This window comes from Paraburkholderia sp. MM5477-R1, assembly GCF_050436385.1.
GTDB classification, from domain to species: domain Bacteria; phylum Pseudomonadota; class Gammaproteobacteria; order Burkholderiales; family Burkholderiaceae; genus Paraburkholderia; species Paraburkholderia tuberum.
The window spans coordinates 1138257-1195927 of the sequence record NZ_JBNDMC010000007.1 but is presented as its reverse complement, the minus strand read 5'-3'; the positions used below and the strand labels follow the sequence as shown (position 1 = coordinate 1195927).

Sequence of the window (57671 nt, the reverse complement as noted above, 5' to 3'; positions counted from 1 at the left end):
TACGCAGCAGCTGGTTGTACTTCGAGATGCGGTCGGAACGCGACAGCGAACCTGTCTTGATCTGGCCGGCGTTCAGACCGACGGCGATGTCCGCGATCGTCGAGTCTTCAGTTTCGCCCGAACGGTGCGAAATCACCGCCGTGTAGCCCGCGCGCTTGGCCATTTCGATCGCCGCGAAGGTTTCCGTCAGCGTGCCGATCTGGTTGATCTTGATCAGGATCGAGTTCGCGATGCCCTTCTCGATGCCTTCCTTCAGGATGCGCGTGTTCGTCACGAACAGGTCGTCGCCGACCAGCTGGACCTTGTTGCCGAGCTTGTCGGTCAGCGTCTTCCAGCCTTCCCAGTCGCCCTCGTGCATGCCGTCTTCGATCGACACGATCGGGAACTTGTCGGCGAGGTTCGCGAGGTAGTCCGCGAATTCCGTCGACGACAGCTGCAGGCCTTCGCCCGCGAGCTGGTACTTGCCGTCGTGGTAGAACTCGCTCGCCGCGCAGTCGAGCGCGAGCAGCACGTCTTCACCGGCGCGGTAGCCTGCTTTCTCGATGGCTTGCAAAATAGTGGACAGGCATTCCTCGTTGCTGCCGAAGTTCGGTGCGAAGCCGCCTTCGTCGCCGACTGCCGTGCTCATGCCGCGGTCCGACAGGATCTTCTTCAGCGCGTGGAACACTTCGGCGCCGCAGCGCAGTGCTTCGCGGAAGCTCGGCTGGCTGACCGGCACGATCATGAATTCCTGGATGTCCAGGCTGTTGTTCGCATGCGCGCCGCCGTTGACGATGTTCATCATCGGCACCGGCAGTTGCATGGCGCCCGAGCCGCCGAAGTAGCGGTACAGCGGCAGACCGGCCTCCTCAGCCGCGGCCTTCGCGACGGCCATCGACACGGCCAGCATCGCGTTCGCGCCGAGGCGCGACTTGTTGTCGGTGCCGTCGAGCTCGAGCAGCGTCTTGTCGAGGAACGCCTGCTCGGAAGCGTCGAGACCCATGATCGCTTCGGAGATTTCCGTGTTGATGTGCTCGACGGCCTTCAGCACACCCTTGCCGCCGTAGCGGCCGGCTTCGCCGTCGCGCAGTTCGATCGCTTCGCGCGAGCCGGTCGACGCGCCCGACGGCACGGCCGCGCGCCCCATCGTGCCCGACTCGAGCAGCACGTCGCATTCGACGGTGGGGTTGCCTCGCGAATCGAGAATCTCTCGACCGATGATGTCTACGATAGCACTCATGGTTTCCTCAAAGGATGACGTTGAATTCTTTACTGTGGCCTTGCATTGCGCACCTGCCGGTCTCCCCGACAAACAGCTCGCGCGCCGATACGTTCAACGACCATTATGCGAAAACGCCGCGGGTCGATTATCGAGGGCAATCGTGACACGCGGCGCACACCTGAATCAGTTGAAATCGCTTTCGAGGAACGGCCCGCGCTTGACGGCCCGGTCGAGCGTGACGAGCGTCTCGAGCAGGTCGGCCATGCGATTGAGCGGCACCGCGTTCGGCCCGTCAGACTTCGCTTGCGCCGGATTCGGGTGCGTTTCCATGAACAGACCGGCGACGCCGACCGCGACCGCGGCGCGCGCGAGCACCGGCACGAATTCGCGCTGGCCGCCCGAGCTCGTGCCCTGACCGCCCGGCAACTGCACCGAATGCGTCGCGTCGAACACGACCGGCGCGTTGGTCTCGCGCATGATCGCGAGCGAACGCATGTCCGACACGAGGTTGTTATAGCCGAACGACACGCCGCGCTCGCACGCCATGAAGCGGTCTTCGGACAGACCCGCTTCACGCGCGGCGTCGCGCGCCTTGTCGATCACGTTCTTCATGTCGTGCGGCGCGAGAAATTGGCCCTTCTTGATGTTGACCGGCTTGCCCGAGCGCGCGCACGCGTGGATGAAGTCGGTCTGACGGCACAGGAACGCGGGCGTTTGCAGCACGTCGACGACCGACGCCACCTGCTCGATCTCGTGTTCGGCGTGCACGTCGGTCAGCACCGGCAGACCGAGCTGGCGCTTCACTTCCGACAGGATGCGCAGACCTTCGTCCATGCCCAGACCGCGAAACGACTTGCCGCTGCTGCGATTGGCCTTGTCGTACGACGATTTGTAGATGAACGGAATGTTCAGCTTCGCGCAGATTTCCTTCAGGCGGCCGGCCGTGTCGATCGTCATCTGTTCGGATTCGACGACACAGGTACCGGCGATCAGGAAAAACGGCTTGTCGAGCCCGACGTCGAAATCGCCCAGTTTCATGCTTTCTCCTCGACCCTCGACTGCTGATGCGCGAGCGCCGCTTCGACGAACGACTTGAACAGCGGATGACCGTCACGCGGCGTAGACGTGAATTCAGGGTGGAACTGGACGCCGACGAACCACGGGTGCATGCTGCGCGGCAGCTCCATCATTTCCGGCAAATCCTCGCTCGGGGTACGGGCGCTAATGATGAGGCCACCGCCTTCGAGCTGGGGCACGAAACGGTTATTCACCTCATAACGGTGACGGTGGCGTTCGTTCACATCGGTGCCGTAGATCTCTTCGGCGAGCGTGCCGGGCTTGATCGGACAGCGCTGCGAGCCGAGGCGCATCGTGCCGCCGAGATCCGACTCTTCGGTACGCTTCTCGACGCGGCCTTCGCGGTCGTACCACTCGGTGATCAGCGCGACCACGCGGTTCTTCGTTTCCTGATCGAATTCGGTGCTGTTCGCGTCCTTCAGGCCGACGACGTCGCGGGCGAATTCGATCACGGCGAGCTGCATGCCGAGGCAGATGCCGAGATACGGCACGTTCGCTTCGCGCGCATAACGGATCGCGGCGATCTTGCCTTCGGTGCCGCGACGGCCGAAGCCGCCCGGCACGAGCACCGCGTCGAGATGCTTGAGGCTCCCGACGCCTTGCGTTTCGATCTCTTCGGAGTCGATGTACTCGATGTTCACGCGCGTCGACGTATGCATCGACGCATGACGCAGCGCTTCGATCAGCGACTTGTACGACTCGGTCAGATCGACGTACTTGCCGACCATGCCGATCGTCACTTCGTGCTTCGGGTTCTGCAGCTTCTCGACGAGGTCCGACCACATGGACAGGTCCGCCGCCCTCGGCGTGAGCTTCAGCTCTTCGCAGATGATCGCGTCGAGACCCTGGTCGTGCAGCATCTGCGGAATCTTGTAGATGCTGTCCGCGTCCCACACGGAAATCACCGCGTCTTCGGGCACGTTCGAGAACAGCGAGATCTTCGCGCGCTCGTCGTCCGGAATGCGGCGGTCGGCACGGCACAGCAGCACGTGCGGCGAAATGCCGATTTCGCGCAGCTTCTGCACGCTGTGCTGGGTCGGCTTGGTTTTGAGTTCGCCGGCCGTGGCGACCCAGGGCACCAGTGTCAGGTGCACGAAGCACGCGCTGTTGCGGCCGAGGCGCAGGCTCATCTGGCGCGCGGCTTCGAGGAACGGCAGCGATTCGATGTCACCCACCGTGCCACCCACTTCGACGATCGCGACATCCGGCTCGCCGCACGTCGCAGACGCTGCGCCGCGCTCGACGAATGCCTGGATTTCGTTCGTGATGTGCGGGATGACCTGCACGGTCTTGCCGAGATAATCGCCGCGGCGTTCCTTGCGGATTACCGACTCGTAAATCTGGCCCGTGGTGAAGTTGTTGGCCTTGCGCATCTTCGTGCTGATGAAGCGCTCGTAGTGGCCGAGGTCGAGGTCGGTTTCCGCTCCGTCTTCCGTCACGAACACTTCGCCGTGCTGAAACGGGCTCATCGTGCCGGGGTCGACGTTGATGTAGGGATCGAGTTTGAGGAGGGTGACTTTAAGACCGCGCGATTCGAGGATCGCGGCGAGGGAAGCGGCGGCAATACCCTTGCCGAGGGAAGATACTACGCCGCCGGTGACGAAAACATATTTGGTCATCGCTGGATGCTCGCGGGAAAAACGGATTATACCGTAAAGGATGGTCCCGACCCAGCAAAAAACGGCCGACCCACGCGTGCCGAGGCCGCCTCGCGTGGCAGCCGGCGCAGCGGTTTGGGGCCCGCTTCGTGCGCGCAGCACGTCAGGCGGTTCGCTCCAGCTCACGCAGCATGCGTTGCACCGCGCGCGCGGTTTCGATCGGCTTTTCCATCGGATACAGATGGCTGCCCTCGATCCACTCGACATGGCCGCCGGTCGCGCGTCGCGTCGCGTCGAGCCCGGCCTGGCGGATTTCCTTCGAGCGTGTCCCGGCGATGAACCCGACCGGCACCGGCGCGCCGCGCGCGAGCCGCGCGCCGAGCGTATGCGGCAGCGTCCGGTAGATCTGGTATTCGATGCGACGATCGAACGCGAGCACCCGGGTGCCGTCGGGCGAACTCTGCGGAATGCCGAAGTCGATGTAGTCGGACAGCATGCGCTCGTCCCAGCGCGCGAACGCGGGCTTCGAATGGAAGTGCCGCCATGCTTCGTCACGGCTCGTCCATTGCGTGCGCCGCTTGCGCGTCGCGGCGGCGGGCGACAGCCGCTCGTCGAGCCCGGTCCATTGCGACACGCGCAGCATGCTGCTGCGCCAGCCGGCGATCACCGGCGAGTCGAGCATCACGACGCCCCTCACCCACTGCGGCTTTTTCAGCGCCGCCATCAGCGACAGATAACCGCCGAGCGAATGCCCGACGAGCCACACCGGCTGCTCGTACTTGCGGGCGATGTCGTCAAGCAGTTGCTCGACCAGATGGGGCCAGTCCTGCGTGACCGGAAAGCGCGGATCATGGCCGATCCGCTCGATCGAGCGCACGTCGTAGTCGTCGGAGAGCTCGGCGAAGATCGTCCGGTAAGTCGAGGCCGGAAAGCCGTTCGCATGCGTGAAATGGATGATGTTTTTCAACTGCGGCGATCTCCGTTGTGTTTTTTACGCGTGGGCGGTGCTTTGCCTGTGCCGCTGCTTATACCGCTGCTTGCGCCTGTTGTCTGCGCTGTTGCGCTCATCGGGCCGCGACGCGCTCAGGGCTCCATCCAGTAGCGGCGCTGCGTGTCCCGATAGCGCTCGAGCGTGAGCGCGGCGCCCTCCTCACCGCGCGCGCCCGGATCGACGTCGACCCTCACGGCGCCATCGCGATCGCTGCGCCCGAGTTCGATATGACGCGCCGCGTAGCGCGCGAACACGCCCGCATTCGGATGATGGAAGCGATTCTCGTAGCCTACCTGAAATAACGCGATGGACGGATCGATAGAGTCGAGGAACGGCTCGGTCGACGACGTTTTGCTGCCATGATGCGGCACCATCAACACTTGCGCGCGCAGCATAGCGGGATCGCGCGCGAGCAGCGCGCGTTCGGTCGGCGCTTCGATGTCGGCGGTCAGCAGGGCCGTGAAACGCGGCGCGTTCGCACCGACGAACGCCGCCGCCTGGCTTGCGTTGGTGGGCGGCAACGTGCTGACCCTCAACACGCAGCAATGCTCGTTCGCCTTGCCCGTGAGTGCCCCGACGTCAGGCCACAGCACGGCGAACTCAACACCATCCCACTGCCAGCGCTGCCCCGCCATGCACGGCAGCGTCTGCGTGCCATGCTGTTTTGCCTTCGGCCACAGCGGATTGTCCGGCGCCAGAGCAGCCACCAGCTGACGCACCTCGATCGCATCGAAAACGGCAGGGGCGCCGCCCGCATGATCCGAATCAGCGTGACTGATCATCAGCGTATCGAGCGTCGTCACGCCTTGCGCCCGCAGGAACGGCACCACCACGCGCTCGCCAGCGTGGCTCGATTCCGGACCGGGACCCGCATCGAACAGCAAGGCGTGATGCGCGGTCTGCACGAGCACCGACGAGCCCTGCCCGACATCGAGCGCAGTCAGACGGAACGCGCCCGATGGCTCGGCGAGTGCGCCGCTTGCGCTGGGCATCAGCAGCGGCAGCCACGACAGCGGCGCCGCCCAGCGCAGGGGCCAGCCGCGCGGCGCGAGACACCACAGCACACCGAGCGCCGCCGCGGCCAGCGCCCACGCATGCGGCTGCGGCAGCCACCACAGCGTCCAGCGCGGTCCCGACGCCAGTTGCAGGCCGGCCGCGAGACCATCGAGCAGCGTGTGCGCGGCGCGCCACGCGAACGCGTCGAGCGGCGCGGGCAATGCGACGCCCGCGAGCACCGTCGGCGTGACGAGCAGGCTCACCCAGGGAATCGCGAACGCGTTCGCGAGCGGACCGGCGAGCGGAATTTGCGCGAACCAGTAGGCGGTCAGCGGCGCCAGCGCGACCGTCACCGCGACCTGCGCGTGAGCGGCGCTGCGCAACCGTTCGGCGAGCGCGCGCAGACGCCGGATCGATACGGGACGCGCCGCGCTGCCCTCCTCGTCTTCATGATGACGGGACGCCAGTGGAACCCGCACGCGCGGCCGCCCCGACATCGCGAACAGGATCGCGCCGACTGCGCAAAACGACAGCCAGAATCCGGCCGACACGACCGCCCACGGATCGACCAGCAGCACGAGCCCGAGCGCCCACGCGAGCACCGTGGAGCGCGCTAGCTGCCGGCCGCCGACGAACGCCAGCGCGACGAGCGCGGCCATCCACAGCGCGCGTTGCGCTGGCACGTTGAAGCCCGCGAGCGCGGCATGCAGTGCGGCGAACATCGCACCCGCCGTCACGCCGACGAGCTGCGCGGGCAAGCGCAGCGGCCAGTTGCGGCCGAGCCACCCCGACCGTCTCCAGATTGCCGCCGCGAGCCAGCCGGTCAGCGCCGCGACCAAGCCGAGATGCAAGCCCGAAATCGCCACCAGATGACTCGTGCCGGTGCCGCGCATCAATTGCCAGTCGGCGGGGCTCACTTCGTCCTGCGCGCCGATCGCGAGCGCGACGACGATGCCGCGATGCGGCGCATCGGCAAGCACCGCGTCGATACGCGCACGCAACCCGGCGCGCCAGCGGTCGACCAGCACGGCGAGCCCGCGCGCGTGACCGGTCAGGCGCCGCGCATGGTCCGGCACGCTCACGTAGCCGGTCGCGCGGACGTTGCGCGCGAGCAGACTCGCCTCTGCATCGCGCACGCCGAAATTCGCGTTGCCGTGCGGGCGCTTCAGGCGCACGGTCAGACGCCAGCGTTCGCCCGGTTCGAGCCGCGGCGTCGCGGCGCCGCGCGCGATCCAGGCTAGCTGGATCACGCGCGGGAAAGCGGCGAGCCGCGCACCGTTCGTATCGACGTCGAACAGGAAGCGCGCGCCTTTGTCGTCACGCGTCGGCAATCCCTTGATCGTGCCGACCACCTCGATATCGCGCCCCTCCCACTCGTGCGCCAGGCTCACCGCGAGCCGCGTTTGCGCGCGCACGGCCGCGTAGCCGAAGCCGACGCAGATCGCCGCGCACCACAACGCGCCCCAACCGGCCACCCGCCGCATGCGAGCGTCGCGCCATACGCGGCTAGCGAGCTGGTGCGAGAAGCCCCGCTCGTGTTCGCGCTGGAGCGCCGCACCGGCCGCACCTGCCGCACCTGTCATACCCGCCGCCGCAGCCGCTCCGCCGCCACGCAAACCCCACACCGCAACGCCGGCCGCCGTGCAGCCGAGCAGTATCAACGCGCACCATGCGCCTGTATCCGGCAACACCGCCTGTCGCTGCAGCCAGACCACGCCCAACGCAAATCCACACCAGACCGCCCTCATCCGCCCTCCGTACCCGCTGGTGCCGGGCCTCGTCACCGCGCCAGCGAACGGGCAGCAGCAAGCCCGCCGGGCGTGGGGATCGCCCGACGCGAACCCTTTCGATCAACGGAATCGATTATGCAGAGGAAAGCGCGAGTCGCGGCAGCGCGGCGAGCGCGTTAGCCGTTGTGCCAAGGGCGGCTGCGTCGGAAGTGACACCGCGCAGTCGCGCGAGGCTCGCGCCGATCGCCGGAATCTGCTCGGGTGAATTGCGCTGCCTGTACATCCACGACGGCGCGATGTCCGGCGCGTCGGTCTCGACGACCAGCGCATCGAACGGCAGCTGTTCGGCGAGTCGCCGGATCTGCCGGGCGCGCTCGAACGTGAGGTTGCCGCCGAACCCAAGATGCATGCCCTGATCGATGTACGCCTGCGCCTGCTGGAAACTGCCATTGAACGCGTGCGCGATGCCGCGATGAATCTGATGCCTGCGCAGCCCTTTGATCACCTGATCCTGCGATTTGCGCACATGGCAGATGACCGGCAAATCGAATTCGCGCGCGAGCTGCAACTGGCCGTTGTAGAAAAACTGCTGGCGCGCATCGTCGAGGCCGTCGACGAAATAGTCGAGCCCGATCTCGCCGATGCCGACGAAGCGCGGATCGTCGAGACTCGCCTCGATCTCCATGCGCAACAGGTCGAGGTCGGCATCGACGGCGTGCGGCGTGAACAGCGGATGAATGCCGAGCGCGTACGCGCCGCCGTCGACGCGATGCGCGAGCTCGCGCACCGCCGTGAAGTTCTGTCGCCCGATCGCCGGAATCACGATGCGCGACACCCCCGCATGGCGCGCGGACGCCGCAACCGCATCACGGTCGGCGTCGAACTCCGAAGCGTCGAGATGGCAGTGCGTATCGATCCACATGGGTTATCTCGCTGGCAAGAGGACGGACCGAAGGCGGCCCGAAGGCGGCCCGCACTCAGACCGGCACCGGCGGCTCTTCGTGCAGCACGCCGTCGCGCAACCGCATGATGCGATCACAGCGGCCCGCCAGTTCCGGGTCGTGCGTGACGATCACGAAGCTCGTCTCGAGCGTGCGCGACAGTTCGAGCATCAGGTTGAAAACCGTGTCGGCGGTGCCGCCGTCAAGGTTACCGGTCGGCTCGTCGGCGAGCACGCAGGCGGGCTTCGTGACGAGCGCACGCGCGATCGCGACACGCTGACGCTCGCCGCCCGACAGCTCGCCCGGCCGATGCTTCGCGCGATGCCCCATGCCGACGCGCTCCAGCACCGCCATGGCCTCGCGGCGCGCGACTTCGGTCGTCTCGCGACGAATCCGCAGCGGCATCGCGACGTTATCGAGGGCGGAAAACTCCGGCAGCAGATGGTGAAACTGATACACGAAACCGAGCGCGCGATTGCGCAGGACGTTGCGCTCGCGCTCGGAGAGTTTCGTGAACGGCTTGCCGAGCACCGACACGTGGCCCGTGCTCGGATCGTCGAGACCGCCGAGCACGTGCAGCAGCGTGCTCTTGCCGGAGCCCGACGCGCCGACGATCGCGAGCTTCTCGCCGCGCCGCACGGCGAGTTGCGCATTGTTGAGCACCTGCACGTTCAGCCCGCCCTGCACGAACGCTTTGGAAATGCCGGTGGCTTCGAGCACGAACGGATGCGACGCGGAGTCCTGAGCGGTCATGGATGAATCGGTTGAGGGATGGACGAGGCGGTCATTCATAGCGCAGCGCCTCCGCCGGACGGACCTTCGCGCCGCGCCAGCTCGGATAGAGCGTCGCGAGCGCCGACAGCACGAACGCGATGATGCCGATGCGCGCGACGTCCGCCGGAACCAGCTCCGACGGCAGCTCGCTGATGAAGTACACCGACGGCGGCAGGAATTGCACGCCGAGCAGATGCTCGATCATCGGCACGAGCCACGGAATGCTCCACGCGATCAGACAGCCGAGCACGACGCCGGTCGCCGTGCCGATGAAGCCGATCGTCACGCCCTGCACGACGAAGATCTTCATGATCGAGCCGGGCTGCGCGCCGAGCGTGCGCAGGATCGCGATATCGGCCTGCTTGTTGGTCACCGTCATCACCAGCGACGACACCAGATTGAACGCGGCCACCGCAATGATCAGCGTCAGGATGATGAACATCATGCGCTTCTCGATCTGCACCGCCGAGAACCAGGTCTTGTTCTGCTGGGTCCAGTCGCGGATGTACAGATCGCCCGACAGCGTGCGCGCGAGCTGATGCGCGACTTCCGGCGCGCGCTGCATGTCGGTGAGGCGCAGCCGCACGCCGGTCGGTGCGGGCAGCCGGAACAGCGCCTGTGCGTCCTTGATGTTGATCAGCGCGAGCGTGCTGTCGTATTCGTAATGGCCCGACTCGAAGATGCCGACCACCGTGAACTGCTTCAGGCGCGGCAGCATGCCGGCCGGCGTGATCGTGCCTTCGGGCGCGACGAGCGTGATCTTGTCGTTCAGTTGCACGCCGAGATTGGCCGCCAGATCGGCGCCGAGCACGATGCCGAAGCCGCCGGGCACGAGGTCGGCCAGCTTGCCGCCTTTCATTTCCTTGCCGATGTCGGACACTTCAGGCTCGAGCGTCGGCTCGATGCCACGCAACGCGACGCCGCTCACCGCGTCCTGGCGCGTCAGCAGCGCCTGGGCCTCGACGTAGGGCGCCGCGCCGATCACCTCCTTGTTCTGGCGCGCCTCCTTCGCGGTCAGTTGCCAGTCGGGCATCGAACCGGTCGGCGAAAAGATCTCGACGTGCGCGAGCACCGACAGCATGCGGTCGCGCACCTCTTTCTGAAAGCCGTTCATCACCGACAACACGACGATCAGCGCCGCGACGCCAAGCGCGATGCCCGACATCGACACCAGCGCGATGAACGAAATGAAGCCGTTACCGGTCGTGCGTTTGCCGGCGCGTGTGTAGCGCCAGCCAATCTGCCATTCGTAGGGAAATTTCAAGCGAATCCTTTTGTGCGTTCTTCGACTGTATGTCGGGACCGGCGGACATCGAGCGTCCGCCGTGCGGCCCGAACGTCGTGATCGTTGGGCTCGCGGCGGCGCGGATCGTTCCTCGCGCGCCCGGCCGCTGTGCGGCTCTGCCGGCGCATAGAGGCGCGGCGCCGCGGTGCGCCACCCTGCCGGGTCCAGCGATCAAGCGCGAAGTTTGCCACACAATGCCGCCGGCTCGCGCAAAGGACGTGCCTTGGCCGCGCCATCGACGAACCGGCCGCGCTTCGTCGAAATACTCGCACCGTTTGCCCTACAATGCGCAGCATCATGCCTGCCGACCGCCTCCATCTTCTGCTGCCCTTCGCGCTGCCTGCCGCGGCCGACGCCTCCACCGCGCTTCACGACATCCAGTGCCCCGCTCTCGACAGGCTGATCGCGCGCGCGACGCTGATCGAACGCGTGATCGGCGAGGATTTTCAGCGCACGCTGCCGCACGAGCGCTGGGTCGCGCGACAATTCGGCGCGCTGCCCGACGGCGCCTCGGCCGCCGCCGACGAAGCCCCGCTCGCGCCCTACATGCTGCGCGCCGACGGCGGCGAACCCGGCAACGCGACGTGGGCCTGCGTGCAGCCGGTACACGTGCACATCGCGCACGACCATCTGGTGCTGATCGACCCGGCGTCGCTCAACCTGTCGGACGACGAAGCGAGCACGCTGCTCGCGCTTGCGCGTCCGCTGATCGAGGAACTCGGCGTGCGCATCGAGGCGCCCAAGCCAATCCGCTGGTATCTGTCGAGCGACGCTTTCGGCTCGCTCGCGGGCGCGTCGCCGTTGCGCGCGAGCGGCCGCAACATCGAGATCTGGTTGCCGCACGAAGCGCATTCCGGCGAACGCTCTCGCGCGTGGATGAAGCTGCAGAACGAAGTGCAGATGGCGTGGTTCGAGCATCCGGTCAACGAAGCGCGGGAGGCGCGCGGGCTGCCGGCCGTCAACTCGATCTGGTTTCACGCGCAAGGCGTCGCGCGGAGCGTGCGCAGTCCGTTCGCGCAGGTGCTGTCCGATGCCGCCGCAACGCGCGGTCTCGCGCTCAGCGCGGGGGTCGCGACAGGTGCGCCGCCGGCGTCGTATCGCGAACTGGCCGCGGCGCTGCGCGGTACCGCCAACGGCAGCGGCGCAACGCTCGTCGAACTCGACCCCTTCTCCGCGCCCTACATCGAACAGGACTGGGCGCGCTGGAACCAGGCATTCGCCGCGCTGCAGACCGACTGGTTCGCGCCCGCGCTCGCGGCATTGCAGTCGGGCGAACTCGCCGAGCTCGGCCTCACGCTGTGCGGCGACACCGGCTCGGTGACGCTGACGGTCACGCGCGGCGATCTGCGCAAATTCTGGCGGCGGCGCGTGCTGGCCTCGCTTTTCATCGAATGATCCACGGCCCTTCCGCATGACCCGAATCGTTACGCGCCCCTGCTCCCCCGTCGACGCCGAAGTGTTGACCCGCTGCGGCCTGCATCCGGTGCTCGCGCGCCTGTACGCATCGCGCGGCGTGTGCCTGCCCGAGGACGTCGAAACCGGCCTCGCGCGGCTCGTGCCGCCAGCCGAACTGAAGGGCTGCGACGCGGCCGCCGCGCTGCTCGCCGACGCGCTCCAGCAGCAGCGCCGCATGCTGGTCGTCGCGGACTACGACTGCGACGGCGCGACCGCCTGCGCGGTCGCGGTGCGCGGGCTGCGCATGTTCGGCGCGCGCATCGACTACCTGGTGCCGAACCGCATGGAGCACGGCTACGGGCTCACGCCGGACATCGTCGAGCTGGCGGTGCGTAGCGCGGCCGGCAAGCCCGATCTGCTGATCACCGTCGACAACGGCATCGCGAGCGTCGACGGCGTCGCAGCGGCCAACGCCCTTGGCATCGACGTGCTCGTCACCGACCACCACCTGCCCGGCGACGAACTGCCCGCCGCGCGGGCGATCGTCAATCCGAATCAGCCGGGCTGCACGTTCCCGAGCAAGTGCCTCGCCGGCGTCGGCGTGATGTTCTACGTGCTGCTCGCGCTGCGCGCCGAACTGCGCCGCCGTGGGGCGTTCGGCGACGCGCTGCCCGAGCCGCGCCTCGACGGCCTGCTCGATCTGGTCGCACTCGGCACCGTCGCCGATGTCGTCAAACTCGACGGCAACAACCGCGTGCTGGTCGCGCAAGGTCTGCAGCGCATCCGCCGCGGCCGCATGCAGCCGGGCATCGCCGCGCTGTTTCGCGCCGCCGCGCGCGACGCGCGCAACGCCTCCGGCTTCGACCTCGGCTTCGCGCTGGGACCGCGCCTGAACGCGGCGGGACGGCTGTCGGACATGTCGCTCGGCATCGAATGCCTGACCACCGACGACGTCGGCCGCGCATGGGAACTCGCGCAGCAGCTCGACACGATGAACCGCGAGCGCCGCGAAATCGAGGCGGGCATGCAGCAGCAGGCGCTGGACGACCTGTCGACGGTCGATCCCGACGGCGCGACCACGATCACGTTGTTCAATCCGGGCTGGCATCAGGGCGTGATCGGCATCGTCGCGGGACGGCTGAAAGAGAAGTTCCACCGCCCGTCGTTCACGTTCGCGCCGGCCGACGATACGGGCGTGCTCGTCAAGGGCTCGGGCCGCTCGATCGCGGGCTTCCACCTGCGCGACGCGCTCGATCTGATCTCGAAGCGCGAGCCGGACCTGATCGTCAAATTCGGCGGCCACGCGATGGCCGCGGGCCTGACGATCGCCGCCGCCGACGTGCCGCGCTTCACCGCCGCGTTCGAGGCGGTCGGCCGCGAATGGCTGTCCGCGCAGGCGCTCGCGCGCACGATCGAAACCGACGGCGAGCTCGAAGACGCGTACTTCACGCCGCAATTCGTCGAAATGCTCGACGCGGCCGTCTGGGGCCAGGGTTTTCCGGCGCCGGTGTTCTCCGGCGAATTCGAGGTCGCCTCGCAGGCGTTGGTGAAGGACAAGCACCTGAAGCTGCAACTGCTGCGCGGCCGCCAGCGCTTCAACGCGATCTGGTTCAATCACACCGAGACGCTGCCTGCGCGCACCACCGTCGCCTATCGGCTCGCGAGCGATACATGGAACGGCGTGTCGCGCGTGCAACTGATCGTCGAGCACGCGGTGAGCTGAAATCTTCCGCAAAATCAATCGCGAACACGCGCCAGATCGCCCGCGAGGCTCCGGCGCGGCGTGCCGATCGGCTATAATTTCTGCTTTTTACGCAGAATAGAAGATCGACATGGAAGCGGAACGTCTCAACGCGATCGAAGCCTCTCTGGCCGACCTGCGCAAGCGCGCGGACGACCTACGGGGGTATCTTTGACTACGACGACAAAGCACTGCGTCTAATCGAAGTCAACCGGGAACTCGAAGACCCGGACGTCTGGAACGACTCGAAGCACGCCCAGGCGCTCGGTAAGGAAAAGAAGCTGCTCGACGACACGGTCGGCAAGCTCACGTCGATCGCGAACGACGTGCGCGACGCGCAAGACCTGTTCGAGATGGCACGCGAAGAAGCCGACGACGACACGCTGCTCGCCTGCGAGGGTGACGCCCAGGCCATCGAGGCACGCGTCGCCGACATGGAATTCCGCCGGATGTTCGCGAACCCGGCCGATCCCAACAACGCCTTTCTCGACATCCAGGCCGGCGCCGGCGGCACCGAGGCGTGCGACTGGGCGTCGATGCTGCTGCGCCAGTATCTGCGTTATTGCGAGCGCAAGGGCTTCAAGACCGAAGTGCTCGAGCAGACCGAAGGCGACGTCGCCGGCATCAAGAACGCGACGATCAAGATCGAAGGCGACTACGCGTACGGCTTCCTGCGTACCGAAAACCGGCGTGCACCGGCTCGTGCGCAAGTCGCCGTTCGACTCGTCGGGCGGTCGTCACACGTCGTTCTCGTCGGTGTTCGTGTACCCGGAAATCGACGACTCGATCGAAGTCGACATCAACCCGGCCGACCTGCGCATCGACACGTACCGTGCTTCGGGCGCGGGCGGCCAGCACATCAACAAGACCGACTCCGCGGTGCGTATCACGCACATGCCGTCGGGCATCGTCGTGCAGTGCCAGAACGACCGCTCGCAGCACCGCAACCGCGCCGAAGCCATGGCGATGCTGAAATCGCGCCTGTATGAAGCGGAAATCCGCAAGCGTCAGGCCGAGCAGGACAAGCTGGAAGCCGGCAAGACCGATGTGGGTTGGGGCCATCAGATCCGCTCGTACGTGCTCGACAACAGCCGCATCAAGGATCTGCGCACCAACGTCGAAATCAGCAATACGAAGAGCGTGCTCGACGGTGACCTCGATCCGTTCATCAGCGCGAGCCTGAAACAGGGCGTCTAGGCGCGCACGGCGCGGCCCCGTTCACCGATCGGGACCGCACCTTCTTCGTTGCTGCTTTTGCGTTGCTTCCACGCTATTTATTCGCCGTTTTTCCAGTACCGCCTGAGGTTTTTACACTGACTGGCTTCCCGCCAGCGGAGCACTCCGCGGCGGGCCACCGAATACCAAATCATCATGACTGAACCGACCCAGCCGACTGTCGTGCCCGAAGCGGACGACAACAAGATCATCGCCGAGCGCCGCGAAAAGCTGCGCGAACTGCGTGAGCGAGGCGTCGCCTATCCGAACGATTTCCGTCCCACGCACCACGCCGAAGATCTGCAGGCGCAGTACGAGCACGCCGACAAGGAAGCGCTCGAAGCGCATCCGCTCGAAGTCGCGATCGCTGGCCGCATGATGCTGAAACGCGTGATGGGCAAGGCAAGTTTCGCAACCGTGCGCGACGGCTCGGGTCAGATCCAGTTCTTCATCACACCGGCCGACGTCGGTCAGGAGACCTACGACGCATTCAAGAAGTGGGACATGGGCGACATCGTCGCCGCGCGCGGCGTGCTGTTCCGCACCAACAAGGGCGAGCTATCGGTGCGCTGCACGGAGCTGCGTCTGCTGTCGAAGTCGCTGCGTCCGCTGCCGGACAAGTTCCACGGTCTCGCCGACCAGGAAATGAAGTACCGCCAGCGCTATGTCGATCTGATCGTCACGCCGGAAACGCGCCGCACGTTCGTCGCGCGCACGAAGGCGATTTCGTCGATCCGCAAGTACATGGCCGACGCGAACTTCATGGAAGTCGAAACACCGATGCTGCACCCGATTCCGGGCGGCGCGGCGGCCAAGCCGTTCTCGACGCACCACAATGCGCTCGACATGCAGATGTTCCTGCGCATCGCGCCGGAGCTGTACCTGAAGCGGCTGGTGGTGGGCGGCTTCGAGCGCGTGTTCGAGATCAATCGTAATTTCCGCAACGAGGGCGTATCCGTGCGCCACAACCCGGAATTCACGATGATCGAGTTCTACGCGGCCTACACCGATTACAAGTGGCTGATGGACTTCACCGAGCAGCTGATTCGCCAGGCCGCGATCGATGCGCTCGGCACGGCCACCATCACTTATCAGGGCCGCGAGCTCGATCTGTCGAAGCCGTTCCATCGGCTCACGATCACGCAGGCGATCCAGAAATACGCGCCGCAATACACGAACGAGCAGCTCGCCGACGGCACGTTCCTGCGCGCCGAGCTGAAGAAGTTCGGCGTCGATGCGTCGCAGCCGCAGTTCCTCAACGCGGGCATCGGCTCGCTGCAACTGGCGCTGTTCGAAGAGACCGCCGAGTCGCAACTGTGGGAGCCGACCTACATCATCGACTATCCGATCGAGGTGTCGCCGCTCGCGCGTGCGTCGGACAAGGTGGCAGGCATCACCGAGCGTTTCGAGCTGTTCATCACCGGCCGCGAAATCGCCAACGGCTTCTCGGAGCTCAACGATCCGGAAGATCAGGCCGCGCGCTTCAAGAAGCAGGTCGACCAGAAAGACGCCGGCGACGAGGAAGCGATGTTCTACGACGCCGACTACATCCGCGCGCTCGAGTACGGCATGCCGCCGGCGGGCGGCTGCGGTATCGGCATCGACCGTCTGGTCATGATGCTGACCGATAGCCCGAGCATCCGCGACGTGATTCTGTTCCCGCATCTGCGGCGCGAAGACTGAGCGACGCTGGGCGCGAGCGCGCGTTGTGCTTCGCGAGCAATGCGATGGTTTGAAGAGCGCCCGGTTGATGCCGGGCGTTTTCTTATGCGCGCGTTTTCACTTTGCGGGACCGTTTTCTGCTTCTGATCGTTTGTAACCAGCGGTAAAAGCTGCTCGTTCGCGCGCAAGTCGCCGCGGACTCGATGGTCTTAGAAGTTTGTTGACACCAAAGCGCACCGCGTAAAGGGCGCCTACCCACGCCCGAGGGCGCCATCTGAGCGGTTACAAATAGAAACGCTGCCCGGATCGAATTGCCCGACAATCAGTCTCACAAGAAGTCGGCTCTGTCAGAAACGGAGGCCCTACATGGACACCCCTACTCATCAACCCACGCAGCCACGTCGTCTTCATCCCTTGATCGCGGTGGCCGCCGGCGCGGTGCTCGTCGCGAGTCTCGTCGCTACCGCGGCGATCACCGGCGTGTTCCCGAAGGCGTCGGGTAACGGCGCACAGAACGATCAGACGCAGGCCGCGCAGGTCAGCACGCAAGCGCCGGGCGTCGTCGATTCGGCCGCGCCGGTCAAGCCATCTGCGCAACAGCGGCAAGATCAGGCTCAGCAAGCGGTGCCGGCCGCCCCTGCCGCCGCTCCAACCCTGCAGCAATACGCGCAGCAACAGCAGGCACAGGCCGCGCCGCAGTATGCGCAGCAGCCGGCGCCGCATGCCGCTTATTGCGCGACCTGCGGCACCGTCGTCGCGATCTCGGCGGTTCGGCATGAAGGACATGGCACCGGCATTGGCGCGGTCGGCGGTGCGGTGGCCGGGGGCGTCGTCGGTAATCAATTCGGCGCCGGCGGCGGGCGTACCGCGATGACGCTGCTCGGCGCGCTGGGCGGCGGGTTCGCCGGCAACTCGGTCGAAAAACATCTGCGCAGCACGACGTCGTATTCGGTGCGCGTGCACATGGAAGACGGCAAGACGCGCTACTTCACCTATAGCGAGGCGCCGCCGTTGCGCGACGGCGAGCGCGTGCGCGTTCAGAACGGCGGCCTCGTCGCCGACTGAGCTGAGCTCGGCGCCCAACGTTCGTCGACGCGCCATGAAAAAAGGCGATTCCATCGGAATCGCCTTTTCTTTGGAGTTCAATGCACCCGTTCGAACACGCGTTCAATAATCTGCGTCTTCGATCCATGCCGCCTGAATCGCTTCGAGAATCTTTTCGCTCGAACGGTTCGGATCGTCGTCGAAGCCTTCGAGCTCGGTCACCCAGCGGTGCAGGTCGGTGAAACGCACCTGCTGTGGATCGACGTCCTGATGCTTGTCCGTCAGAGCCATCGCGATGTCTTGCGTATCGGTCCACTTCATGGCGGCACCCTCCTGTTAGTGATTTTCCTTCGCGTGATTGATCGAGTAACGCGGAATTTCGACGACCAGATCCTGCTCGTCCGGCATGACCGCCTGACACGACAGGCGCGAAGCCGGTTCCAGCCCCCATGCCTTGTCCAACAGATCGTCCTCGTCTTCCTCGGATGGCGTCAAGGCGGCGAAACCCTCACGCACGATTACGTGGCAGGTCGTGCACGCGCACGACTTCTCGCACGCATGCTCGATTTCGATACCGTTATCGAGCAGGTTGTCGCAGATGCTCTTGCCGGGAACGGCGTCGATCACCGCGCCTTCCGGGCACAGTTCGACGTGAGGCAGCACAACGATTTGAGGCATACAGTTTCCGTTTGGGTCTGAGGCACGGCGGCTGCCAGCAATGCCGGGTGCAGGCTCCGTTCCATTTTACTGGCGCCGCGCGGACTTTTTAAGTCCGCGCGGGCGCGATCGGTGGTTCGTGGGGGGCGCAATTCGTGCGCGGCCTGAGCGCGCGTCGCGTGCACGTTGCTGTCGCTACGCTCGCCCGTTCAGATCTCGTCGAGCTTGCGGCCCGACAGCGCGCGGCGAATTCCCTTGTTCATGCGGCGCGCGGCGAATTCGTCGGTGCCTTCGGCGAGCGCCTTCGTCGCGGCTTCGATCGCGCCGACGTCTTCGCCTGGCGCGACGTTGCGCAGCGCGGCGAGCAGCGCGTCGAGTTCGGCGCGTTCGCTGTCGTCGAGCAGCTCGGCGTCGGCGGCGAGCGCCGCGTCGGTCGCTTCGACGAGACGCTGCGCTTCGACCTGCGCCTCGCGCAATGCGCGCGCGCGCATGTCGATTTCAGCGGTCGAAAAGCTGTCTTCGAGCATGCGCGCGATGTCGTCGTCGGCGAGGCCATACGAAGGCTTCACGACGACCGATGCCTCCACGCCCGACGCCAGCTCGCGCGCAAACACCGACAGCAGGCCGTCGGCGTCGACCTGATAGGTCACGCGAATGCGCGCGGCGCCGGCGGCCATCGGCGGAATGCCGCGCAGCTCGAAGCGCGCGAGCGAACGGCAATCGCTGACGAGCTCGCGCTCGCCTTGGACGACGTGAATCGCCATCGCGGTCTGGCCGTCCTTGAAGGTCGTGAAATCCTGCGCGCGCGCGACTGGAATCGTCGAGTTGCGCGGAATGATCTTTTCGGTGAGGCCACCCATCGTCTCGACGCCGAGCGACAGCGGAATCACGTCGAGCAGTAGCCATTCGTCGCCTTCCGCCCCGCGGTTGCCGGCGAGCAGATCGGCCTGGATCGCGGCGCCGAGTGCGACGACCTGATCCGGATCGAGATTGACGAGCGGCGGCTGGCCGAAGAACGCCTCGACCGCGCGGCGGATCACCGGCATGCGCGTCGCGCCGCCGACCAGCACGACGCCCTTGATTTCCTTCGTGGTGACCTTCGCGTCGCGCAGCGCCTTTTTCGTCGGGCCCAGCGTGCGTTGCACCAGCGCGGCCGTGATGGTCTCGAAAGTGGCTTCGTCGATCGTGAGATCGAGCGCGGTGCCGTTGGCAAGCGTGAGCTTGAGGGTGGTTTGCGACGCGCTCGACAGCGCCTCCTTGGCCTCGCGCACGCTATCGAGCAGCAGGCGCACGTCGTGCGGCGCGAGCGTCTGCGACGCGATGCCGGCCTGTTCGAGCACATGGCGATATAGCGCATGGTCGAAGTCGTCGCCGCCGAGCGCGGAATCGCCGCCCGCCGCGAGCACTTCGAAAACGCCCTTGGTGAGCTTCAGGATCGACAGGTCGAAGGTGCCGCCGCCGAGGTCGTAGACCGCGTACAAACCTTCCGCGCCGTTGTCGAGACCGTAGGCGATCGCCGCAGCGGTCGGTTCGTTGAGCAGACGCAGCACGTTCAGCCCCGCGAGGCGCGCGGCGTCCTTGGTCGCCTGGCGCTGCGCTTCGTCGAAGTAAGCGGGCACCGTGATTACCGCGCCGACGAGCTCGTCGGCGAGCGTGTCTTCGGCGCGCTGGCGCAGCGTCGCGAGAATTTCAGCCGACACCTCGACCGGGCTCTTCACGCCGTCGACGGTGCGGATCTGCACCATGCCGGGTGCATCGACGAAGTCGTACGGCGCGTTTTCGGCGCCCTCCACCTCGGCCTTGCCGCGGCCCATGAAGCGCTTGACCGACACGATCGTGTTGCGCGGGTCGGTCGCGGCTTCGGCCTTCGCCCGGCGGCCGATGCGACGGCCGCCCTGCTCCAGGTAACGCACCACCGACGGCAGCAGCACGTGCCCGTCTTCGTCGGGCAGCACATCGGGCACGCCGCTGCGCACAGCGGCGACGAGGGAGTTGGTGGTGCCGAGATCGATACCGACCGCCAGACGCCGCTGGTGAGGCGCCGGCGCCATGCCGGGTTCGGAGATTTGCAGTAAGGCCATCTGGATCTTCTCGGGGACGTTGTGCCCCGTCCTGAATATTCGCGTTGCTGGGGTGATGCCGCGGCTCGCGGCCGCTCTGGTTTTTTGTTTGTCGCTTACTACGTCGCTGCCTGCTGTTGCTGCTTGCCCGCGCCGCGCTTTTGCGCGCGTCGCGCGAAACCGCGCTAGCCTTCGAGCCGCTCGATCTGGGCATCGATTTCCGACGCGACGCGCTCGATGAACATCAGCTGCCGCACCGCCTCGCCCGCCGCCTGATTTGCGCCGTGATCGAGCGATGCGCCGAGCTTGTCGAAGCGCCGACGCTCCTCGTCGCGCAACTCGATGAGCAGCGCGTCGAGCGCGTCGACGTTCTTCGCCGCGGCCGCGTCCTCGATGTTCTCGCGCCACTCCATCTGCTGCATCAGGAACGCGGGCTCCATCGCCGTGTTGTTCTCCGCGCCGACGTTGATGCCGCGCAACGACAGCAGATAGGTCGCGCGCTTGAGCGGATCGCGCAGCGTCTGATAGGCCTCGTTCGCGCGCGTCGCCCACTGCATCGCGATGCGCTTTTGCGCATCGCCGGCCGCCGCGAAGCGATCCGGATGCACCTGCGCCTGCACGGTGCGGTACGCGTGATCGAGCGTGCTCGCGTCGAGCGCGAATTGCGCCGGCAGACCAAACAGATCGAAGTGGCTGTCGTTCAGCGAGGCCATCGGATTAAAGTCCGTTGATGAAAACTGGTATGGAGACGTCGGGCCTTGTCAGGCGCGACCGCTTCAGTCGCCCGCAGATCAAACTAAAAAGGCGGCCCGCGCCGCCTTTGATCCGCCGCACGCGGAAAGTATCGAACCTAGACGCGGAACGACTCGCCGCAGCCGCATTCGTCTTTCACGTTCGGGTTGTTGAACCTGAAGCCTTCGTTCAGCCCTTCGCGTGCGAAGTCGAGCTCGGTGCCGTCGATATACGCGAGACTCTTCGGGTCGACGACGACCTTCACGCCGCCCGTCTCGAACACCTGATCTTCAGGCGCGACTTCGTCCACGTACTCGAGCTTGTAGGCGAGGCCCGAGCAACCGGTGGTGCGCACGCCGACGCGCAACCCGATGCCCTTACCGCGGCGGGTCAGATACTTCTGGACGTGCTGTGCTGCCTTTTCGGTCAACGTAATTGCCATAACGTTTCTCAGTTGCCAGAGCGCGCGGCGCGCGTGTCCGCGCCGCGCTCACCGGTTACTCCGTTCTTACCCTGTTGCTCAGGCGGCGTTGCCGTCTTCGGCAAGCGCTGCTTCGCCGTGGCGCTGCTTGTAGTCGGCGACCGCTGCCTTGATCGCGTCTTCCGCGAGGATCGAGCAGTGGATCTTCACCGGCGGCAGTGCCAGTTCTTCGGCGATCTGCGTGTTCTTGATCGACATCGCCTGGTCGAGCGTCTTGCCCTTCACCCATTCGGTGACGAGCGAGCTCGATGCGATGGCCGAGCCGCAGCCGTAGGTCTTGAACTTCGCGTCTTCGATGATGCCGTCCGCGCCGACGCGGATCTGCAGCTTCATCACGTCGCCGCAGGCCGGCGCACCGACCATGCCGGTGCCGACCGTGTCGTCGTCCTTCGCGAAGGAACCGACGTTGCGCGGGTTTTCGTAGTGGTCGAGGACCTTGTCGCTATAAGCCATGATTACACTCCTTGATTCGTTTCAACCTGCAATGCGATGAACGTTCGATGTCCGCTTCGTCCAGCCGGCGCGTCAGTGCGCGGCCCACTGGATGGTCGACAGATCGATCCCGTCCTTGTGCATTTCCCACAGCGGCGACAGATCGCGCAGCTTGGAAATCTTCGACTTCAGCAGGTTGATCACGTAGTCGATTTCCTGCTCGGTCGTGAAGCGTCCCACCGTGAAGCGGATCGAGCTGTGCGCGAGTTCGTCGTTGCGGCCAAGCGCGCGCAGCACGTACGACGGCTCCAGCGACGCCGATGTGCACGCCGAGCCCGATGACACCGCGACGTCCTTCACCGCCATGATCAGCGATTCGCCTTCGACGAAATTGAAGCTGATGTTCAGGTTGTGCGGCACACGCTTTTCCATGTCGCCGTTCACATACACTTCCTCGATTTGCGACAGGCCTTTCAGCAGCCGGTCACGCAGCATGCGGATGCGCTCGTTTTCGGTCGCCATCTCTTCACGCGCGATACGGAACGCTTCTCCCATGCCGACGATCTGGTGCGTCGCGAGCGTGCCCGAACGCATGCCGCGCTCGTGACCGCCGCCGTGCATCTGCGCCTCGATACGGATACGCGGCTTGCGACGCACGTAAAGCGCGCCGATGCCTTTCGGGCCGTAGGTCTTGTGCGCCGAGAACGACATCAGGTCGACCTTCAGCTTCTGCAGATCGATCTGGATCTTGCCGGTGGCCTGCGCCGCGTCGACGTGGAAAATGATGCCCTTCTCGCGCGTAATCTCGCCAATCGCCTCGATGTCCTGGATGACGCCGATCTCGTTGTTGACCGACATCACCGACACCAGAATCGTGTCCGGGCGCAGCGCCACCTTGAACGCGTCGAGGTCGATCAGACCGTCGTCCTTGACATCCAGATAGGTGACTTCGAAGCCTTCGCGCTCGAGCTCGCGGGTGGTGTCCAGCACCGCCTTGTGCTCGGTCTTCACCGTGATGATGTGCTTGCCCTTGCTCTTGTAGAAGTGCGCGGCACCTTTCAGAGCGAGGTTGTCCGACTCCGTCGCACCCGAGGTCCAGATGATTTCGCGTGGATCGGCGTTCACGAGCGCGGCGACCTGCTCGCGCGCTTCCTCGACTGCGCGCTCGGCGGTCCAGCCATAAGCGTGACTACGCGATGCGGGATTGCCGAACTGCTCGCGCAGATACGGGATCATCTTTTCCACCACACGCGGATCGATCGGCGTCGTGGCGCTGTAGTCCATGTAGATGGGCAGATGGAGAGAGTCGTTGTTCATCAATTGCTCCGGGGACGTCATGTGCTCTGGCTTCTGGGTTCGATATGGGGCTGCGGCGAGGGTTTTCTATTGCGTGCCGCGCTTCACGAACCGGCCATGTTGAAAACGGAATTGGGACCCTTGGGCGCCACGCGGACGGGTTCGACCGCCGGAGCGTCGTTGCGCCTGTCGCGCAGCACGGCCGGCGTGCCTTCGCGCGAACGCTGCTGATCCACCAGATCCTTTAGCGAAACCGAATCGAGATATTCGACCATTTTCTGGTTCAGCGTCGACCACAGCTCATGCGTCATGCAGTGGCCGTCGTGCTGCTTGGTGCCTTCGCATGTGCCCTTACCGCCGCACTGGGTGGCGTCGAGCGGTTCGTCGACCGCGATGATGATGTCGGCTACCGTCACCTCTTCGGCACGGCGCGCGAGATTGTAGCCACCGCCCGGTCCGCGCACGGATTCGACGATTTCATGACGGCGCAGCTTGCCAAACAGCTGCTCGAGATACGACAGGGAGATGTGTTGGCGCTGGCTGATACCCGCAAGCGTCACCGGGCCCTGCTCCTGGCGCAGCGCCAGGTCGATCATCGCCGTGACGGCGAAACGGCCTTTCGTGGTGAGTCTCATATGATGTGGGAACCGCAATTCTCGACAAGTTTGGTCAAGTATAAATACATGAGCAATTTAGTCAAGTATGGGCGGTAAATTTTGTGTCATTCGCTTAATTGATCGCCATACGTCGACGCCGCGCCCCCACCCGTGTGGTGCGTCTGCGTTCTTCGCCCGATGCCTACGCGAGCAACTGCGGGCGCAGCGCGGCGATCAGCCCGCGGCAGGCTGCTTCGCATTGATCGAGCACCAACTCGAAGCCTTCCGCGCCGCCGAAATACGGATCGACAACCTCTCGCGCGCCGCTCCAGCGGCCATCCGACTCAGGCACGAACTCCATCAGCAGACGGATCTTGTCGCGCTGTGCGGGCGGGCACAGTTGACGCAACGCGGCGACGTTTCGGTCGTCCATGGCAATCAGCAGATCGAAGCGCTTGAAGTCCGCGACCGTGATCTGGCGGCCGCGCAGCGCGTCGAGCGCATAGCCGCGCTGGCGGGCCGCGTGTTGCGCGCGTTCGTCGGGCGCCGCGCCGATGTGCCAATCGCCGGTGCCGGCCGAATCGATCAGGATGCAGTCCGCAAGCTTCGCCTCGTCGACCAGATGACGCATCACGCCCTCCGCCGTCGGTGAACGGCAGATATTCCCGAGGCAAACGAAACAGATGGACACAGTTTTCATCAGGGATTTTCGACGCCCGAGGCGCCGCGCGTGAGGTCGTCAGACAGTCAGCGGACTGCGCCGCGATTATACAAATCTCGACAGATTCGCGCCGAGCGGGGCGCAGCCAGCAAGATCAGCGGCTTCGGAGCGTCGCGGTCCGCCGCGCCGGCTTACGATGCCTCGGCGAGCGGCGTCGCCGTGGCTGCACGCATCGGCTTGGCCGGCAATGCCGACGCCGTGTCGATCATGCCGTACGACACCGCGCGTGCGAGTTCGGCGGTCAGATGGTTGGCGTCGAGCGGCATCTGCGAAGCGCGCGAAGCGGTTTGGCCGTTGACGTGCAGAAAGGCGAGCACCGCGAGCGGTACAACGATGGCTAGGGGCCAGTACACCGATATTGTCTTTTTCATGATGTGTTTTTCAATTAGGGGCGCATGAGCTTATGACGCACTATGCCCTAACGAAATGCTATAGGAATTCACAATCGGGAAAAAGCGGCCCGCGCGAGATAGATCGTTGCTTGATACGAAACAGTCAATTGAGACCTCTTTCGGGAACGAGTGGCGCATCGCTGGCACACAAAAGTGAAGCTTACAAATGCATACAAAGCCGCCGCGACGGACGGCGACAATCACGGTCTTATTCTTACCCTTACATTTCTTTGCACTGGCATCGGTCCCACAAAATGAAACGCATTGCATCTCTCGCTGGCCTGGTGGCCGCCGCGCTGCTCGGCGGCTGCGCGGTCTATCCGGACGGCACGCCGATGTACGGCAACGGCTACGGCGCCTATAGCGGCTACAAAGGTTATGACGATTCCGCATACGCGCCGGGTGCCGCGGTCGTGCCGCAAACCAATGTGTACCTCGGCTACGGCGATTACGGTCCGGGACGCTACTACGGCCCAGCGCCGGGCTCTGGCTATCGCGGCTATCCGGATCGCGGTCATCCGAACGACAACGACTGGCACCACGGCGATCACGGCAACGGACATGGCAACAATGGCGGCGGTCCTGGACAACCGCACGGCGGCCCGCCGCCGCAGGGCGCAGCGGGCGGTCCGCACGGCCCTGGTGGTGCCAATGGCGGCCCGCACCCCGGCGCGGGCGGCCCGCCGCCGGGCCACCCGCAAGCCGGCAACGGCGGTGGACGAGGCAACGATTCGGGGAGAAATGCGCCCGCGCGTCAGCCGGGGCAGATGACCGAACATTGAAGACGGAGCGGCGCTGAAGCATCCCGCCGGCTTCTTCGCCCATTTCGACGGCTGCGCGAGCGCGCAGCCGTCAAACCAATCCCAATGCCGCCCGCTCAGCCAATATGGCTGCGCTGCGCGGCATACAACTCGCGGAACGTACGACCCACCGGCGCCGGCATGTCGCGCGTATCGGTCCAGCCCGCGCCGCCGAGCGGCAGTTTGGCGATCGACCGATTGCGCCCACCCATGCGCTCCAGCACGCGCACGGCGAGTTTGGTAAAGAGCGCATAGGCATCGGGATGCAGCGCGAACCAGCCCCACAGCGCCAACCCGGCGCGCTCCTTCCACGGCCGCAGGTGTCGCTCCATCTGCTTTTCGCGCAGCTTGCGCAACAGATCGGACAGCGGGATACCGACCGGACACACGCTATTGCATTCGCCGCATAACGTCGCCGCTTGCGGCAGGTCGAGCGCCTTGTCGATGCCGACATAGCTCGGCGTCAGCACCGACCCCATCGGCCCCGGATAGACCCAGCCATATGCGTGCCCGCCGACCTTCTGATACACCGGGCAATGGTTCATGCACGCGCCGCAGCGGATGCAGCGAAGCATCTCCTGGAAGTCGCCGCCGATCAGCCCTGTGCGGCCACCGTCGACGAGCACCACGTACATATGCTCGGGCCCATCCTGATCGCCCGCGCCACGCGGCCCGGTCAGCATCGAAAAATAGTTCGAGGTGGCCTGGCCGGTTGCCGAACGCGGCAGCAGGCGCATAGCCGTCGCGAGATCCTCGAGCGTCGGCAGCACCTTCTCGATGCCGGTGACAGCGACATGCACGCGCGGCATCACCGTGCACATACCTTCGTTGCCCTCGTTGGTCACGAGCGCGACCGAGCCCGTTTCCGCGATGATGAAATTGCCGCCCGTCACGCCCATGTCCGCGCTCAGAAAATGCGGCCGCAGCATCTCGCGCGCCTCACGCGTCAAGTCGGGAATCTCGGTGAGCCGCGGCCGGCCGTGCGTCTTCGCGAACAGATCGGCGATCTCGTCCTTATCCTTGTGAACGACCGGCGCGATGATGTGGCTTGGCGGCTCGTTGTCGTTGATCTGCAGGATGTATTCGCCGAGGTCGGTTTCGATCGACTGCACGCCCATCTGCCCGAGCACTTCGTTCAGACGCATTTCCTCGGTGACCATCGACTTGGTCTTGATCACCTTCTTCACGCCGTGCTTGCGCGCAATGTCGCCGACGAGCCGCGCGGCCTCCTGCGTGGTCTCCGCGAACAGCACAGTCACGCCGCGCCGGGTCGCCTCGCGCTCGAAGGTTTCGAGCCACACGTCGAGATTCTCGAGCGCGCGATCACGGCGCTCCTTGAGCGCGGCCCGCGTCGCGGGGAAATCGATCGCGGTCATCGCGCTCGCGCGCGCCGACACGAACTTCGTGGACAGCTTGGTCAGGTTCTGCTGCAGGCGCTGGTCGGCGAGTTTCTGACCGGCGCGAGCCTTGAACTGCATCGATTGGACTTGCATGGCGGCCCTGATGAAATCGCATTGAAAGGCGCGGCGCATTCGCGCCCGACGCAATGCGTGACAGACAAGATAAACGTGACGCGAACAATGGCGGTGTTCGCCGCGCGGGGATTACACGTCGCCGGCCAGCACCTGTGCGATATGCAGCACGCGCGTCGTCGAGTCACCGTTGCGGCGCAGCCGCCCTTCGATATTCAACATGCAGCCGAGGTCGCCGAGCACCACCGCACCGGCGCCGCTCGCGGCGATGTTCGCGCACTTTTCGTCGACGATCGCGGTCGAGATATCGCCGTATTTGACCGCGAAAGTGCCGCCGAAGCCGCAGCAATGCTCGCAGCCTTTCATCTCGGTGACCGCGACGCCGACCTGCGCGAGCAGTTCGCGCGGCTGTTCCTTGACGCCCAGTTCGCGCAAGCCCGAACACGAGTCGTGATAAGTCACCTGTCCCGCGAACTCGCCCGGTTGCAACTGCACCTTCGCGACGTTGACGAGGAAATCCGTCAGCTCGAACACCTTGCCGCGCAGGCGGCCGAAACGGTTCATCAGCTCGGGATCGTCGCGGAACAGGTCGCCGTAGTGCGCGCGGATCATGCCGCCGCACGAGCCCGACGGCACCACCACATAGTCGAACTGTTCGAACTCGCGCAGCGTTTTCTCGGCAAGGTCGCGCGCGAGGTGGCGGTCTCCCGAGTTATACGCAGGTTGCCCGCAACAGGTTTGCGCGGGCGGCACTACGACCTCGAAACCGGCGCCTTCGATCAGCTTGATGACGGAGAAACCGATCTCGGGACGCATCAGGTCAACGAGGCAAGTGACGAACAATCCGACTCGCATGAGCCCTCCTTGCGGGGAAACGTCCCTGATTATCCGCTGTTTGCCGGTGCAATACCAACGGCCGGAAGGCATAGGAAGCACGCCGCGCCGGATTCGAAGCGCGCCTCGAAGCGTTCGCTTTTTTCACAATACGAGATACAATCAGTTTTCGCTGTTTGACGCATCCACCGATTCTCATATGAGCGATACGAACCCGGATCCCAAAACTTCGATCCAGGTGATCGAACGCATGATGCGCCTGCTCGACGCACTGGCGGCGCATAGCGACCCGGTCAGCCTGAAAGAACTGGCCATCCGCACGGAGCTGCATCCATCCACCGCGCACCGCATCCTGAACGATATGGTGATGTGCCGGCTGGTCGACCGTTCAGACCCCGGCACCTACCGTCTTGGCATGCGCCTGCTCGAACTGGGCAATCTCGTCAAGGCGCGCCTGTCGGTGCGCGACGCGGCGCTCACGCCGATGCGCGAGCTGCACCGCGAGACCGGGCAGACCGTGAACCTGTCGGTGCGTCAGGGCGACGAAATCGTCTATATCGAACGCGCGTATTCGGAGCGCTCGGGCATGCAGGTGGTGCGGGCGATCGGCGGGCGCGCGCCGCTTCATCTGACCTCGGTCGGCAAGCTGTTCCTCGCGGCCGACGAAGCCACCCGCGTGCGTGCCTACGCAACACGCACCGGTCTGTCGGGCCACACGCAGAACAGCATCACCGATCTCGCGAAACTCGAGCGCGAGCTGTCGCATGTGCGCCAGCAGGCCTGCGCGCGCGACAACGAGGAACTGGAGTTGGGCGTGCGCTGCATCGCCGCCGGCATCTACGACGATACCGGCAAGCTGGTCGCGGGACTGTCGTTGTCGGCGCCGGCCGATCGTTTGCAGGATTCATGGCTCGGGCAGTTGAGCCAGACCGCGTTGATGATTTCGGAATCGCTCGGCTACCGGCCGCAGCCGCAGCAGGACCATGCGCACGGCGGGCACGGCTCACATGGCTCGCACGGCCAGCATTAGTGAAGTGAAGGGGGCGGCCGCCCAACCGCCGTTGCACCCTTTGCCCTCCCGCCGGCGCCATGAAAAAAGCCTCGCATCCGCGAGGCTTTTTCTTTGCACGTCAGCTGCAGCCGGACTGACTACCACCGGCTGAGTATGCGTTGCGGCTTCAGGTACCCGGACCGCCGGCATCGGCGCTCGTGATACGCGGCTGGTCGCCGCCGTTGTCGAGCCACGTACGCAGACGCGTCGCGTCCGCGAAACGCGAGTACTTGCCCGACGAATCGAGCAGCACCAGGATCATCGGCCGGCCGTGGATGGTCGCCTGCATCACGAGGCACTCGCCCGCTTCGTTGATGAAGCCGGTCTTCTGCAGACCGATGTCCCACGTCGGGTTGCGCACCAGCGCGTTCGTGCTGTTGTACGCGAGCGTGCGCTTGCCGGTGTACACCTCATAGCTGTGATCGGTCGAGAACTTGCGGATCAACGGGTACTGATACGCCGCGTTGACCATCTTCACGAGATCGCGCGCGCTCGACACGTTCATGCTCGTCAGACCGGTCGGGTTCTCGAAGTGCGTGTCGTTCATGCCGAGCTGCCTGGCCTTCGCGTTCATCGCCGCGAGAAACGCCGGACGGCCGCCCGGGTAGTAGCGCGACAGCGCCGCCGCCGCGCGGTTTTCCGACGCCATCAGCGCGATGTGCAGCATGTCCTCGCGCGACAGCACCGAGCCCACCGACAGACGCGAACCGGTGTTCTTCTCGTAGTCGCGGTCTTCGTCGGTGACTTCGATCTGATCGGTCATCGGCTCTTTCGAATCGAGCACCACCATCGCCGTCATCAGCTTGCTGATCGATGCGATCGGTACCACCGCGCGCGAGTTCTTGTCGAACAGCGTCTCGCCGCTGTTCTGGTCGATCACATAGGCGACGCTCGAGCGCAGCATCAGCGCGTCCGGCGTCTCGTGCAGACCAAATGCCTGGCCGACGCTCGGCTGGCGCGGCTCGTACGCGACGCGTCGCATCACCGAACGGTGTCGGCCGTTCGCCGTGAACGTGACGCGCTTGCGTTTGACGACGGCGTGCGGGGCATCTTCATCCGCCGCAGCGGCTTTCACGGCCTCACCCTTGCCGGCTTTCGCCGCATGGCTCGGCACCTTTCCGGTGGCGGCCGCCTGCGCCGGCTTCCTGGCAGTTTTAGCGTGTTTGGAAATTTTTGCGGATGCAGCAGACGTAGCTGCAAAAGTGCTGACAGGCGTAGCGAACGCCGCTGCGACGGCCAGCGAGACGGCCACCGACAGAGCGGTGCTGCGCGCCGCGCCGTGGAGCACTTTTAGCGACGAAAACATGTCGGTTTTCATGGGTGTTCGATAGGGAGCGGCGAGAGGTTTCCGCAAGTGTAGTAAAGCAACGAAAAATTAGCAATTTGAAGCACTTATACGCGCTCCTTAAACCGGCTTGTCAGCTCCGATCGCGAAAACACGAATAAGTGCCGCGCCTCGATCGAAAAAAACGATCGTCGCCAGCAAGCCTCGCCATCGCCGCCCGGCCCAATCGAGCAGATCATTGCAGGATAACGGCAATTTTGAGACAACCTTGATTCGGGGAAATACTGTCAGAGCACAGGCGGAAACTACCGCGCCGCGCCATGAAGGCGTTGCGAGCGTGCGACGGACTTTTTTAAGTGTCCGACGAAAGTCGCTAACGCGCGTTCGACTGCCATCGTTCTTTAACGTTCCTTGTCATCTTGTGGTTTACATCGAATTGATGATGATCGGTCTTTCAGGGGCGAATCGCTGCCACACGGAAAAATAATCTCCCGACGGCCTGCTGAACGGTTGGTTTATGTCGCACCAGCACGGGGCAACGAGCAATCGTTCCACGTCATATTAATGACATGCCTACTGTATAACCTATTGTTTTGTCGGCATTTTCTTAACATTGTGCAACGCACAAAAAACGCTTGACATTCCTTGTGGGCATCCTAAAATGGGAACCATTGCTGCGATGCACAAAACATCGCGGTCCGGGGAGACGATGAATCTGCGTCTCGCCACCCACCCAATGCGGTCCGCACAGACCGGCCGCAATCCAGGAGCGTAAACCATGACTCTGCTGACCCCTGAGCAATTCGCCGCAGCCCAGAAAGCCAACTTCGAAACCCTGTTCGGCCTGACGACCAAAGCATTTGAAGGTGTCGAAAAGCTGGTCGAACTGAACCTGCAAGTTGTGAAGTCGACGCTCGCCGAAAGCCAGGAAAATGCCCAACGCGCGCTGTCCGTGAAGGACGCGCAGGAACTGCTGGCACTGCAAGCAAGCCTCGCGCAGCCGGTGGCTGAAAAGGCGCTGTCGTATGGCCGCCATGTGTACGAAATCGTTTCGGCAACGCAGGGTGAATTCACCCGCGTCGCGGAAGCGCAATTCGAAGAGCAAAACCGCAAGGTTCAGGCGCTCGTCGAAAACGTCGCCAAGAACGCACCGGCCGGTTCGGAAACCGCTGTCGCCGTGATGAAGTCGGCTATCACCGCCGCCAACACCACGTACGAAACGGTCCACAAGGCAACCCGCCAGGCTGTCGAAATCGCCGAAAGCAACTTCAACGCAGCTGCAACGGCCGCTTCGAAGGCAGCTTCGCAAGCCGCTGCGCAAGCATCGCGCGCCGCCGCCAAGAAGGCCGTCTAAGCTTCACGCGTCAACACGCCAGGCTTTATGCCTCGTGTCGTCTTTCACGCCGGCCCAGCCTATGCGCTGCGCCGGCGTTATCGCAAGCAACAGCGTCGTGCCGTTGCCGCTTATACGGTTTGATGAGCCGAACGCTCCGATACGTTGCAATGACGTATCGTTTGCCCGGCCGCCAAGCCGGGATTTTTTTGCCCGCCACTGGCCGCCACGAAAACAGAAACGGCGCGCTCCGCCATGGAGCGCGCCGTTTTTCTTTGCCGTACGGCTCGACCGGCTTTGCCGCGCCCGCATGTCGTCATGCAGGCGCGGCGCACCGCGTTACTCGTTACTTCTTCTTGACGGGCGGCAGATCGGTACAGACGCCTTCATACAACTCGGCCGCCATGCCGATCGATTCGCCGAGCGTCGGATGCGGATGGATCGTCTTGCCGATATCCGTTGCGTCCGCGCCCATCTCGATCGCGAGACAGACTTCGCTGATCAGGTCGCCCGCATTCAGACCGACGATACCGCCACCGATCACGCGATGCGTTTCCTCATCGAACAGCAGCTTCGTGAAGCCCTCGTCGCGACCGTTGGCGATCGCGCGACCCGATGCGGCCCACGGAAACACCGCCTTGCCGAACTTGACGCCTTCGGCTTTCAGCTGGTCTTCCGTCTTGCCAGCCCAAGCCACTTCCGGATCGGTGTAGGCCACCGACGGAATCTGCAGCGCGTCGAAGTACGCCTTCTCGCCATGCGCGGCTTCCGCCGCCACGTGGCCTTCGTGCACGGCCTTGTGCGCGAGCATCGGCTGACCGACGATGTCGCCGATCGCGAAGATGTGCGGCACATTCGTGCGCTGTTGCCTGTCGACTTCGATGAAGCCGCGATCCGTCGCCGCGACGCCGGCCTTTTCCGCGCCGATCCGCTTGCCGTTCGGCGAGCGGCCGACGGCCACCAGCACGAGGTCGTAGCGTTGCGGCTCGGCCGGCGCCTGCTCGCCCTCGAACGACACGTAGATGCCGTCGTCCTTCGCTTCGGCGGCGATGGTCTTGGTCTTCAGCATCACGTTCGCGAAACGCTTGCTGTTGTACTTCTCCCAGACCTTGACCAGATCGCGGTCCGCGCCGGCCATCAGGACGTCGAGCATTTCGACCACGTCGATGTTCGCGCCGAGCGTCGAGTACACGGTCGCCATTTCGAGACCGATGATGCCGCCGCCGATCACGAGCATGCGCTGCGGAATCTGGCGCAGTTCGAGCGCGCCGGTCGAATCGACGACCCGCGGATCTTCCGGAATGAACGGCAGCTTCACCGCTTCCGAGCCCGCTGCGATGATCGCCTGGTTGAACCTGACGACCTTCTTGCCGCCCTCGGTCTGCACTTCCATGTGGTTCGGATCGACGAACGCACCCGTACCGACCACCACTTCGACCTTGCGCGCCTTCGCCATGCCGGCGAGACCGCCTGTCAGCTTCTTGACCACGCCGGACTTGAAATCGCGCAGCTTGTCGAGATCGATCTGCGGCTTGCCGAACGTGATGCCGTGCGCGGCAAGATCAGCCGCTTCGTCGATGACGAGCGCGGTGTGCAGCAGCGCCTTCGACGGGATGCAGCCGACGTTCAGACACACGCCGCCGAGCGTCGGATAACGCTCGACCAGCACGGTCTTCATGCCGAGGTCGGCGGAGCGGAACGCGGCCGAATAACCGCCGGGGCCCGAACCGAGCACGAGCATGTCGCACTCGATGTCGGCGCTGCCCGAATAGCTGCCGGCTTGCGCAGCCGCTGCGGCGGCCTTCGGCGCCGCAGCGGCGGGCGCCGGCGCGGGAGCCGCCTTCTCGGGCGCTTTCGGCTCCGCAGCGGCCGCAGCCGCGCCGCCCGCCGTTGCCTCGACGAGCGCGATGACCGTGCCCTGCGAGACCTTGTCGCCCGGCTTGATACGCACTTCCTTGACGGTGCCGGCGGTATCGCTCGGCACTTCCATCGACGCCTTGTCGGATTCGAGCGTCAGCAGCGACTGCTCTTTTTCGATGGTGTCGCCCGGCTTGATGTTGACTTCGATGACGTCGACGTCCTTGAAGTCACCGATGTCCGGCACTTTTACTTCGACGAGACTCATGGTGTCCCCTTCTCTTATTGATCGATGATGAGCGGCGCCTTCGACGCGCACAGCGCACGCGAACGCGCGGACGGCGCGACGCGGATCGGTCGAAACCATCCGCGCCCGCGCCGGCGGACCTCACCAGACGGTCAAAGAATCACACGCCGGAAATCGGCAAGAATCGAACCGAGGTATGCGTTGAAGCGCGCGGCTTCCGCTCCGTCGATCACGCGATGGTCGTACGACAGCGACAGCGGCATGGTCAGGCGCGGCTCGAACTGCTTGCCGTCCCACACCGGCTTCATCGCGCTGCGCGACAGGCCGAGAATCGCGACTTCAGGCGCATTGATGATCGGCGTGAAGTGCGTGCCGCCGATACCGCCCAGCGACGAGATCGAGAAGCAGCCGCCCTGCATCTGGTCCGGCTTCAGCTTGCCCTCGCGCGCGGCCTTCGACAGGTCGGCCATTTCCTTCGCGATGTCGACGAGGCCCTTCTTGTCCGCGTCGCGAATCACCGGCACCATGAGGCCGTTCGGCGTGTCGGCGGCAAAACCGATGTGGTAGTACTGCTTGAACACCAGGTTGTCGCCGTCGAGGCTCGCGTTGAAGGTCGGGAATTTCTTCAGGGCCGCCACGCAGGCCTTGATCACGAACGCGAGCATCGTGAACTTGACGCCCGCCTTCTCGTGTTCCTTGTTCAGCTTGACGCGCAGCGCTTCGAGCTCGGTGATGTCCGCTTCGTCGTTGTTCGTGACGTGCGGGATCATGACCCAGTTGCGATGCAGGTTCGCGCCCGAGATCTTCTTGATACGCGACAACGGCTTCGGATCGATCGGACCGAACTTCGTGAAGTCGACCTTCGGCCACGGCAGCAGATTCAGCTCGCCACCGCCGGCGGCCGGCGCGGCCGCACCAGCCGGCGCCGCGCGCTGGCCCGTCATCACGCCCTTCACGAACGCGGTCACGTCGGCCTGCGTAATGCGGCCCTTCGGACCGGTGCCCTTCACCTGGCCGACGTCCACCCCGAGTTCGCGCGCGAACTTGCGCACCGACGGCGACGCATGGCTCGGATGACGCGAGCCGCCTTCTCCAGCCGGGATCAGCGGCGCCTGCGCGAGCGCGGACGGCGCGGCCGGTGCCGGGGTCGGCGTGGCCGGCGCGTCGAACGGCTTTTCAGTCGGCGCCTTCGCGGCCGGTGCCGGCGCGGGTGCCGGGGCAGCGCCGCCTTCCGCTTCGATCACGACGATGACCGAGCCTTCCGACACGGTATCGCCAACCTTCACCTTCACTTCCTTGACGACGCCGGCGGCCGAGCTGGGCACATCCATCGTCGCCTTGTCGGATTCGAGCGTGACGAGCGACTGTTCCTTCTCGACACGATCGCCGACCTTCACCGCGATCTCGATCACGGGAACGTCTTTGTAGTCGCCGATATCCGGCACCTTGATTTCCTGCACGCCACCGCCTGCTGCCGCGGGTGCGGGCGCCGCAGCGGGAGCTGCCGCCGGCGCAGGAGCAGGAGCCGGTGCGGCAGCCGGCGCGGGCGCCGCGGCAGCGGCAGCGGCGTTGGCGCCTTCCAGCACGATGATCAGCGTGCCTTCGGACACCGCATCGCCGACCTTGACCTTCACTTCCTTGACGACGCCGTCGGCCGAGCTCGGCACATCCATCGTCGCCTTGTCGGATTCCAGCGTAACGAGCGATTGCTCTTTTTCGACGGTGTCACCCGCCTTCACCAGCACCTCGATCACAGGGATGTCCTTGTAATCGCCGATGTCCGGCACCTTGACTTCGATCGCTTGACTCATTGTTAGTGTCTCCTGGGCCGCGCACGCCGCCGGCCCCTCGCGATGAGGAGCAAGCGCGTGCATCGTGGCACACGGGTGATGCCTTAGACGGTCATCGGGTTGGGTTTGGCGGGATCAAGGTTGTACTTCTTGAGCGCCTCGGCGACCACCTTGCGTTCGATCGTGCCTTCGTCCGCCAGCGCGTTCAGCGCGGCGACCGTGACCCAGTAGCGATCGACTTCGAAGAAGTGACGCAGCTTCTCGCGCGTGTCCGAACGGCCGTAGCCGTCAGTGCCCAGCACGACGAACTTCTGCGGCACGAACGCGCGGATCTGCTCGCTCAGCGCGCGCACGTAGTCGGTCGATGCGATGACCGGGCCCGGCGCATCCTTCAACAGCTTCTCGACGTGCGACAGCTTCTTCTCTTCGGTCGGGTGCAACAGGTTCCAGCGCTGCACTTCGTGACCTTCGCGCGCGAGCTCGGTGAAGCTCGGCACGCTCCACAGGTCGGCGTTGACGCCCCAGTCGTTTTTCAGCAGGTCGGCCGCGGCGATCACTTCGTTGAAGATCGTGCCCGCGCCCATCAGCTGCACGTGCGGCGCCTTTTTATCGGCTGCGGTCTTGCTGAACGAGTACATGCCCTTGATGATGTCGGCCGCCACGGTCTCGCCCTGCGGGATCGCCGGGTGCTCGTAGTTCTCGTTCATCACGGTGACGTAGTAGTAGACGTCTTCCTGGTCGGCGACCATGCGGCGCAGACCGTCCTGCACGATGACCGCGAGTTCGTAGCCGAACGTCGGGTCGTAGCTGATGCAGTTCGGCACCGAAGCCGCCCACATCAGCGAGTGGCCGTCTTCGTGTTGCAGGCCTTCGCCGTTCAGCGTCGTGCGGCCCGCCGTGCCGCCCAGCAGGAAGCCGCGCGAGCGCATGTCGCCAGCGGCCCATGCGAGGTCGCCGATGCGCTGGAAACCGAACATCGAGTAGAAGATGTAGAACGGGATCATGATCTCGCCGTGCGTCGAGTACGACGTCGCGGCCGCGATCCAGTCGGCCATGCCGCCGGCTTCGTTGATGCCCTCCTGCAGGATCTGACCGGTCTCCGACTCACGGTAGAACATCAGCTGGTCGGAATCTTCCGGCACGTACTTCTGGCCGTCCTGATTCCAGATACCGATCTGACGGAACAGACCTTCCATGCCGAACGTACGCGATTCATCCGGCACGATCGGCACGACGCGCTTGCCGAGCGTCTTGTCCTTCAGCAGGATGTTCAGGATCCGCACGAACGCCATCGTCGTGGAGATCTCGCGGCCTTCGCCCGTGCCCTTCAACAGCGGCTCGAATGCCGACAGTTCCGGCACCGGCAGCGACTCGGCCTTCTGACGACGCGCCGGCAGATAGCCGCCGAGGTCCATGCGTTTCTGGCGCATGTACTCGAGTTCCTTCGAGCCTTCCTCGAACGTCAGGTACGGCACGTCGACGATCTGCTCGTCCGTGATCGGCAGACGGAACTGGTCGCGGAACTTCTTCAGCTGCTCCACCTGCATCTTCTTCTGCTGGTGGGTGATGTTCATCGCCTGGCCGGCTTCGCCCATGCCGTAGCCCTTGATCGTCTTCGCGAGGATGACGGTCGGCTGGCCCTTCGAATTCGTCGCTTCCGTGAACGCCGCGTAGATCTTGTGCGGATCATGGCCGCCGCGGTTCAGATTCCAGATGTCGTCGTCGGACCAGTCGGCGACCAGCGCCTTCAGCTCCGGCGTGTTGAAGAAGTGTTCGCGCACGAACGCGCCCGACTCCGACTTGTACGTCTGGTACTCGCCGTCGACGACTTCCATCATGCGGCGCATCAGCGCGCCCGACTTGTCGCGCGCGAACAGCGCGTCCCAGCGGCTGCCCCAGATGACCTTGATCACGTTCCAGCCGGCGCCGCGGAATTCGCTTTCGAGTTCCTGGATGATCTTGCCGTTGCCGCGCACCGGACCGTCGAGACGCTGCAGGTTGCAGTTGATCACGAACACGAGGTTGTCCAGACGCTCGCGGCCGGCCATGCCGATCGCGCCGAGCGATTCCGGCTCGTCCGTTTCGCCGTCGCCGAGGAAGGCCCAGACCTTGCGGCCGTCGGTCTTCGCGATGCCGCGCGCCTGCAGGTACTTCATGAAGCGCGCCTGGTAGATCGCCATGATCGGGCCCAGGCCCATCGACACGGTCGGGAATTGCCAGAAGTCCGGCATCAGCCACGGATGCGGATACGACGAGATGCCCTCGCCGCCGACTTCCTGGCGGAAGTTGTCGAGCTGCTTGTCGGTCAGGCGACCGAGCAGGAACGCGCGCGAGTAGACACCCGGCGACGAGTGGCCCTGCACGAACACGAGGTCACCGCCGTGCTCGGCCGACGGTGCGTGCCAGAAGTGGTTGTAGCCGACGTCGTACAGCGTGGCGGCCGATGCGAACGACGCGATGTGGCCGCCGACGTTGGTTTCCTTGCCGGCGCGCAGCACCATCGCCATCGCGTTCCAGCGTGTGTACGAGCGGATACGGTGTTCGATGTCCTGGTCGCCGGGGTTCTTGGCCTGGCGCGCGACCGGAATCGTGTTGATGTAAGGGGTGTTAGCGGAGAACGGCAGATGTTCGCCGTGCACGCGTGCGAATTCGATCTGTTTTTCGATCAGGTAGTGGGCACGGTCAGGGCCTACTGCAGAAATCACGCCATCCAGCGCTTCCAGCCATTCGCCGGTTTCCTGGGGATCGTCGTCTTTATCGGCGGCGACATATTTCATGACTTCGTCGGGTACAGCGGACATGCTCGTCTCCTGGGTATGGGGAACGCACTTTGAACAGACGACGCGGACGCAGGAATGGCCGCGGCAGCTCCGGCCGATTGTAATAAGGGTCCCGACGTCAGCGCAACCAAATTTTCAAATTACGAGATCAATTCTCATAATGCGGAAAATTGCTGCGACGCAACCTGGTTTGACTGCCGATCGACTGATCCGCCGGCTAGTTTGCGCCGATTAACTGCACTTTCCGTGCTTTTTTGCGCCATTTGTCGGGGACGCGCTGAGCTACAATGCCACGCATGTTGACCGAACGGCTCTTCTCTCGCTCGGCGCGCACCGCGGGTTCGCCGGCGGATTCGTCGCCGTCCTCGCGCTGGCACCACGGACCCTGGTGGTCCAATTCCTATTTGCTGACGCCGCTCCTGTCGATCCTGGTGTTCCTGGTCGTCATGAGCCTGATTCTGTGGAGTCTGAACCGGCGCGAGCAGCAACAGCAGGAAGACACGCTGTACCGCAACGTCGCGTGGGCGCAGCAGCAGATCCGCCTGTCGATGACGGGCGCGCAAGAGCAGATCCAGGCACTCGCGCGCGACCTCGCCGCCGGCCATGCCGACGAGCATTCGTTCCAGGTGAGCACCACGGAAATCATGCAGGGGCATCCTGAGATCCTCTACATGAACTGGTACACGGGCCAGCAGCAGCCGCGCTGGCCCAACGCCGCGCCGCCGGTGCTCGGCCAGCGGCTCGCGCGTCCGAACGACGCGCAGATGGACGAAGCTGTCAAGGCCGGCTTCGCCGAGGCGCGCAACACGCGCCGCCAGGTGTACTCGCCGCTCATCTACGACGACCTCGGCAACGGCTTCATCACGCTGCAAACGCCGATCTTCCGCGACCGCGATTTCCTCGGCACCATCGCCGCGGTGTTCTCGGTGGAAGGCATTCTGAAGCGCGACATCCCGCCCGAGCTGTCGGCCAAATACAAGATCTCGATCATCGACGCGAACAACCGCGAGTTGACCACCACGTCGACCCGCCCGCGCCTGCCGCGCGACATGTTCTACGACCTGCCGCTCGACCCGCCGGGCCAGGGCATTTCGGTGCGCGTGTACGCGTTCCCGCAGATCACCAACTTCACGAACAACACGCTGGTGTGGCTGGTGGCCGGCCTCTCCTGCTTCGTACTGTGGAGCCTGTGGAGTCTGTGGAAGCACACGCGTCAGCGCTTCGAGGCGCAGCAGGCGCTCTACGCGGAAGCGTTTTTCCGCCGCGCGATGGAAAACTCGGTGCTGATCGGCATGCGCGTGCTCGACATGCACGGCCGCATCACGCACGTGAACCCGGCGTTCTGCCGCATGACCGGCTGGGACGAAAGCGACCTCGTCGGCAAGAGCGCGCCGTTCGCCTACTGGCCGCGCGACGCGTACCCCGAGATGCAGCGTCAGCTCGACATGACGCTGCGCGGCAAGGCGCCCTCGTCCGGCTTCGAGCTGCGCGTGCGGCGCAAGGACAGCTCGACGTTCCACGCGCGGCTCTACGTGTCGCCGCTGATCGACAGCTCGGGCCGCCAGACCGGCTGGATGTCGTCGATGACCGACATCACCGAGCCGAAGCGCGCGCGCGAAGAGCTCGCCGCCGCCCACGAACGCTTCACGACCGTGCTCGAAAGCCTCGACGCGGCGGTGTCCGTGCTCGCCGCCGACGAAGCCGAGCTGCTGTTCGCGAACCGCTATTACCGGCATCTGTTCGGCATCCGCCCGGACGGCCACCTCGAACTCGCGGGCGGCGGCTTCGACGCCTCGCAGGCGTCGTCCGATTCGATCGACATGGTCGACACCTTCGTCGGCCTGCCCGCCGCCGCGCTGACCGAAAGCGCCGCCGACGCGCAGGAAATCTACATCCCCGGCATCCAGAAGTGGTTCGAGGTGCGACGCCAGTACATCCAGTGGGTCGACGGCCATCTCGCGCAGATGCAGATCGCGACCGACATCACGACCCGCAAGCGCGCGCAGGAACTCGCGCGCCAGCAGGACGAGAAGCTGCAGTTCACGAGCCGCCTGATGACGATGGGTGAAATGGCCTCGTCGCTCGCGCACGAACTGAACCAGCCGCTCGCCGCCATCAATAACTATTGCTCCGGAACCGTCGCACTGGTTAAATCCGGTCGAACGACGCCCGACAATCTGCTGCCGGTACTCGAAAAGACCGCGCAGCAGGCGGTGCGCGCCGGCATGATCATCAAGCGTATCCGCGAGTTCGTGAAGCGCAGCGAGCCGAAGCGGCAGGCCACGCGGGTCGCGGATATCGTCGCGGACGCGGTGGGTCTCGCCGAAATCGAGGCAAGGAAGCGGCGCATTCGCATCGTTACCGATCTGCGCTCGCGGCTGCCGGTGATCTACGTCGATCCGGTGCTGATCGAGCAGGTGCTCGTGAACCTGCTGAAGAACGGCGTCGAAGCGATGGCCGAAGCGCGCCCGAACGCGGTCGACCCAGTCATCCGCGTGGTCGTGCGACTGGAGAGCGGCTTCGTCTGCATCAGCGTCGTCGACCAGGGGCCCGGCGTCGACGAAGCGACCGCCGAGCGTCTGTTCGAACCGTTTTACAGCACCAAGTCCGATGGCATGGGCATGGGGCTGAACATTTGCCGTTCGATTATCGAATCGCACCGCGGCCGTCTGTGGGTGGTCAACAACGTCGAATCCGACGGCCACATCACGGGCGCCACGTTCCATTGCAGTCTGCCCATTGGGGAGCCTGACGGCCCGAGCAACGGCGGGTCCGAGGCGCCGATACCACAAACCGTTACGGGAGAGCTATGAACAGCCCAGTCACCACACAGGAAACCGTCTTTGTCGTCGACGACGACGAGGCCGTGCGAGATTCGCTGCGCTGGCTGCTGGAGGCGAACGGCTACCGCGTTCAGTGCTTCTCGAGCGCCGAGCAGTTCATCGACGCATGGCAGCCGCATCAGCATCCGGGCCAGATCGCGTGTCTGATCCTCGACGTGCGGATGTCCGGCATGAGCGGGCTCGAGTTGCAGGAACGCCTGATCGCCGACAACGCGTCGCTGCCGATCATCTTCGTGACGGGCCACGGCGACGTGCCGATGGCGGTGTCGACGATGAAAAAAGGCGCGATGGACTTCATCGAAAAGCCGTTCGACGAAGCCGAACTGCGCAAGCTCGTCGAGCGCATGCTCGACAAGGCACGCAGCGAAAGCACCAGCGTCCAGCAGCAGCGCGCCGCGGCCGAGCGCCTCGGCAAGTTGACCGCGCGCGAGCATCAGGTGCTCGAGCGGATCATCGCGGGCCGCCTGAACAAGCAGATCGCCGACGACCTCGGCATCAGCATCAAGACGGTCGAAGCGCATCGCGCGAACATCATGGAAAAGCTGAACGTCAATACGGTCGCCGATCTGCTGCGACTCGCGCTGTCGAACAAGCCGCAAACGGCGCAGTAACAGAGGCACGGGCGGCCCTTCGTTCGGAGGGGCCGTTGGTACGCAACCGCCACGCGTGGCGGTTGCGTCGCCGGTTCGCGACGGCCTGACCGACGCCGAGTCCCGCGTGCGGGTGGCGTGCGAGCGGCCTGCCCCGCCGCTCGCAGTGCGCTTCCTGGCCGCCACAGGGCCGCCGCCTCACATCCCGGACGCTCCCACGCGCGCCGCGCGCCCCGAATCCACTGCGAAAGCGCGCCCCCGCGCCGGTATAATGTCGGACTTCGCAGCGGCGCCTTGCCCGAACCGGCAGCGCGCCTGTCGCAGGGCGACGTGGCTCCGTCAGCCAGCCGAAGCACGCCGTCGCGCGCCCCTCCGCGCGAGCGCTTCGCCCCGCCTGCCAAATCGCCTGTCCCGACCTGATTCCCGATCCCAATCTCGACCCAACGTTCGACCGACCATGACAGCCAAACTGATCGACGGCCTCGCCCTCTCCAAGACCCTGCGCGCCGACGTCGCGGCGCGCGCCGCCGCCCTGACCGCCCGCGGTCATCAGCCGGGCCTCGCCGTGATTCTGGTCGGCGCCAATCCGGCCAGCGAAGTGTATGTGCGCAACAAGGTGAAGGCCTGCCACGACAACGGCCTCGGCTCGTCGTTCGACCGCTATCCGGCCGATCTGCCCGAAGCCGACCTGCTCGCGCGCATCGACGAGCTGAATCGCGATCCGGCCATCCACGGCATTCTCGTGCAGCTGCCGCTGCCGAAGCACATCGACAGCCACAAGGTGATCGAGGCGATCGCGCCCGAGAAGGACGTCGACGGTTTCCACGTCGCCAATGCGGGCGCGCTGATGACGGGTCAGCCGCTGTTCCGTCCGTGCACGCCGTACGGCGTGATGAAGATGTTCGCGGCCTACGGCATCGATCTGAAGGGCGCGAACGCGGTCGTGATCGGCCGCTCGAACATCGTCGGCAAGCCGATGGCGCTGCTGCTGCTCGAAGCGGGCGCGACCGTCACGATCTGCCACAGCAAGACGCGCGATCTGGCCGCGCACACGCGCAACGCCGACGTCGTGGTCGCCGCGACCGGTCTGCGCAACATCCTGACCGCGGACATGGTGAAGCCGGGCGCGACCGTGATCGACGTCGGCATGAATCGCGACGACGCCGGCAAGCTGTGCGGCGACGTCGACTTCGCGGGTGTCAAGGAAGTGGCCGGCCATATCACGCCGGTGCCGGGCGGCGTCGGCCCGATGACGATCACGATGCTGCTCGTCAACACGATCGAAGCGGCCGAGCGCGAGGCGGACGCGGCCAAGGCGTAACCGCCGGGCGGTGAGCGCGAGGCGGAGTGAGGCGACTCATCTGTCTCGTCCACCGGGTCATCACCCGCCCTTCTCTCTCGCAGAACCACCGCCTCCTTACCGCGTCGCCGGATCCCGCGGCCCACGCCCTGCCCCAACGCGCGCCCAACGCGCCGCAACATCTGTTAATTTGTCAGCCGATGGATTGGAATCGGCGCCCCCGCCCCAATAATGTCCGTAGCCGGTGCCGCCATGCGCCGGGCGTCGAGCGACCCAGCACGAGACGGCACGCGCAAGCGCCGCACCGCCCCCTTCACCCGCGTCAGACAGGAAGCCTTATGTCCACTACCGCCACGCATCAAGACAACCCGCTCCTCGATTTTTCCGATCTGCCGCGCTTTGGCTCCATCCGACCCGAACACGTGACGCCCGCCCTCGACGTGCTGCTCGCCGACGCGGCGGCCGCCGTCGAGCGTGCCGCGCTGCCGGCCACGCCCGCGTCGTGGGCCGACGTCGTCGAACCGGTCGAGCGCGCCACCGAGCCGCTGTCGCGCGCGTGGAGCGTGATCGGTCATCTCAACGCCGTCGCCGATACGCCCGAGCTACGCGCCGTGTACGGCGAAAACCTGCCGCGCGTGACCGAGTTCTGGTCGAGCGTCGGCCAGAATCTCGCGCTCTACGAGAAGTACAAGGCACTGAACGCCAGCGACGAATTCGCATCGCTGAACGGCGAACGCAAGAAGATCCTCAGCAACGCGCTGCGTGATTTCCGTCTGTCGGGCGCCGAGTTGCCGGAAGACCAGAAGCCGCGTTTCGCCGAATTGCAGGAGCGCCAGGCGGCGCTGTCGAAGGCGTTTTCGGATCACGTGCTCGATGCGACCAACGCGTATGCGTACATCGTCGATGCGGGCAACGAAACGCAACTGGCGGGACTGCCCGAAGACGTGATCGAAGCCGCGAAGGAAGCCGCCGAGCGAGACGGCAAGACTGGCTACAAGTTCACGCTGCACTTCCCGTCTTATTTCCCGGTCATGCAGTACTCGGAAAACCGTCCGATGCGCGAAGCGATGTATCGCGCATACGTGACGCGCGCGTCCGAGCTCGGCGCGCAATACGGCAACGGCAAGACCGAGTGGGACAACACCCAGGTGCTCGCCGACGAACTGAAGCTGCGCGCCGAAGAAGCGCAGATGCTCGGCTACGGCAACTTCGCCGAAGTGTCGCTCGCGCCGAAGATGGCCGAATCGCCGGCGCAGGTAATGGCCTTCCTCGAAGACCTCGCGACGCGCGCGCGTCCGCATGCTGAGCAGGACTGGAAAGAGCTGCGCGAATTTGCCGCGAGCGAACTCGGCATGACCGATCTGCAGCCGTGGGACATGACGTTCGCCGCCGAGCGCCTGCGCCAGAAGCGCTATTCGTTCTCGGAAAACGAAGTGAAGCAGTACTTCCCGGAAGACGCGGTGTTCAAGGGCCTGTTCAAGGTCACCGAGACGCTGTTCGGCGTGCGCATCCGCCGCGACGAAGCGGCCGTCTGGCATCCGGACGTGCGCTTCTTCCGCGTCGAGAATCAGGACGGCGGCCTCGTCGCGCAGTTCTATCTCGACCTGTATGCACGCGAAGGCAAGCGCGGCGGCGCCTGGATGGACGACGCGCGCGGCCGTCACAAGCTCGCGCATGGCGCGGTGCAAACGCCGGTCGCGTATCTGACCTGTAATTTCTCGGCGCCGGTCGGCGGCAAGCCCGCCTGCTTCACGCACGACGAAGTGATCACGCTGTTCCATGAGTTCGGCCACGGCTTGCATCACATGCTCACGCGCGTCGATGAGCTCGGCGTGTCGGGCATCAACGGCGTCGAATGGGATGCGGTCGAGCTGCCTTCGCAGTTCATGGAGAACTTCTGCTGGGAGTGGGACGTGCTGTCCGACATGACCTCGCACGTCGATACCGCGAAGCCGCTGCCGCGCGAGCTGTTCGACAAGATGCTCGCCGCGAAGAACTTCCAGAGCGGCCTCGGCACGCTGCGGCAGATCGTGTTCTCGATGTTCGACATGCAACTGCATACCGGCTTCGACGCGAACGGCGCGAAGAGCGCCAACGAACTCGCGCGCGAAATCAACGAACGCTTCCACGTCGTGCCGCAAGCGCCGTTCTCGCGTTGGCCGAATACGTTCAGCCATATTTTCGCGGGTGGTTACGCGGCCGGCTACTACAGCTACAAGTGGGCTGAAGTGCTGTCGGCCGACGCGTACGCGGCGTTCGAGGAAGCCGCGCAAGCCGCGGGCAGCGTGCTCGATCAGTCGACCGGCATGCGTTATCGTCGCGAGATTCTCGAAGTGGGCGGCAGCCGTCCGGCGATGGAATCGTTCAAGGCGTTCCGTGGCCGCGAGCCGAATATCGATGCGCTGCTACGGCATAACGGCATGGCGCCGGGTGCCGCGCACTGAGCGATTGAAACGTCGCGATGATCGTTCGTTCGGCCTGGATGCGATGGCGCTGAATGAACGATGCCGATAGAAAAACCGGCGGTCTGCTCGCGCAGGCCGCCGGTTTGTCATTGATGCGCGAGATACGTCGCTACGCGCGATGCAGCTTGAAATCGACCTGCTCAGGCCGTCCTTCGAGCGATAACGACACGCTCTCGGCCGGCGCGCGGCCGACCACCCTGCCCCGGCTCACCACCACGAGCCGCGCGGCGCGCAGACGGATCGCCTCGAGCTCGTCGCGCGCATCGAGCACGACGAGATTGGCCGCGCATCCTGGCGCGATGCCATAGTCTTCCAGACCGAGAATGCGCGCCGCGTTCACGGTCACCGCGTCGAAACAGGCGTGCATGCCGTCGACGCTGGTCATCTGCGCAACATGCAGACCCATCTGCGCGACTTCGAGCATGTCGGCCGAACCGAGGCTGTACCACGGGTCCATCACGCAGTCGTGGCCGAACGCGACCGTGATGCCCGCGGCCAGCATCTCCGGCACCCGCGTCATGCCGCGCCGTTTCGGGTACGTGTCGCTGCGGCCTTGCAGCGTGATGTTGATCAGCGGATTCGCGATCGCCGCGACGCCCGACTCGCGAATCAACGGCAACAGCTTGCTCACGTAGTAGTTGTCCATCGAATGCATCGACGTCAGGTGCGAGCCGGCGACACGTCCGTGCAAGCCGAGCCGGTGCGTTTCGGCCGCGAGCGTTTCGATGTGGCGCGACAGCGGATCGTCCGATTCGTCGCAATGCATGTCGACGCGCAGGCCCTTTTCGGCCGCGTACTCGCACAGCATGCGCACCGACTGCGCGCCGTCGGCCATCGTCCGCTCGAAATGCGGAATGCCGCCGACCACGTCGACGCCCATGTCGATCGCGCGCTTCAGATTATCGAACGCGCCGGCGCTGCGCAGCAAACCGTCTTGCGGGAAGGCAACCAATTGCAGATCGAGATACGGCGCGACGCGGCGCTTCACTTCGAGCAATGCCTCGACCGCGAGCAGACGCGGATCGCACACGTCGACGTGGCTGCGGATCGCGAGCAGGCCGCGCGCGACCGCCCAATCGCAATACTGCATCGCGCGTTCGACCAACGCTTGCTGCGTAAGCTCGGGCTTCAGCTCGCCCCATAGCGCGATGCCTTCGAGCAGCGTGCCCGACGCGTTCACGCGCGGCAAACCGTACGACAGCGTCGCGTCCATATGGAAATGCGGGTCGACGAACGGCGGCGTGACGAGCGAACCGGCCGCGTCGATTTCGTCGCGCGCGCTCGCGGCCAGGTTCGGCTCGACGGCGACGATACGGCCCGCGTCGATGCCGATGTCGACTGGGGACTGGTGATGCGGGGACAGCTGGGCGGCACTGCGCGGCAGCGTCGCGTGGCGGATGATCAGATCCATGTTCGCTCCGGTTGATCGCGTTCGGACTCGCTACGATTCTATCGGCGCCAGAAAAATGCGGGCACCGATGCGTACCGGCGCGCAGGCCGAAATCCGTACCGGCTGCGCGCAATGCGACGCGCCTATACTCGCCGTTTCGGCCATGCATTGACGGAGCGTACAGATGAAAACGATCGGCGTGATCGGCGGAATGAGCTGGGAGTCGTCCACCGAGTATTACCGGCTGCTGAACCGCCACGCGAAGGCGCGGCTCGGCGGCCATCACAACGCGCGCAGTCTGCTGCTGACCGTCGATTTCGCGTCGATCGAGGCAAACCAGCGCGCCGGCGACTGGCACGCGCTCGGCGAACAGATGGCCGACGCCGCGCGCCAGCTCGAACGCGGCGGCGCCGATCTCGTGATTCTTGCGACGAACACGATGCATCGCGTGTGCGAATCGATCGAGCAGGCGATCACGGTACCGTTCCTGCACATCGCCGATCCGACCGGCGCGGCGCTGCGCGCGGCGGGCGTCGAGCGGGTGGGCCTGCTCGGCACGCGCTACACGATGGAGCAGACGTTCTATATGGGCCGGCTGCGCGAGCGCTATGGACTCGACACGCACGTGCCTGACGAGGACGAACGCGCGGACGTGCACCGCATCATTTACGACGAGCTATGCCACGGTAACGTGGCCGACGCGTCGCGCGAGGTTTATCAACGCGTGATCGAGCATCTGGCCGCGCGTGGCGCGCAGGCGGTGATACTCGGCTGCACGGAGATCACGCTACTGATCAAGCCGGAAGATTCGGTGCTGCCGGTGTTCGATACCACTGCGTTGCATGCGCAGGCGGCGGTGGAGTGGGCGATCGGGGCGGAGTGAAAATGGGCGCGGGGCTCTGGTTTTGCGCCGGAAGGAAAACAGATTCGCCTCCCTTTGGCGGTGAGAGAAGGCGCGAGTCGAAAGCGATAGATCGACGTCCCGTGCATAGACGTCGGACCGCACGGAACTGTGCGCAACTGGCTACAAGCCGATTATTCGCTCAGAACGCGCTGGATCTCGTCGAGAAAAGAGGCGGTTGTGTAGCCCCAGCCTTCGGGACGAAACCCCCTCCTGAACACCTGTTTGAAAGTGGCGTCCAGGTCACTCGGATGTTCGCTCCTGAACGAGTCAATTTCGCGAATCAAATTTTCATAATCGTAAGGGCTGTCTTTCCTGTAACACGCGACAATTTCTTGCACGTTCTCCCCGAACAGGTCGAAGTCCTGGCCGAAATACACATTAAAAATATGCTCCATTGCTGGATAGCGCTCGGAGTAACTCATTGATTTCTCATTCAAGGTAGGCGGTAAGGACGTAATATGGCATGCCGTTATAGGTTTCGTATTTCAGGACGACGAACACCTGGTTCAGGCGCGTGAGTGTGCCTGTTTCCCGCGTCACTCCATATCCAATGTCGCCTGAGACGACTTTGGTTACCATGATCGTCGCGCTTCGAGTCGAAGACTGCGCCCACGTCCTGATTCTTGCAGCATTGGCATCCACTGCTTCAGAAATGGCACGTTCGGCCTGCTCGAGATTTGTAAATGACGACACGATGTCTCGCCCGGACTCGCGTTTCAGCCGCTCCCTGAGCCATGCTTCGTCCTTGCCAACGTGCTTCTGGAGCGTGTGCCCTCCGAGCCCTGGATTGAGCGCTTTCGCCTCGTGCATTTGCAGATGGATCCGGCCCGTCCTAACGCTGGCCGCGCGTGCAGCCTTGATCGAGCCAGCAAAGCCGAACGGCACGGCCATATCGATAGACAGGCCGATCTGGTCTGCCATGTCAGGGCTGACCCGCATCGCCTCTGCCAGCTTCGCCGTGCCCTGCTGAGTCAAGGTGGCGGTATCGCGCCCTGTCCAGACCTGACGCAGGCCCGCCGCGGCCGTGTCCGAACCATGCGCCCCGAACACTACACACCCGGCCTTGCTTGCCATCGTCGGTTCGGGCAACACGCACAGCGCTGCCGCTCCAGCCATTTCAAGCACCCCGCCGACAACCTGCAAACCGCCCCACAGACGGTTGGAAAGCATTTCGGTGGGGTTAATCGAGTGGCGAGCCAGCACGGCCGACAGTTGCGGGGCGCTCAGCACCACGCGCACGCTGTCTGAATCCTGTTCATATGACGTCTGAAACCTACTCCTGGTCGTTGGGACGACCGCGCTAACCGTCGGCTTAGACATCGGATATGGGCGATGGATGATTCTTGCGTCCCATCGGTCAACGAAGATTCGGATACTGACTCGCGCTCGGCGAACGGATGACCAACGCCGCGCGCCAACTCGACAGCAGCGGCGCCGATCTCATGATCCTCGCGACGAACACGAGCCGGAAGATTCAGTGCTGCCCGGCTTCGATACCGCCGCGTTGCATGACGAGGCGGCAGTGCAGTGGGCGATTGGAGGAGAGTGACGATGGGCTCGAGGCCTCGATCCCGCGCGAATCGTGTTGCATCTATTCACGCGCGCAGCATACGCAGCGAGCGCCACAAGCAAAACGTAGCGCCGAAAGTCAAAAAGCCCGCATGGCTTGCGCGATGCGGGCTTTCAACAATGCTTTGGTTGCGGGGGTAGGATTTGAACCTACGACCTTCGGGTTATGAGCCCGACGAGCTGCCAGACTGCTCCACCCCGCGTCAGAGAAAAGAGAGTATATCGGATCGCTGACACAACGTCAAATGTTGGCGCGAAATACATATCGAGTGCGGTCGAGCAAGCGGCACATTCGCGCGGCGCGATGCGTCGCACGCGCTACGAAACATCGCAACGGCAAGTTGCACACTCCCCGCTCGCGCACGCGATAAGATGCGGGACTACCACGAATCGGAGCAACTGGCCGGGACTTCATTCATCGAGCCGCCCTCGAGCGGCTCGGCTTCGAAAACGAAGGCCTCGCGCGTGCGTATCTGAAGATCGACAGCGCGTGAGCCGATCATGTGCTGACATCGCGAATCAACTCGCGCGACTGACGCCGATAGCCATGCAAGCGCCGCAGCGCGCCGCGCGGCCCTTGCTGCGCGACCACCGCCACCGCCTGAAACGCGACCGGCGCAAACACCAGCCCGAGCAAGGTCGCCGTCACGACGCCGCCGAACACGCCCGTACCGATCGACCGGCGGCTTTCCGCACCGCCGCCGCTCGCCAGCACCAGCGGCACGACGCCCAGCAGGAACGCCGACGACGTCATCACGATCGGGCGAAATCGCGCGCCCGCCGCGCGTATCACCGCGCGCGTCAGCGGCACGCCGCGTAGGCTCAGGTCGCGCGCGAATTGCACGATCAAAATCGCGTTTTTCGCGGACAAGCCGATCACTGTGATCATCCCAACCTTGAAGTAGACGTCGTTCGGCATGCCGCGCATCAGCATCGCCGCAATGGCGCCGACTATGCCAAGCGGTACGACCATCAACACCGCGAGCGGAATCGTCCAGCTTTCGTATAGTGCGGCCAGCGCCATGAACACCGCCAGCAGCGACAGTCCGAGCAGCAACGGCGTCAGCCGCGCCGCCGCGCGTTCTTCGCGCGCCGCATCGACCCAGTCGAACGCGATGCCCGCAGGCAAGCTCGCCGCGAGCCGCTCCATCGCCTCCATCGCCGCCCCCGAACTGACACCGCTCGCCGCACGGCCGTTCAGATCGAGCGACGGATAGCCGTTGTAGCGCGTCAATGCGACTGGCCCGATGGTCCAGCGGCGCGTCGCAACCGACGACAGCGGCACCATCGCGCCCGACTGGTTCGGCACCGACAACGCCAGCAGATCGGTTTCCGTCATCCGCGTCGACGCATCGCCCGCCACCAGGACGCGGCGCATCCGGCCACCCGCCGGAAAATCGTCGACGTAGTACGAGCCAAAGGTGCTGCCGAGCACGTCCGCAATCCGGTCGAACGATAAGCCGAGCGCGTACGCCTTCGCGCGGTCCACGTCGAGTTCGATACGCGGCGCGTCGGGCAGATCCTCGAAATGAATCGACGCCAGCGACGGATCGGCCTTCGCGCGCTCGGCAAGCTGGTCGCGGGCGGCCTTCAACGCGTCGCGGCCCAAGCCACCGCGATCTTCGAGCCGGAACGTGAAGCCGTCCGAATGCCCGACGCCCGGCACCGACGGCGGCAATTGCGCCTGCACGTTGCCGTCGAGAAACCGGCTGAACGACCGGTTCAACGTGTCGCGCAGCGTCATCGCATCAACGCCGCGCCGGCCCCAGTCTTTCAGCGCGACGAATGACATCGCTACGTTCTGTCCGCTGCCCTCGAAACTCCAGCCGATCACGCTTGTCACGTTCGCCACCGCCGTTTGCATGCGCAAAATCGACTCGGTCTTTTCGACGACGGCGAGCGTGCGCGCCTGCGTCGCGCCGGCCGGCAACTGGATCATCACCTGCAGTTGGCCCTGGTCTTCGACGGGCAGGAAGCCGCCCGGCATCCGCCAGTACAACGCGCCGCACAGCAGCAGCAATACGGCATACAGCGCGAGCAGCGGCCCGACCCTGCGCATCGCGGCGGCCGTCATGGCCCGGTAGGCGCGCGACGCGCGATCAAAGCCCTGTTCGAAACGCGTCGAGAGGCGCGCGGCAACGCCACGCAAACCGCGTCGCGCGTCACGCTGACGGACCGATTGCGCAGGCGCGCTCAGCAGGTTCGCACACAACGCGGGCGTCAACGACAGCGCCATGAAAGACGACACCAGCATCGACGCAATCATCGCGACCGCGAATTGCCGGTAAATCCCACCGACGCCGCCAGGAAAGAACGCCATCGGCACGAACACGGCGGTCAGCACCGCCGTCACGCCGACGATCGCACCGCCGATCTGTTTCATCGCTTTCAATGTCGCGTCGCGCGGCGCCATGCCCTCCTCGTCCATCACGCGATGCACGCTCTCGACCACCACGATCGCGTCGTCGACCAGAATGCCGATCGCCAGCACGAGGCCGAACATCGTGAACACGTTGATCGACAAGCCGAATGCGTACATCGTGACAAACGCACCCATCAGCGTGACCGGAATCACCACTGTCGGCACCAGCGCGTAGCGCAGATCGCGCAGGAACAGCCACATCACGAGAAACACCAGCAAGATCGCCTCGGCCAGCGTGATCAGCACTTCGCGAATCGCAACGCTGACGAAGCGCGCGCTATCGAACGGCACCTGAACCGCGACGCCCGGCGGCAAACGGTTCGCCAGTTCCGCGAGCCGCGCCCGAATCGCGTCCGATGTTTCGAGCGCGTTGCCGCGCGGCCCGAGTTGAATCCCGACCGTCGCCGACGGCTTGCCGTTCAGGCGCGACCAGAACGTATAGTTGTCGCGGCCGATCTCGACCCGCGCGACGTCGGCAAGCCGCACTGCCGAGCCGTCGGGGTGCGCTTTCAGCACGATCTGGCCGAATTCCTCCGGCGACAGCAACTGCCCTTTGACGTTCACCGACGCGCTCAGCTGCTGGCCGTCCACCAGCGGCGCGTCGCCGAGTGTACCTGCCGCGACGCTCGCGTTTTGCGCGGCAATCGCGGCGTTGACGTCGGACGCGGCGAGGCCGAATTCGCGCAGCTTCATCGGATCGAGCCAGACGCGCAACGCTTCGTCGGCGTCCCACAGTTGCGCGGAACCGACGCCCGGCGCGCGCTTCAGTTCGCGCATGATGTCGCGGCTGAGGATGTCGCTCAGTTGCGCGGAATCGCGCGTGCCATCGGTGGATGTCAGCGCGACCAGCATCAGGAACGTGTTGGCGGCCTTGAAAACGCTGATACCCTGCTGCACCACCTGTTGCGGCAAACGCGGCTCGACCTGCTTGAGCCGGTTCTGCACGTCCATCATCGCGATATCGGGGTTGGTGCCGGGCGCGAAGGTCGCCGCGATTTCAAGGTTGCCGAGGCCGTCGCTGGCGGTTTCGTAGTAAAGCATCGCGTCGGCACCGTCGAGACTTTCTTCGATGACGCTGCCAACGTTCGCATCCACGGCTTCCGTCGATGCACCCGGATAGACGGCGTCGATCACGATACGCGGCGGCGCGAGTCGTGGATATTGCGCGACCGGCAGTTGCGTCAACGCGAGCGCGCCCGCGATGATTACCGCAAGCGCCAGAATCCACGCAAAGACCGGTCGGTCGATAAAAAAGGCGGCCAAGGCATGCTCACGCGTGTGGGTTCGGTGCGAGCGCGACCGGCGAAGCGAACACCGGCGCATCGGCGAAACGGGCCATATGGAATGCATCGACCAGCTTGCCGTCGCGCATCGCGAACGCTGGCGAGCGTCCTTCCTCGACGAAACCGAAGCGCTGGTACAGAGCGATCGCGCGGTGGTTGTCGACGAACACGGTCAACTCCAGCCGACGCAGGCCGAGCAGCGTATCCGCGCACTCGACGGCCGCCGCGAGCAGCGCCGTGCCGATGCCGCGCCCGACGTAATCGTCATGCACGCAGAGACCGATTCCCGCGCAATGCGCCATCCGGTGCATGTGCGGCAACACGTCGATCATCCCGACCACGCGAGCGCCCGCCTCCGCGCACAGTCCGAGCGTGTTCGCGGGCATTTTTTCGAGCCAGCTCCCGACCGTCGCGTTCGAGCGATACGGCGTCTGCAACGTGCCATGCCGCGCGCCGGGGCAGTTCATCAACGAAGTGATCGCGTCGAGGTCGGACGCTTCGCGGGCGCGGATAATCACATGCGCCATGTCGGGTTTCAACGAGACGTTCATACGGTCGCCTCGATTTCCGCTTGCAGATGACCCATCGGCGCGCGTAAGCGGCCCATGAACATCGAGTCGATCAGCATGCCGTCGCGCAGCACGGCGCCGCGAAAGGTCGCTTCGTGCGAAAAACCGAACTTGCGATACAGCGCAATCGCGCGATGGTTATCGGCGAACACATTCAGCTCGAGACGGCGCAGCCCGTACCAGTTGTCGGCGGCATCGATCAGTTCGGCCATCAGCCGCGTGCCGACGCCCTTGCCCTGCCAGTCGTCGTGCACGCTGATACCCAGCCAGCCGCTATGCGCGCGACGCAGCGCGCCCGGATGCAGATCGGCCGCGCCGACCAGCGTATCGCCCACCAGCGCTGCAATCGCCATCGACGGCGCCGCGAGCTTCGCGAGCCAGCCTTGAGTCTGCTGCAAGGTCGGATACGGACGCATCGGGTTCTGGCGCATCACACCGGGGCATGAACGCAGCGCGTGGAATTGCGCGGCGTCGTCCGGATGCAGCGGCCGAATGCTCATCTCGACCGGTTCGGCCCCGAACCGGGTCGTGCTCTCAAATATTGTCTTTGGTTCTGTCATTGTTATGGCGTTCGGTCTGTCATCGGAAACTCACTCACAGCGTCAGTTCGAACGAGCGTGCCAGCAAGCCGGGTAGTTTCCAGCCGCCGGTCTGCCGCTCGCCCTCCGTTCCATCGTTCAGCAGCAGTTCCGGCTCGGCGTCGAGACGTTCGAGCTCGCTCGACAGCAAACGGTACAGGCTGTCGTCGAAACGCATCGCGTCGACCGGCGCGACGATCTGGCCGCGTTCGACCCAGAACGTCGCGAAACGCGTCATGCCGGTCAACCGGCAATTCATCCGGTCAGAAAAATTCACGTACCAGAGATTGCCGACATACAGCCCGGTATCGAGTGCGGCAAGGATATCGGCGGCGTCGAGATCGCCGCCAGCCATCGCCAGCGACTCGGGCGTTTCGCTGGCGAGCGCGCCGTTCGGCGTCAATCCGTATTCGCGCGCGCTACGGGCGTTGGTCAGTTGCCCGGCGTTGCGGCCGTCGTGAATCAACGGCACGCTGTCGCGCTGATAACCGTCTTCGTTGAAGCGCGGCGTGATATTCAGGCTCAGGTCTTCGGTCATCGACACGCGCGGATCGAGCGCGACTTCGCCGCTGTGCAGCCGGTAAAACGGGCTGCGCGCGGTGGCGTTCGCGCGCGCGGAAAACCCGCCCCACGACGCCGTGCCGACCAGTTCCAGCATCGCCGCCGGCGCCAAATACGTGCGATACCGCCCCGGCGACAACGCGCGCGGCGTGTGTCCAAGCACCGGCAAACGTGCGGCGGCCTGTTCGACCTTCGCGGCGAACACGCTGTCGTCCCAGTGGTCGCCGGTGTACGTGCTTTTGATCGCACGGCCGCTCGGGTCGTACAACGACCAGCCAAAGCTGAAGTTGCTGACTTCGTACCAGCCGCGACTGCCGCGCGACGACGCGAAGCCGCGCACCATCGAGCCACCTGCATAGAAGCCGACGAAATCGAGTCCGCGCCCGCTTTCGGTGGCGATCCGCAACAGTGCGTCGGGCGCGGGCAGCTTGCCGCTGCGGCGCGTCGATTGGGTCCATTGGGTGGCGTCGTACAACAGATGCGGGTCGTCGGGCGCATCGCGCAAGCCGTCGCGCAACGTATTCAGCGCATCGGCGATATCGCGCAGGTCCGTCGCTGGATCGCCGCATACCGTGAAGCTCGAATACGCCTGCCTGGCGCCGTCGATCAGGCGGACGGTCAGCTTGCCTTGCGACACCTGGCCGATCTGCCGAACCTTGCCACCGTTGAAGCGGATAAAGTCGGATTGCTCCGCCGACAGCCGCGTCAACGCCACTTCGTCGCCGCTGAGCAACGTGTCGATCGCATCGGCGAGCAGCGCGAAATGCGCGTGCCAATCCGGCGACTGCGCGTTCGAGGCGAAATCGAAGCCGCTCGATGCATTGACTGCATGGGTTGTGGTCATCGCGCGCCTCCGAATACATCGACATGCGTGAACACGCACGGCGGCGACGCATGGCCGACGCGCACCAGCTGCACCGGTTCGCCTTTGCCGCACATCGACGTGCCGAACACTTCGCGCGTGCCGGCATTGCCGACCGCGCTCAGACTGCGCCAGAAATTCGCGGATATGCCGCGATAATTCGGTTGCCTGACGATTTGCGTGAGCTTGCCGTTTTCGATCAACTGGCCGAACTCGCAGCCGAATTGAAACTTGTTGCGGTGATCGTCGATCGACCACGACGTATTGGTGCGCATCAGGATGCCGTGTTCGATGCCGGAAATCATTTCGCCCAGCGTGCTGGTTCCCGGTTCGATATTCAGGTTCGCCATCCGGTCGATCGGCGCGCGATTCCAGCTCGACGCACGCGAATTCGCGACGCCCGCCATCTTTGCGCGCTGTTGCGACAGCGCGCCACCGAGCGGACGTTCGAGCACGCCATCGCGAATCAGATACTGTTTGCGCGCTTCAGTGCCGTCGTCGTCGAATGCGTACGACGCGGCTTGTTCGCGCAACGACGGATCGAATGTCACGTTGAGCAGTTCCGAGCCGTAACGGTAAGTGCCGAACATCTCCGGCTTCACGAAACTCCATCCGGCGAAGTTGCGTTCGTCGCCGAGAATCCGGTCGAGTTCGAGCGGATGCCCGATCGATTCGTGAATCTGCAACATCATCTGATCGGGCATCAGCAGCAGGTCGCGAGGACCAGACGGACAGTTCGGCGCGGCCAGCAAGGTCAGCGCGTCGGTGGCGAGCCGCACGCCTGCGCCGTCGAACGCGTAGCGGTCCAGCACTTCGACGCCGCCTTGCGCGAGCGTGCCGTAGTTGCCGCCGAGCGTGCGCACCTGCGTGTCGCCGTTCGCGTGCGCCGCGACGCTCATTTCCGGCATCACGAGGCAAAAGCGCTGCTCGATTCGCGCGCCGTCGCTGGTCAGATAAACCTGTTCGGTGCGCGTGATCTGCACGGATGCCGTGCGCTCGACGATCCGCTCGTCGATTTTCGCGGCGGCGCATTCGTGCGCGAGACGCGCGAGCCATTCGCCGCGCGTCGGCAGCGGCCGGTCGGCATTGGGCGAGACATACGCGCCGCTGAGCGCTTCGCGCGACACCGCTCGATGGTCGATCAGCGATGCGCCGGCGCTCGCCAGCGCACGTTGCGTCGCGATATCGAGCGCAGCCTGCAAGCCCGCGATGGACAGATCCGTGGTTGCCGCATAGCCCGCGCCCGCGCCGGCCCACGCGGTCAGCATGGCGCCGCGTTCGCGCTGCGTGCGCAGCGGCTGCGCGACGTCGTTGCGCACTTCGTGGTCGTCGACCTGCTCTTCGCAAATCCGTAAGGACCAGAACGCCGCATTGCTCTTCAACGCACGGGCGGCCTGCGTCCAGCGCGATTCACTCATTGCAGCACCTCGGGTTCGTCGTGCTCCGGCGCGATCATCGACGCTGCGAGCAACGACTGCGTATAAGGATGTGACGGCGCATGCAGCACGTCGGGCGTGTCTCCCGCCTCGACCACGCGGCCGTTCTTCATCACGATCACGCGATGCGCCATCGCACGCATCACCGCCAGATCATGGGTGATCAATAGGTAGCTTAACCGGTACTTCTTCTGCAAGCCCGCCAACAACTTAAGCACCTGTTGCTGGATCGACACATCGAGCGCGCTGGTCGGCTCGTCGAGAATCAGCACTTCCGGTTCGACCGCCAACGCACGCGCGATCGCTATGCGCTGCCGCTGCCCGCCGGAAAACTCGTGCGGATAGCGCAGCATCGATTCTTGCGGCATGCCTACTTCTTCGAGCATCGTCCCCACCCGCGCGCGGCGCGTGCGCGCGTCGATTTCCGGCCGGT

Annotated in this window: 46 protein-coding genes, 1 tRNA gene and 1 pseudogene (2 of these 48 cut by a window edge); 13 read left to right on the top strand and 35 right to left on the bottom strand. The window is 64.8% G+C overall.

The features are described 5' to 3' along the window. From eno to OKW35_RS34385, 8 genes are all read right to left on the bottom strand, one after another. A protein-coding gene (gene eno, locus OKW35_RS34420; RefSeq protein ID WP_018417543.1) for a phosphopyruvate hydratase crosses the window boundary here: on the bottom strand, window positions 1-1219 show its 5' portion. Its footprint begins 65 nt before the window's first position; the window shows 1219 of its 1284 coding nt (coding positions 1-1219); the start codon lies at window positions 1217-1219; the stop codon falls past the left edge of the window. Between the two features lie 165 nt (window positions 1220-1384). Next, the gene (kdsA, locus tag OKW35_RS34415) at window positions 1385-2239 is read right to left on the bottom strand and encodes a 3-deoxy-8-phosphooctulonate synthase (RefSeq protein WP_090800765.1); all 855 of its coding nucleotides are present in this window, start codon (window positions 2237-2239) and stop codon (window positions 1385-1387) included. Further along, a complete protein-coding gene (locus OKW35_RS34410) occupies window positions 2236-3897 on the bottom strand; it encodes a CTP synthase (RefSeq protein ID WP_429554420.1) in 1662 nt (553 codons plus the stop codon). The genes kdsA and OKW35_RS34410 overlap by 4 nt, the downstream gene beginning before the upstream one ends. Before the next feature lie 142 nt (window positions 3898-4039). Further along, entirely contained in the window at window positions 4040-4843 is an 804-nt protein-coding gene (locus OKW35_RS34405; protein ID WP_429405229.1) for an alpha/beta fold hydrolase, read from the bottom strand. Window positions 4844-4959: 116 nt separating this feature from the next. Further along, window positions 4960-7611, bottom strand: coding sequence for a DNA internalization-related competence protein ComEC/Rec2 (locus OKW35_RS34400; RefSeq protein WP_429554419.1), 2652 nt, complete (start codon window positions 7609-7611; stop codon window positions 4960-4962). Window positions 7612-7726: 115 nt separating this feature from the next. Then, window positions 7727-8515, bottom strand: a complete 789-nt coding sequence (locus tag OKW35_RS34395) for a TatD family hydrolase (RefSeq protein ID WP_184048870.1) — start codon at window positions 8513-8515, stop codon at window positions 7727-7729. Between the two features lie 55 nt (window positions 8516-8570). After that, window positions 8571-9287, bottom strand: a complete 717-nt coding sequence (lolD, locus tag OKW35_RS34390) for a lipoprotein-releasing ABC transporter ATP-binding protein LolD (RefSeq protein WP_409259237.1) — start codon at window positions 9285-9287, stop codon at window positions 8571-8573. Between the two features lie 31 nt (window positions 9288-9318). Next, window positions 9319-10572 carry a lipoprotein-releasing ABC transporter permease subunit gene (locus OKW35_RS34385; RefSeq protein WP_184048864.1) on the bottom strand — a complete coding sequence of 418 codons (1254 nt, stop codon included), beginning with the start codon at window positions 10570-10572 and terminating at the stop codon, window positions 9319-9321. 306 nt (window positions 10573-10878) lie between these two features. Between OKW35_RS34385 and OKW35_RS34380 the strand changes: the two genes are divergently transcribed. From OKW35_RS34380 to OKW35_RS34360, 5 genes and pseudogenes are all read left to right on the top strand, one after another. After that, window positions 10879-11988, top strand: coding sequence for a regulator (locus OKW35_RS34380; RefSeq protein ID WP_429554418.1), 1110 nt, complete (start codon window positions 10879-10881; stop codon window positions 11986-11988). A 16-nt stretch (window positions 11989-12004) separates the two neighbouring features. Then, a complete protein-coding gene (gene recJ, locus OKW35_RS34375) occupies window positions 12005-13711 on the top strand; it encodes a single-stranded-DNA-specific exonuclease RecJ (RefSeq protein ID WP_184057322.1) in 1707 nt (568 codons plus the stop codon). 109 nt (window positions 13712-13820) lie between these two features. Further along, a pseudogene (gene prfB / locus OKW35_RS34370) lies at window positions 13821-14926 on the top strand (peptide chain release factor 2). A 174-nt stretch (window positions 14927-15100) separates the two neighbouring features. Then, window positions 15101-16627 (top strand): lysine--tRNA ligase, encoded by a 1527-nt coding sequence (lysS, locus tag OKW35_RS34365; RefSeq protein WP_184057326.1) that lies wholly within the window; start codon window positions 15101-15103, stop codon window positions 16625-16627. A 345-nt stretch (window positions 16628-16972) separates the two neighbouring features. Continuing rightward, on the top strand, window positions 16973-17671 hold the full coding sequence (locus tag OKW35_RS34360; RefSeq protein WP_184057328.1) for a glycine zipper 2TM domain-containing protein: 699 nt from the start codon (window positions 16973-16975) through the stop codon (window positions 17669-17671). A gap of 102 nt (window positions 17672-17773) precedes the next feature. Here OKW35_RS34360 and iscX read toward each other — a convergent pair whose 3' ends face one another. From iscX to OKW35_RS34310, 10 genes are all read right to left on the bottom strand, one after another. Further along, window positions 17774-17971 carry a Fe-S cluster assembly protein IscX gene (gene iscX, locus OKW35_RS34355; RefSeq protein WP_027198111.1) on the bottom strand — a complete coding sequence of 66 codons (198 nt, stop codon included), beginning with the start codon at window positions 17969-17971 and terminating at the stop codon, window positions 17774-17776. A gap of 15 nt (window positions 17972-17986) precedes the next feature. Next, window positions 17987-18328, bottom strand: a complete 342-nt coding sequence (gene fdx, locus OKW35_RS34350) for an ISC system 2Fe-2S type ferredoxin (protein WP_090800789.1) — start codon at window positions 18326-18328, stop codon at window positions 17987-17989. Between the two features lie 188 nt (window positions 18329-18516). Next, the gene (gene hscA, locus OKW35_RS34345; protein WP_184057330.1) at window positions 18517-20388 is read right to left on the bottom strand and encodes a Fe-S protein assembly chaperone HscA; all 1872 of its coding nucleotides are present in this window, start codon (window positions 20386-20388) and stop codon (window positions 18517-18519) included. Between the two features lie 164 nt (window positions 20389-20552). Then, a complete protein-coding gene (hscB, locus tag OKW35_RS34340; RefSeq protein ID WP_090800792.1) occupies window positions 20553-21080 on the bottom strand; it encodes a Fe-S protein assembly co-chaperone HscB in 528 nt (175 codons plus the stop codon). A 137-nt stretch (window positions 21081-21217) separates the two neighbouring features. After that, on the bottom strand, window positions 21218-21541 hold the full coding sequence (gene iscA, locus OKW35_RS34335; RefSeq protein WP_090800794.1) for an iron-sulfur cluster assembly protein IscA: 324 nt from the start codon (window positions 21539-21541) through the stop codon (window positions 21218-21220). Between the two features lie 78 nt (window positions 21542-21619). Continuing rightward, on the bottom strand, window positions 21620-22033 hold the full coding sequence (gene iscU / locus OKW35_RS34330) for a Fe-S cluster assembly scaffold IscU (protein WP_429554417.1): 414 nt from the start codon (window positions 22031-22033) through the stop codon (window positions 21620-21622). 72 nt (window positions 22034-22105) lie between these two features. After that, a complete protein-coding gene (locus tag OKW35_RS34325; protein WP_429554416.1) occupies window positions 22106-23329 on the bottom strand; it encodes an IscS subfamily cysteine desulfurase in 1224 nt (407 codons plus the stop codon). 83 nt (window positions 23330-23412) lie between these two features. Beyond that, window positions 23413-23943 carry a Fe-S cluster assembly transcriptional regulator IscR gene (gene iscR / locus OKW35_RS34320; protein WP_018417524.1) on the bottom strand — a complete coding sequence of 177 codons (531 nt, stop codon included), beginning with the start codon at window positions 23941-23943 and terminating at the stop codon, window positions 23413-23415. A 163-nt stretch (window positions 23944-24106) separates the two neighbouring features. Further along, window positions 24107-24604: a low molecular weight protein-tyrosine-phosphatase gene (locus OKW35_RS34315; RefSeq protein WP_429554415.1), complete on the bottom strand. Its 498-nt coding sequence runs from the start codon at window positions 24602-24604 to the stop codon at window positions 24107-24109. A 152-nt stretch (window positions 24605-24756) separates the two neighbouring features. Next, complete coding sequence (locus tag OKW35_RS34310; protein WP_184067533.1) at window positions 24757-24996, bottom strand: hypothetical protein; 240 nt, start codon at window positions 24994-24996, stop codon at window positions 24757-24759. Window positions 24997-25271: 275 nt separating this feature from the next. Here OKW35_RS34310 and OKW35_RS34305 point away from each other — a divergent pair, with 275 nt between their 5' ends. Continuing rightward, complete coding sequence (locus OKW35_RS34305) at window positions 25272-25799, top strand: hypothetical protein (RefSeq protein ID WP_429554414.1); 528 nt, start codon at window positions 25272-25274, stop codon at window positions 25797-25799. Window positions 25800-25894: 95 nt separating this feature from the next. Here the strand turns inward: OKW35_RS34305 and OKW35_RS34300 are convergent, their stop codons facing one another. Together OKW35_RS34300 and OKW35_RS34295 are read right to left on the bottom strand one after the other, a co-directional pair. Then, window positions 25895-27310 carry a lactate utilization protein B gene (locus tag OKW35_RS34300; RefSeq protein WP_184057339.1) on the bottom strand — a complete coding sequence of 472 codons (1416 nt, stop codon included), beginning with the start codon at window positions 27308-27310 and terminating at the stop codon, window positions 25895-25897. A gap of 111 nt (window positions 27311-27421) precedes the next feature. Further along, entirely contained in the window at window positions 27422-28144 is a 723-nt protein-coding gene (locus OKW35_RS34295) for a (Fe-S)-binding protein (RefSeq protein ID WP_429355763.1), read from the bottom strand. Window positions 28145-28322: 178 nt separating this feature from the next. On the opposite strand from OKW35_RS34295, the gene OKW35_RS34290 reads away from it, so the two are divergent. Then, on the top strand, window positions 28323-29153 hold the full coding sequence (locus OKW35_RS34290; RefSeq protein WP_090800805.1) for an IclR family transcriptional regulator: 831 nt from the start codon (window positions 28323-28325) through the stop codon (window positions 29151-29153). A 148-nt stretch (window positions 29154-29301) separates the two neighbouring features. On the opposite strand, the gene pbpG is transcribed toward OKW35_RS34290, so the two are convergent. Then, complete coding sequence (pbpG, locus tag OKW35_RS34285; RefSeq protein ID WP_429405205.1) at window positions 29302-30492, bottom strand: D-alanyl-D-alanine endopeptidase; 1191 nt, start codon at window positions 30490-30492, stop codon at window positions 29302-29304. Window positions 30493-31237: 745 nt separating this feature from the next. On the opposite strand from pbpG, the gene OKW35_RS34280 reads away from it, so the two are divergent. Next, window positions 31238-31813 (top strand): phasin family protein, encoded by a 576-nt coding sequence (locus tag OKW35_RS34280; protein ID WP_013089827.1) that lies wholly within the window; start codon window positions 31238-31240, stop codon window positions 31811-31813. A gap of 3 nt (window positions 31814-31816) precedes the next feature. Here OKW35_RS34280 and OKW35_RS34275 read toward each other — a convergent pair whose 3' ends face one another. From OKW35_RS34275 to aceE, 4 genes are all read right to left on the bottom strand, one after another. Then, the gene (locus OKW35_RS34275; protein ID WP_429554413.1) at window positions 31817-32104 is read right to left on the bottom strand and encodes a hypothetical protein; all 288 of its coding nucleotides are present in this window, start codon (window positions 32102-32104) and stop codon (window positions 31817-31819) included. Between the two features lie 34 nt (window positions 32105-32138). Then, a complete protein-coding gene (lpdA, locus tag OKW35_RS34270; protein WP_187612683.1) occupies window positions 32139-33917 on the bottom strand; it encodes a dihydrolipoyl dehydrogenase in 1779 nt (592 codons plus the stop codon). A gap of 131 nt (window positions 33918-34048) precedes the next feature. Next, window positions 34049-35707 carry a dihydrolipoyllysine-residue acetyltransferase gene (aceF, locus tag OKW35_RS34265; RefSeq protein ID WP_184057350.1) on the bottom strand — a complete coding sequence of 553 codons (1659 nt, stop codon included), beginning with the start codon at window positions 35705-35707 and terminating at the stop codon, window positions 34049-34051. Between the two features lie 83 nt (window positions 35708-35790). After that, a complete protein-coding gene (gene aceE / locus OKW35_RS34260) occupies window positions 35791-38487 on the bottom strand; it encodes a pyruvate dehydrogenase (acetyl-transferring), homodimeric type (RefSeq protein WP_090800813.1) in 2697 nt (898 codons plus the stop codon). A 275-nt stretch (window positions 38488-38762) separates the two neighbouring features. Here aceE and fixL point away from each other — a divergent pair, with 275 nt between their 5' ends. The 4 genes from fixL (at window position 38763) to OKW35_RS34240 (ending at window position 45643) form a co-directional block, all read left to right on the top strand. Further along, the gene (gene fixL / locus OKW35_RS34255) at window positions 38763-41279 is read left to right on the top strand and encodes an oxygen sensor histidine kinase FixL (RefSeq protein ID WP_429555110.1); all 2517 of its coding nucleotides are present in this window, start codon (window positions 38763-38765) and stop codon (window positions 41277-41279) included. After that, entirely contained in the window at window positions 41276-41920 is a 645-nt protein-coding gene (gene fixJ / locus OKW35_RS34250; RefSeq protein ID WP_062129599.1) for an oxygen response regulator transcription factor FixJ, read from the top strand. Before fixL ends, fixJ begins: the two co-directional genes overlap by 4 nt. A 436-nt stretch (window positions 41921-42356) precedes the next feature. Further along, the gene (gene folD, locus OKW35_RS34245) at window positions 42357-43220 is read left to right on the top strand and encodes a bifunctional methylenetetrahydrofolate dehydrogenase/methenyltetrahydrofolate cyclohydrolase FolD (RefSeq protein WP_184057354.1); all 864 of its coding nucleotides are present in this window, start codon (window positions 42357-42359) and stop codon (window positions 43218-43220) included. A gap of 317 nt (window positions 43221-43537) precedes the next feature. Further along, a complete protein-coding gene (locus OKW35_RS34240) occupies window positions 43538-45643 on the top strand; it encodes a M3 family metallopeptidase (protein ID WP_184057356.1) in 2106 nt (701 codons plus the stop codon). Window positions 45644-45773: 130 nt separating this feature from the next. Here the strand turns inward: OKW35_RS34240 and OKW35_RS34235 are convergent, their stop codons facing one another. Then, window positions 45774-47075 (bottom strand): amidohydrolase family protein, encoded by a 1302-nt coding sequence (locus tag OKW35_RS34235; RefSeq protein WP_429554412.1) that lies wholly within the window; start codon window positions 47073-47075, stop codon window positions 45774-45776. Between the two features lie 163 nt (window positions 47076-47238). Between OKW35_RS34235 and OKW35_RS34230 the strand changes: the two genes are divergently transcribed. Beyond that, a complete protein-coding gene (locus OKW35_RS34230) occupies window positions 47239-47937 on the top strand; it encodes an aspartate/glutamate racemase family protein (RefSeq protein WP_429554411.1) in 699 nt (232 codons plus the stop codon). Window positions 47938-48089: 152 nt separating this feature from the next. Here OKW35_RS34230 and OKW35_RS34225 read toward each other — a convergent pair whose 3' ends face one another. The 9 genes from OKW35_RS34225 to OKW35_RS34185 form a co-directional block, all read right to left on the bottom strand. Continuing rightward, window positions 48090-48380: a contact-dependent growth inhibition system immunity protein gene (locus OKW35_RS34225; protein WP_184057361.1), complete on the bottom strand. Its 291-nt coding sequence runs from the start codon at window positions 48378-48380 to the stop codon at window positions 48090-48092. Between the two features lie 7 nt (window positions 48381-48387). Beyond that, a complete protein-coding gene (locus tag OKW35_RS34220; protein ID WP_429554410.1) occupies window positions 48388-49197 on the bottom strand; it encodes an RNase A-like domain-containing protein in 810 nt (269 codons plus the stop codon). A 456-nt stretch (window positions 49198-49653) separates the two neighbouring features. Further along, window positions 49654-49730, bottom strand: a tRNA-Met gene (locus OKW35_RS34215). A 296-nt stretch (window positions 49731-50026) separates the two neighbouring features. Continuing rightward, on the bottom strand, window positions 50027-53212 hold the full coding sequence (locus OKW35_RS34210) for a multidrug efflux RND transporter permease subunit (protein WP_429554409.1): 3186 nt from the start codon (window positions 53210-53212) through the stop codon (window positions 50027-50029). Window positions 53213-53219: 7 nt separating this feature from the next. Further along, entirely contained in the window at window positions 53220-53783 is a 564-nt protein-coding gene (locus tag OKW35_RS34205) for a GNAT family N-acetyltransferase (protein ID WP_184063943.1), read from the bottom strand. Beyond that, entirely contained in the window at window positions 53780-54301 is a 522-nt protein-coding gene (locus OKW35_RS34200; protein WP_429554408.1) for a GNAT family N-acetyltransferase, read from the bottom strand. Before OKW35_RS34200 ends, OKW35_RS34205 begins: the two co-directional genes overlap by 4 nt. A gap of 94 nt (window positions 54302-54395) precedes the next feature. Beyond that, window positions 54396-55784, bottom strand: coding sequence for a TldD/PmbA family protein (locus OKW35_RS34195; protein WP_429554407.1), 1389 nt, complete (start codon window positions 55782-55784; stop codon window positions 54396-54398). Then, the gene (locus tag OKW35_RS34190; RefSeq protein WP_429554406.1) at window positions 55781-57220 is read right to left on the bottom strand and encodes a TldD/PmbA family protein; all 1440 of its coding nucleotides are present in this window, start codon (window positions 57218-57220) and stop codon (window positions 55781-55783) included. The genes OKW35_RS34195 and OKW35_RS34190 overlap by 4 nt, the downstream gene beginning before the upstream one ends. Next, window positions 57217-57671, bottom strand: the 3' portion of a protein-coding gene (locus tag OKW35_RS34185) for an ABC transporter ATP-binding protein (RefSeq protein ID WP_429554405.1). 1192 nt of this gene lie beyond the right edge of the window; the window shows 455 of its 1647 coding nt (coding positions 1193-1647); the start codon falls outside the window, past its right edge; its stop codon occupies window positions 57217-57219. Before OKW35_RS34185 ends, OKW35_RS34190 begins: the two co-directional genes overlap by 4 nt.

What these genes read in the sequence shown, in the direction of transcription:
- kdsA (WP_090800765.1), bottom strand. Translation starts at nt 2,239, where the DNA reads ATGAAACTGGGCGATTTCGACGTCGGGCTCGACAAGCCGTTTTTCCTG.
- OKW35_RS34410 (WP_429554420.1), bottom strand. Translation starts at nt 3,897, where the DNA reads ATGACCAAATATGTTTTCGTCACCGGCGGCGTAGTATCTTCCCTCGGC.
- OKW35_RS34400 (WP_429554419.1), bottom strand. Translation starts at nt 7,611, where the DNA reads ATGAGGGCGGTCTGGTGTGGATTTGCGTTGGGCGTGGTCTGGCTGCAG.
- OKW35_RS34395 (WP_184048870.1), bottom strand. Translation starts at nt 8,515, where the DNA reads ATGTGGATCGATACGCACTGCCATCTCGACGCTTCGGAGTTCGACGCC.
- lolD (WP_409259237.1), bottom strand. Translation starts at nt 9,287, where the DNA reads ATGACCGCTCAGGACTCCGCGTCGCATCCGTTCGTGCTCGAAGCCACC.
- OKW35_RS34380 (WP_429554418.1), top strand. Translation starts at nt 10,879, where the DNA reads ATGCGCAGCATCATGCCTGCCGACCGCCTCCATCTTCTGCTGCCCTTC.
- recJ (WP_184057322.1), top strand. Translation starts at nt 12,005, where the DNA reads ATGACCCGAATCGTTACGCGCCCCTGCTCCCCCGTCGACGCCGAAGTG.
- lysS (WP_184057326.1), top strand. Translation starts at nt 15,101, where the DNA reads ATGACTGAACCGACCCAGCCGACTGTCGTGCCCGAAGCGGACGACAAC.
- OKW35_RS34360 (WP_184057328.1), top strand. Translation starts at nt 16,973, where the DNA reads ATGGACACCCCTACTCATCAACCCACGCAGCCACGTCGTCTTCATCCC.
- iscX (WP_027198111.1), bottom strand. Translation starts at nt 17,971, where the DNA reads ATGAAGTGGACCGATACGCAAGACATCGCGATGGCTCTGACGGACAAG.
- fdx (WP_090800789.1), bottom strand. Translation starts at nt 18,328, where the DNA reads ATGCCTCAAATCGTTGTGCTGCCTCACGTCGAACTGTGCCCGGAAGGC.
- hscA (WP_184057330.1), bottom strand. Translation starts at nt 20,388, where the DNA reads ATGGCCTTACTGCAAATCTCCGAACCCGGCATGGCGCCGGCGCCTCAC.
- hscB (WP_090800792.1), bottom strand. Translation starts at nt 21,080, where the DNA reads ATGGCCTCGCTGAACGACAGCCACTTCGATCTGTTTGGTCTGCCGGCG.
- iscA (WP_090800794.1), bottom strand. Translation starts at nt 21,541, where the DNA reads ATGGCAATTACGTTGACCGAAAAGGCAGCACAGCACGTCCAGAAGTAT.
- iscU (WP_429554417.1), bottom strand. Translation starts at nt 22,033, where the DNA reads ATGGCTTATAGCGACAAGGTCCTCGACCACTACGAAAACCCGCGCAAC.
- OKW35_RS34325 (WP_429554416.1), bottom strand. Translation starts at nt 23,329, where the DNA reads ATGAACAACGACTCTCTCCATCTGCCCATCTACATGGACTACAGCGCC.
- iscR (WP_018417524.1), bottom strand. Translation starts at nt 23,943, where the DNA reads ATGAGACTCACCACGAAAGGCCGTTTCGCCGTCACGGCGATGATCGAC.
- OKW35_RS34315 (WP_429554415.1), bottom strand. Translation starts at nt 24,604, where the DNA reads ATGAAAACTGTGTCCATCTGTTTCGTTTGCCTCGGGAATATCTGCCGT.
- OKW35_RS34310 (WP_184067533.1), bottom strand. Translation starts at nt 24,996, where the DNA reads ATGAAAAAGACAATATCGGTGTACTGGCCCCTAGCCATCGTTGTACCG.
- OKW35_RS34305 (WP_429554414.1), top strand. Translation starts at nt 25,272, where the DNA reads ATGAAACGCATTGCATCTCTCGCTGGCCTGGTGGCCGCCGCGCTGCTC.
- OKW35_RS34300 (WP_184057339.1), bottom strand. Translation starts at nt 27,310, where the DNA reads ATGCAAGTCCAATCGATGCAGTTCAAGGCTCGCGCCGGTCAGAAACTC.
- OKW35_RS34295 (WP_429355763.1), bottom strand. Translation starts at nt 28,144, where the DNA reads ATGCGAGTCGGATTGTTCGTCACTTGCCTCGTTGACCTGATGCGTCCC.
- OKW35_RS34290 (WP_090800805.1), top strand. Translation starts at nt 28,323, where the DNA reads ATGAGCGATACGAACCCGGATCCCAAAACTTCGATCCAGGTGATCGAA.
- pbpG (WP_429405205.1), bottom strand. Translation starts at nt 30,492, where the DNA reads ATGAAAACCGACATGTTTTCGTCGCTAAAAGTGCTCCACGGCGCGGCG.
- OKW35_RS34280 (WP_013089827.1), top strand. Translation starts at nt 31,238, where the DNA reads ATGACTCTGCTGACCCCTGAGCAATTCGCCGCAGCCCAGAAAGCCAAC.
- OKW35_RS34275 (WP_429554413.1), bottom strand. Translation starts at nt 32,104, where the DNA reads ATGCGGGCGCGGCAAAGCCGGTCGAGCCGTACGGCAAAGAAAAACGGC.
- lpdA (WP_187612683.1), bottom strand. Translation starts at nt 33,917, where the DNA reads ATGAGTCTCGTCGAAGTAAAAGTGCCGGACATCGGTGACTTCAAGGAC.
- aceF (WP_184057350.1), bottom strand. Translation starts at nt 35,707, where the DNA reads ATGAGTCAAGCGATCGAAGTCAAGGTGCCGGACATCGGCGATTACAAG.
- aceE (WP_090800813.1), bottom strand. Translation starts at nt 38,487, where the DNA reads ATGTCCGCTGTACCCGACGAAGTCATGAAATATGTCGCCGCCGATAAA.
- fixL (WP_429555110.1), top strand. Translation starts at nt 38,763, where the DNA reads ATGTTGACCGAACGGCTCTTCTCTCGCTCGGCGCGCACCGCGGGTTCG.
- fixJ (WP_062129599.1), top strand. Translation starts at nt 41,276, where the DNA reads ATGAACAGCCCAGTCACCACACAGGAAACCGTCTTTGTCGTCGACGAC.
- folD (WP_184057354.1), top strand. Translation starts at nt 42,357, where the DNA reads ATGACAGCCAAACTGATCGACGGCCTCGCCCTCTCCAAGACCCTGCGC.
- OKW35_RS34240 (WP_184057356.1), top strand. Translation starts at nt 43,538, where the DNA reads ATGTCCACTACCGCCACGCATCAAGACAACCCGCTCCTCGATTTTTCC.
- OKW35_RS34235 (WP_429554412.1), bottom strand. Translation starts at nt 47,075, where the DNA reads ATGGATCTGATCATCCGCCACGCGACGCTGCCGCGCAGTGCCGCCCAG.
- OKW35_RS34230 (WP_429554411.1), top strand. Translation starts at nt 47,239, where the DNA reads ATGAAAACGATCGGCGTGATCGGCGGAATGAGCTGGGAGTCGTCCACC.
- OKW35_RS34225 (WP_184057361.1), bottom strand. Translation starts at nt 48,380, where the DNA reads ATGAGTTACTCCGAGCGCTATCCAGCAATGGAGCATATTTTTAATGTG.
- OKW35_RS34205 (WP_184063943.1), bottom strand. Translation starts at nt 53,783, where the DNA reads ATGAACGTCTCGTTGAAACCCGACATGGCGCATGTGATTATCCGCGCC.
- OKW35_RS34200 (WP_429554408.1), bottom strand. Translation starts at nt 54,301, where the DNA reads ATGAGCATTCGGCCGCTGCATCCGGACGACGCCGCGCAATTCCACGCG.
- OKW35_RS34195 (WP_429554407.1), bottom strand. Translation starts at nt 55,784, where the DNA reads ATGACCACAACCCATGCAGTCAATGCATCGAGCGGCTTCGATTTCGCC.
- OKW35_RS34190 (WP_429554406.1), bottom strand. Translation starts at nt 57,220, where the DNA reads ATGAGTGAATCGCGCTGGACGCAGGCCGCCCGTGCGTTGAAGAGCAAT.